The following is a 53761-nucleotide window of genomic DNA, read 5'->3' on the forward strand; positions in this document are numbered from 1 at the left end:
GGGCAAAAAAAGATCCCTCGCTGCGCTCGGGATGACAGTTCATGACGATGCTGCTTGCAGCCTCCTGCCGGCCCTGACCCCTGTCCTTGGTCCCAGCCTTCGGCAAACCACGGAGTCCGACCTCAGTCGGACTCCCCGAAGCTCGTCCTGCAGTCGACCCGGATCGGTTCCCCGTCCTCGTGGCCGCGCCAGTAGAAGCTGTTGCAATGGCGATGCCCTTCCCGCCTGCTGCGCACCGTCACGGCATACCAGGACTGCAGGGTTTCCTGCGTCGACACCCGGCCGTCGCCGTTCCAGTCCATGTCCTCGGCCGCGATGCCGGCGGTGAACGCCAGGCCCGCATGCCAGGCCCAGCCCGAGTACAGCACCAGCAGCGCAAGCGCGCCGAACAGCACTTTGCGGCGCAGCGGGACTCCCGACGGGCGACCGATGGATGGCATGCTCAGTCGACCCTCCGGATCCTTGCGCCCAGCCCCGACAGCTTGCCCTCGATGTTCTCGTAGCCGCGGTCGAGGTGGTAGATGCGGTCGATGGTGGTCTCGCCCTCGGCCACAAGGCCGGCGAGGATCAGCGATGCCGAGGCGCGCAGGTCGGTCGCCATCACCGGTGCGCCGCTGAGTTTGGGCACGCCGGTGACGATCGCGCGGCTGCCTTCGACGTGGATCTCGGCGCCCAGGCGGGCCAGTTCCTGCACGTGCATGAAGCGGTTCTCGAAAATCGTCTCGTCGATGGTGGAAACGCCTTCGGCAATGCAGTTCATGGCCATGAACTGGGCCTGCATGTCGGTGGGGAAGCCCGGGTGCGGCGCGGTCGTGATGTCCACCGCCTTCGGTCGGCGGCCGCGCATGTCGACGGTGATGCGGTCGCCGCGGGTGCCGACGTCGGCGCCCGCCTCCACCAGCTTGTCGAGCACGGCATCCAGCGTGCCGGGACGCGCGTGGGTGGCGGTGACGTGGCCACCGGTCATTGCCGCGGCCACGAGGAAGGTGCCGGTCTCGATGCGGTCGGCGACTACGCGATGGCTGCCGCCGCGCAGGCGCTCGACGCCATGCACCACGATGCGTTCGCTGCCGGCGCCCTCGATGTCCGCGCCCATCGCCACCAGGCAGTCGGCGAGATCGACGATTTCCGGCTCCTTCGCGGCGTTTTCGATCACCGTCGTGCCTTCGGCCAGGGTCGCGGCCATCAGCACGTTCTCGGTCGCGCCGACGCTGACGATGTCGAAGGCGACCTTGCCGCCGCGCAGCCGGTCCGCGCTGGCCTTGATGAAGCCGTGTTCCACGCTGATCCTGGCGCCCAGCGCCTCCAGCGCGCGGATGTGCAGGTCGACCGGCCGCGAGCCGATCGCGCAGCCGCCCGGCAGCGAGACTTCGGCCGCGCCGTACCTGGCCAGCAGCGGGCCCAGCACCAGCACCGAGGCGCGCATGGTCTTGACCAGTTCGTAGGGCGCGACGTGGCTGCGCACGGTGCGCGGGTCGACCTGCAGGTCGGCGCCGTCCTCGACGATGATGCCGGCGCCCAGCTCTGCCAGCAGGCGCAGCGTCGTCCGTACGTCGTGCAGTTCGGGCACGTTGCCGATGGTGACCGGCCCGTCGGCCAGCAGGGTGGCGCACAGGATCGGCAGGACGGCGTTCTTGGCGCCCGAGACGGCGACCTCGCCGTCGAGCGGCAGGCCGCCGCTGACGATGATCTTCTGCATCAGCCCTCCGCCCCGCGCGCCGCGTACTCGGCTGGGGTCAGCGTGCGCAGGGCCAGGGCGTGGATCTCGCCGCCCATCCGTTCGCCCAGGGTGGCGTAGACCAGCCGGTGCCGGGCCAGCGGCAGCTTGCCGTCGAACGCCTCGGAAACGACCAGCGCCTCGAAGTGCACGCCGTCGTCGCCGCGCACGGCAACCCGTGCGCCGGGCAGGCCCTGTTCGATCAGCTGGCGGATGGTATCGATGTCCAATTCCTGCTCCTCGTCGGATTGCGCTCGTGAAGCCCGCATGAGCCAGGGTGCCGGCAGGCGGGCTTTTGCGGCCTCGAGCGCATAAAATGAGCGGATTAGCCTAACGGAAAGGCCCCGGCTTCGATATGGCCGACAGCACGGTATCCCCCACCATCGACGACGCGACGCTGGCCGCCAGCGGCCGCCGCGTGCTCGACACCGAAGCCCGCGGGCTGGAGGCGGTCAGCGGCCGTATCAACGGCGATTTCTCCCGCGCCTGCCGCGTGCTGCTCGCCTGCCGCGGGCGCGTGGTCTGCATCGGCATGGGCAAGTCCGGGCACGTGGCGCGCAAGATCGCCGCCACCCTGGCCTCCACCGGCACGCCGGCGTTCTACGTGCATCCGGGCGAGGCCGGGCACGGCGACCTGGGCATGATCACCGACGCCGACGTGGTGCTGGCGATTTCGTACTCCGGCGAGTCGGACGAAATCCTGATGCTGCTGCCGGTGCTCAAGCGCCAGGGCAACCCGCTGCTGGCGATGACCGGACGCCCGCAGTCCATGCTCGCGCGCGAGGCCGACGTGCACCTGGACGTGAGCGTGCCGACCGAGGCCTGCCCGCTGCACCTGGCGCCGACGTCCAGCACCACCGCATCGATGGCGATGGGCGATGCGCTGGCGGTCGCGCTGCTGGAGGCACGCGGCTTCACCGCGGACGATTTTGCCCGCTCGCACCCGGCAGGCTCGCTGGGCCGCCGGCTGTTGCTGCACATCCGCGACGTGATGCACGCCGGCGACGAAATCCCGCGCGTCGCCGCCGATGCATCGCTGGCCGACGCGCTGATGGAGATGAGCCGCAAGCGCCTGGGCATGACCGCGATCGTCGACGGCGACGACCGCCTGGTGGGCCTGTACACCGACGGCGACCTGCGCCGCACGCTGGCCGATCCGGCCATCGACGTGCACCGCGCGCGCATCGCCGATGTGATGACGCGCTCGCCGGTGGTGATCGAGGCCGACGCACTGGCCAGCGAGGCGGCGCGGCTGATGGAAGACCGCAAGATCACCATGCTGCTGGTGCTCGACCGCGAACGCCGCGTGGTCGGCGCCCTCAACATTCACGACCTGTTGCGCGCGCGGGTGGTTTAACTGCGGGGATTCGGGATTCCTGCCGCGCGGGCCCCGTCGCGGAGCCCGTCTTTCACCGCACGATGCCAACACTCGCCACGGACAAGAAGCCAACTGCATGCCCAGCCACGCCATCCCCGCCGACATCATCGACCGCGCCGCCAGGATCCGGCTGGCCTGCTTCGACGTCGACGGCACGCTGACCGACGGGCGCCTGTGGTTCGACGCCGACGGCCGCGAGGCCAAGGCCTTCAGCGTGCTCGACGGCCAGGGCCTGGCGCTGCTGCGCAAGTCTGGCATCGAGGTCGCGTTCGTCACCGCGCGCAACAGCGCAGCCGCCTCGCACCGGGCGCGCGACCTGGGCGTGCGCTCCTGCGTGGGCATCGGCGACAAGTTCGGCTGCGTCCAGGGGCTGGCGACCGAGCTCGGCATCACCCTGGAGCAGGTGTCGTTCATGGGCGACGACCTGCCCGACCTGCGGATCATGCGCGCGGTGGGCCTGTCGGTGGCCCCGGCCAGCGCGCACGCCTGGGCGCGCGAGCGGGCGCGCTGGTGCACCGCGGCCCGCGGCGGCGAGGGCGCGGCGCGCGAGCTGTGCGACCTGCTGCTGTCGGCGCAGGGCCACCTCGACGCACTGCTGGCCGTGGCGGACGCGCCATGAGCTGGCGCGGCACCCTCACCCTCGTCCTGCTGGTCGCCGCCGGCATCACCGGCTGGTCGGCGTGGCGCCAGCGCGCGACCCAGCCGGTCGCCGACACCGGCCCCGCGCGCCCCGACTACGTGCTGCACGATTTCGAACTGGTCGCGCTCGACAAGCAGGGCAAGGAAGCGTTCATGCTGCGCGCGCCGGAACTGACCCGCAGCCCCGACGACAAGACCCTGTCGATCGCAACGCCGCTGTTCCTGATCCCGGACAACGAAGGCCAGCGCTGGCAGCTGCGTTCGAAGACCGGCTGGGTCGCCGCCGACAACAGCGAAGTGCGCCTGCGCGGCAAGGTCGAGGCCACCAGCCCGCCCTCGGACGCGCGCCCGACGGTGATGAAGACCGAGCAGCTGAACATATTCCCCGACAAGGACGAGGCCACGTCACCGGTTCTGGTGACCGTCACCAGCCCCGCCTCTACAATGCGGGGCACCGGAATGCGGGCCGACCTGGCCACCAATCGCATCGAGCTCCTTTCCAAGGTCAGCATGAGCCATGAACCGACGCGTCGCTAGCACCCTGCCACTCCTCGCCGCCCTGGCATGCGTGGCCGCGGGCAGCGCCTGGGCCAAGTCCTCGGACCGCAACCAGCGCATGAACGTGTCCGCCGACGCCAGCGACTGCTCGGTCGACGACTCGGGCCCCTGCATCCTGACCGGCAACGTCCACATCTCGCAGGGCACGCTCGACATCAAGTCGTCGAAGGCGGACCTGCGCCGTGGCGGCGACCAGCAGGTCATCAAGCTCACCGGCTCGCCGGTGCAGATGAAGCAGCAGATGGACGACGGCGGCTGGATGAACGCCACCGCGGCGCAGATCGACTACGACCAGAACCGCGACACCGTCGTCTTCAGCGGCAACGCCGTGGTCAAGCAGCCGGGCAAGGGCAGCATCTCCGGCGAACGCATCGTCTACAACATGGCCACCGGGCAGGTGCAGAGCGGTGCCGCCGCCGGCGGCGGCCGCGTCAACATGACCTTCGAACCGAAGAACAAGTCCGCCGGCAACGGCAAGGCCACGCCCGAAAAGGCCGAACCCACGCCAGAGCCCGCCGGCCAGGACGACAACTGATGCTGGTCGCCAAGGGACTGCGCAAGCGCTACCGCTCGCGCGAGGTCGTGCGCGACTTCGGGCTGACGCTCGATGCCGGCGAAGTCGTCGGCCTGCTCGGTCCCAACGGCGCCGGCAAGACCACCTGCTTCTACATGATCGTCGGCCTGGTCCCGGCCGACGAGGGCGAGATCGTGCTCGACGGCCGCGACATCACCGCCGAGCCCATGTACACCCGCGCCCGCCTCGGTGTCGGCTACCTGCCGCAGGAAGCCTCGGTGTTCCGCAAGCTCAGCGTGGCCGACAACATCCGCCTGGTGCTGGAACTGCGCGACGACCTCGACCACGAGGCGCGCGAGCGCGAGCTGTCCAGCCTGATGGACGAGCTGCAGGTCGCGCACGTGGCCGAGCAGATCGGTGCCAGCCTGTCGGGCGGCGAGCGCCGCCGGGTCGAGATCGCGCGCGCGCTGGCCGCCAACCCGCGGCTGATGCTGCTCGACGAACCGTTCGCCGGCGTCGACCCGATTTCGGTCGGCGAGATCCAGCGCATCGTCCGCCACCTCAAGAACCGCGGCATCGGCGTGCTGATCACCGACCACAACGTCCGCGAGACCTTGGGCATTTGCGACCGCGCGTATATCCTCAGCGAAGGCGGCGTGCTCGCGCAGGGGGCTCCGGACGCGCTGCTGGCCAATCCTGACGTGCGTCGCGTCTACCTGGGGGATTCCTTCCGCCTGTAGCAGGTGAAGGACGCAGCCGGCGGATGCCGGCAAGGCGTCTGCCCCGCCATGAATGGCAGGTAGGATGGCCGTGCTCGGGTTCCAGTATCGGCATGGGCCGCAGGGGAAGATGAAGCCACGCCTCCAGACATCGCTGGGTCAACAGCTCGTCCTGACGCCGCAGCTGCGCCAGGCGCTGCACCTGTTGCAGCTGTCGACGCTGGAACTGGAAGCCGAGATCAACGCCGCGGTCGAAAGCAACCCGCTGCTCGACTGGGACGAATCCGAACCGCTGCGCGTCGCCGACGACGGCGCGCCGGCTTCCACCGAAACACCCGCCGACGGCGAGTCCGGCGACAACGACTTCCGCGACGACGACTGGAGCCCCGCCGGCGAGGCCTGGCAGGAATCGCGCGGCTGGAACGGCGAGGATGGCGGCGACCCGACCGACCGCATGGTGCAGACCGACTCGCTGCAGGACCACCTGTCCTGGCAGCTGCACCTGACCCACCTGTCCGAACGCGACCGCCGCATCGGCCTGATGCTGATCGACGCGATCGACGACGATGGCTACCTGCGCGAGCCGCTGGACGCCATCGCCCAGTCACTGCTGCCCGAAACCCGATGCACGCCCGACGAAGTCCTGGCCGTGCTGCGCCAGGTGCAGCGCCTGGACCCGGTCGGCATCGGCGCGCGCGACCTGGCCGAATGCCTGGTGCTGCAGCTCGACAACCTGCCCGCGGCCACGCCCGGGCGTGAGCTGGCGCGGCGCATCGCCACCGGCCCGATCGACCGCCTGCCGCGGATCGGCATCGACGGCGTCGCGGCCGAACTCGACTGCAGCCAGGACGATGCCGCGCAGGCGCTGGCGCTGCTGCGCTCGCTGGACCCGCGCCCCGGCGCCCAGATCGGCGACCTGCCCGCCAACACCTACGTCGTCCCCGACTGCGTGATCTCCCGCCAGCAGGGCATGTGGCGCGTGGTACTGGCCAACGAGCGCCTGCCGCGGCTGACCATCCACCGCGGCTACGAGCAGATGATCCAGCACGCCGACGCCGGCGACGCGGGCTACCTGCGCGGCCGCCTGCAGGAAGCGCGCTGGCTGCTGAAGAACCTCGCCCAGCGCGGCGAGACCCTGCTCAAGGTCGTGCATTGCCTGCTGCGCGAGCAGTCGGGGTTCCTCGAATTCGGCCCGCAGGCGCTGCGCCCGCTGACCCTGCGCGAGGTCGCGGCCCAGGTCGGCCTGCATGAATCGACGATTTCGCGCGCGATCTCGCGCAAGTACGTCCGCACCCCGCGCGGCACGATCCCGCTGCGCGCCTTCTTCGCCTCGGGCATCGGGACCGAAGGTGGCGGCGAGGCGTCGAGCATCGCCATCCAGGAAATGATCAAGCGCCTGGTCGAGGCCGAGAACCCGCGCAAGCCCCTGTCCGATGCGCGCCTGGCCGAGGCCCTCAAGGCCACCGGCGTCCCCGTGGCGCGGCGCACCGTGGCCAAGTACCGGGAACTGCTCAACATCCCGTCCTCGCACGAGCGCATCCGGGTCGCCTGAGCGCTGCCGCCGCGGCCCGGACCTTTCCGCCGGCCGTGTTCCGGATTAACTTGTTTTTATCCCTTGCACACGCCGTTCGGGCGATGCTGGGGTCCCGGCGCGATCCGTCGTAAGAACCAGGAGATTGGCGAATGCGAATCGATATCCACGGCCACGAAATCAAGGTGACCCCGGCCTTGCGCGACTACGTCGAGAACAAGTTCGAGCGCTTGGGGCGCCACTTCGAACAGCCTTTCGAAATCCGCACCCAGCTCAGCCTCGACAAGCCCAACCACTGCGCCGAAGCCACCATCAACCTGTCCGGCCAGAACCTGCACGCCGACGCCAGCGCCATCGACATGTACGCGGCCATCGACCTGCTGGCCGACAAGCTTGACCGCCTGCTGCTCAAGCACAAGCAGAAGATGGTCGACAACTATCGCCGCGGCGAGAGCATCGCCCGCAGCGGAGAATTCGGATAACCCCCTGCCCGTGACCCACGGCACCTGCGTTGCCCATGTGCGCCGCAGGTGTCACGCGGCTACCATAGGCCGCTCCCGTCGCCGGGCCTGGTGACCCATGCCGCTTGCCGACCTGCTCACCGCCGAGCGCATCGTGATGCTGACCGAACCGGGCAGCCGCAACCACGTCCTCGACGCGGCCGCGCGCCTGCTCGGCGGGGCGTCGCCGATGGCGACGGCCGCCATCGGCGCGGCACTGCACGAACGCGAGTTGCTCGGCAGCACCGCGATCGGCCACGGCGTCGCCATCCCGCACGCACGCAGCAACGCCTTCGACAGCGCGCGCGGCGTCTTCCTGCGGCTCGGCCACCCGGTGGACTTCGATGCCCGCGACCACGCCCCGGTCGACCTGGTATTCGCGATGTCCGTGCCCATGGACGCGCAGCAGCAGTACCTGGATACCCTCGGCGAACTGGCCGAGCGGTTCTCCAGCGCCGAATTCCGCGACGTGCTGCGCGGCGCGCGCAACTTGGACGCGCTGCGCGGCGTGCTGATGGGCGTCCCGCAGCCGACCATGAGGATCATGCCTTGAACGCCAGCATCACCGCCGCCGAGCTGTTCGAGCAGATGCGCGAGCGCCTGGACCTGCACTGGGTCGCGGGGCAGGCGGGCGAGTCGCGCGTGCTCGAGGCGGTGGACACCGTGGCCCGACGCCCGTCGCTGGCCGGCTACCTCAACACCATCTATCCCAACAAGGTGCAGATCCTGGGCACCGAGGAGCTGGCCTGGCTGGATTCGCTCGATTCGCGGCTGCGCTGGGAGATCATCGAGAAGCTGATGCGCTACCGGCCGCTGGCGCTGGTGATCAGCAAGGACCAGCGCTGCCCCGAGGACCTGGCCGAGGCGGCGGAGGAGTCGGGTACCCCGCTGTGGGGCTCGCCGTGCCGCGGCCACGAGCTGCTCAACCACCTGCAGTACCACCTCGCGCGCAAGCTGGCGCCGCGGATCACGCTGCACGGCGTGTTCATGGAGATTTATTCGATCGGCGTGCTGATCACCGGCGAGTCGGGGTCGGGCAAGAGCGAGCTGGCGCTCGAACTGCTGTCGCGCGGCCATCGACTGGTCGCCGACGACGCGCCCGACTTCACCCAGATCGCACCCGACGTACTCGACGGCACCTGTCCCGAGCTGCTGCAGGACCTGCTGGAACTGCGCGGCCTGGGCGTGCTCAACATCCGCGAGATGTTCGGCGACACCGCGGTGAAGCGGAACAAGTACCTGCGCCTGATCGTGCACCTGACCCCGCCGCAGATGGAGCCCCAGCAGGCCAGCAGCGACGGCATGGAGCGGCTGACCGGCGACCTCGGCCAGCGCCGGGTGCTCGACCTGGACGTCCCCCTGATCACGCTGCAGGTCATGCCCGGCCGCAACCTGGCGGTGCTGACCGAAGCGGCCACGCGCATGCACATCCTGCGTGCGAAGGGCGTCGACCCGGCGGCGGCGTTCATGGCCCGCCATTCCCACTTCCTGGAGCGCGGCACGCCATGAGCGGGGCAACGGCGAACGACGGCGGCAAACCGACCTTGCTGGTGGTCAGCGGCATGTCCGGCAGCGGCAAGTCGGTGGCACTCAAGACCTTCGAGGACCTGGGGTTCTACTGCGTCGACAACCTGCCGGCCGAGCTGCTGGGCAGCTTCGTGCGCAGCGTCACCGAAGGCGACAGCGCGCCGCGCAAGCTGGCGGTCGGCATCGACGTGCGCAACCGCCACGGCGACCTGGCCAGCCTGCCCGAATGGCTGTCGGAAGTCGGCACGATGGGGCTGGACCCGAAGCTGGTGTTCTTCGACACCAGCAACGCGGTCCTGCTCAAGCGCTATGCCGACACCCGCCGCCGGCACCCGCTCAGCCACCTGGGGCTGGCGCTGGCCGACGCCATCGCGCTTGAACGCCAGGTACTCAAGCCGCTGCGCGCGCTGGCGGACGTGACCATCGACACCAGCGACCTCAACGTCCACCAGCTGCGGCGCCAGGTCACCACCGACCTCAATCTCGGCCTCGACGCGTCGCTGTCGCTGCTGTTCGAGTCGTTCGCCTACCGCCGCGGCGTGCCGGCCGATGCGGACTTCGTGTTCGACGCGCGCGTGCTGCCCAACCCCCACTGGGATCCGCGGCTGCGGCCGCTGTCGGGCCGCGACCGCGCGGTGGCCGACTACCTCGACGCGCAGCCCGACGTGATCGACTACGTGGCCCAGGTCGGCGGCTTCCTCGACCACTGGCTGCCGCGCATGCGCACCGACACGCGCAGCTACGTCACCGTCGCCTTCGGCTGCACCGGCGGCCGCCACCGCTCGGTCTACCTGGCCGAAACCCTGGCCGCGCACGCGCGCGAACGGGACTGGCCGGACGTGGCAACCTACCACCGCGAGCTGGACTGACCCCCGCCCTTTGCGGGAGCGGCCATGGCCGCGCTCGGGTCCGGTGCGGCATCGCGGCCATGGCCGCTCCCACCAGGCCGGTTCGTGCGAACATGGCGCGAGGCGCGCGTCCGGGGGGACCGCGTGGCATCCACTCGACAGGGGACATTCCAATGGCACACGACGTTTCCGGCGCACCCGCCGGACGGGCGATCTGGCTCGCCTGCCTCTTGCTCATCGCCTGCATGACGGCCACCGGCACCGCAACAGCCGCCAGCCTCGCGCCCGAACGCCTGCCGGCGATCCAGGCGGCCACGTACGAAGTCGTCGCCGCCAAGCCGGTGGATGATCCGCTCAGCTACGAAAAACCGCTGCCGCTGGAGCTGCTGCCCTTCCAGGAGCGCAACGACAAGTACTACTCGATCGGCACCGCCTTCGCGATCGGCAACGGGCGCTACGTGACCGCGTCCCACGTGCTGATGACCGGCGCCAACAGCCTCTGGGGCCCGCCGGCGCTGCGCGACAACGGCGGCAAGGTGTACGCCATCGACAAGGTCGTGAAGTTCTCGATGCACCAGGACTTCGTGGTCTTCACCCTCGCCGAGCAGCCCGGCAGCGACGTGCTGGAGCTCGACACCGGCGCGGCCCCGGGCCAGACGGTCTACTCGGTCGGCAACGCCTACGGCACCGGCGTGGTGCTGCGCGACGGGCTGTACACCTCGGACACGCCGGAGCAGCAGGACGGGCGCTGGAAGTGGATGCGCTTCTCGGCCGCGGCCTCGCCGGGCAACAGCGGCGGGCCGCTGCTCAACCAGGACGGCAAGGTGATCGGCGTGGTGATGGCCAAGTCGCCCAACGAGAACCTCAACTACGCCCTGCCCATCGGCGAGCTGATGGACGCGCCCGACGACGTGGCCGCGATCGACGTGCGTTCGTCCTACCAGTTCGACGTCTTCAACAGCACGCTCAGCGGCACGCTGAAGGAGCGCTTCGCGCTGCCGCTGCCGCTGGGTGCGTTCCTCGACACGGTCATGCAGCGCAGCAACACCTTCTTCGACGCGCAGCTGGCCGAACTGCTGGCGCAGCAGCGCGAACGGCTGTTCCCGGACGGCGAGGGCTCGACCCGCCTGCTGCACCGCATCGCCGACATGGGCGACTTCCCGAAGATGGTCGCGCGCGACAGCAACGGCACCTGGGTGCTGGCCGGCAACGAGGAGAACAACCTGCGCCTGTCGGCCAACGGCTACCTGTCCTCCGGCTCGTTCGGCAGGACCATGCTGTTCCACCTGCGCAAGCCGGACGACGTCCCGGCCAAGGCGCTGTACGGCGACCCGGCTGTCCCGATGGACCTGCTGCTCAAGTCGGGCTTCATCAAGCGCAACGTCGGCGGCGACAGCGTGATGGTGACCTCGCTCGGCAAGCCGCACCTGGACACCACGCACGCCGACGCCTGGGGACGGCGCTGGCAGGTCTGGGAGTGGACGCTGCCCTACGCCAACGCACGCCTGCTGGTGCTCGCGCTGCCGGTCCCCAACGGCTATGTCGGGCTGGTGCGCTCCGGCACCTCGATCCAGTCATACGACCAGCTGATCAACGCCAGGGCGCTGGCGGACTTCGCCTACGTCAACCTCGACGGCACGCTGGCGCAGTGGCGCGACTACCTGGCGCAGCCCGAACTGCACCCGGCCGCGCTGCGCGGCATCGACATCGACTTCGAATACGGCAAGCGCTTCCACTACGCCTCGCCGCGGCTGGAGGTGGACACCACGCCCGCACTGCAGGCGATCGAGGCCGACAGCGTGCTCACGCTCGGGTTCGCGTTCTTCGGCGATGGCGGCAAGGCCACCTGGGACGTGGCCGAGCTGTGGATGTCGGCGAAGGCCAACGACCAGGATTACGTCATGCTGGTACGCGAGCAGGCGCCCGCCGCGTCGATGGACGACGAAGACCGCAACGACTGGGCGCGGGTCCGCGAACGCCGCCATCCCTACGACGCCATCGCCCGCAACGGCGAGGACCGCACGCGGATCACCGGCGTCGTCGACGCCCCCAAGGGCGGCGATGCCCAGGTGCTGTACACCGCGCACAGCGTCCGCGAGGGAAAGCAGTCGCAGGAGGCGATGGCCGACAAGCTCAAGCTGCTGCTGGACGGCATCAAGGTCCACGAACGCTGAGCCCGGCCGCGGCCGCTCCCCCGTGGGAGCGGCCGCGCGGGAGCGTCCCTGTGGGAGCGGCCATGGCCGCGATGCCGTCCTGCAAGATCGCCCGCAGCCCACGCACCCCCCGCCACCGCCAACACGTTCCCGCCTCCACGCTTCCGGCCGATCACCCGCGTCTGTTAACTTTGCCGGCATGGCCGTCGGCATCCTCCTCGTCACCCATCCCGGCATCGGCAATGCGCTGGTGGCGGTGGCGACGTCGTTGCTGCGCAACCTGCCGCTGGAGGTCGGGGCGTTCGAGATGCCGTTCGACGGTGATCCCGACGACCTGCTGCCACGGGCCAGCGGCGCGCTGCGCAAGGTCGATTCCGGCGACGGCGTGCTGGTGCTGACCGACCTTTACGGCGCGACGCCGAGCAACGTGGCGGCGAAGCTGGCGCACCTGGGTACGCCGGTGCGGCGGGTGTCGGCACTGAACCTGCCGATGCTGCTGCGGGTGCTCAACTATCCCGAGCTCACGCTCGACGAGCTGCCGGCCGTGGCCACGGCCGGCGCCCGCAACGGCGTGGTGGTCGACGATGCCTGAGAGCGAACGCCCGCCGCCGTCGAAGCCAGTGCCCCCGCACAAACCTCGGCGCCCCTCCTCCCCCGCGCTTTCGCAACAACCGGACGCGAAAGCGGAGACACCCCGATGATCGAACGCCAACTCCTCGTCGCCAACAAGCTGGGCCTGCACGCCCGCGCCACCGCCAAGCTGGTCCAGACCCTGGCCCCGTTCCGCTGCAACGCCACGCTCACGGCCAAGGGCCGCGAGGTCAACGCCAAGAGCATCATGGGCGTGATGCTGCTCGCCGCCGGGCACGGCACGCCGGTCGTGCTGCGCGTGGAGGGCGACGACGAAACCGCGGCCGCGGACGCGATCTCCGCGCTGTTCGAACGAAGATTCGACGAGGAGGGTTGATGCGGCAGGTCCTGGCTGGGCACGGCGCATCCAGGGGCAACGCACTGGGCCGGGCGCGGCTGCGCCTGCCGCTGCTGCTGGACGTGGCCGAGGACCGCATCGGCATCGACCAGGTCGATGCCGAGCTCGCGCGCCTGCACGCCGCGGTCGCCGCCGTGCGCGAGGAGATCCTCGCCCTGCGCGACCGCCTGCAGGGCGCGCTGTCGCACGAGGTCGGCGAGTTCATCGACATGCACTCGCTGCTGCTCGACGACCCGGAGCTGCTGCGCGGCGTCGAGGAATTGATCCGCAAGGGCCTGCACGGTGCCGACTACGCGCTGCGCCTGCAGCGCGACCGGCTGGCGGCGGTGTTCGCGGAGATGGACGACCCCTACTTCCGCAACCGCATCGACGACATCAACCACGTCATCAGCCGCCTGCACGCCGCCCTGCACAAGCGCACCGGCGACGTGCGCGGCGTGGCCGGCGAGGTGCTGGTCACCGATGCCGTTGCCCCGTCCGAACTTGCACAACTGCAGTCGCAGGGCGTGGTGGCGGTGGTCACCACCGGCGGCAGCACGCTCTCGCACAGCGCGATCCTCGCCCGCAGCCTGCACCTGCCGCTGGTGGTGGGTGCCACGCAGGCGCTGCAGCAGGTCAACGACGGCGACGTGCTGGTGGTCGACGGCGCCGGCGGGCAGGTGGTCGTCGAACCCAGCGCGGCCGACCTGCGCGAATACCGCGCCCGCGTCCGCGACGAGCGGCGCGAGCGCAAGCAGCTGTACCGCCTCCGGCGCGAGCCTTCGCGCACCGTCGATGGCGTCGACGTGCGCATCTTCGCCAACGCCGAGTCGCGCGAGGACGTGGCCGAAGCGCACGCGCTGGGCGCGGCCGGGATCGGCCTGTATCGCACCGAGTTCCTGTTCATGGGCGAGACGCTGCCCGACGAGGACGCGCAGTTCCGCGCCTACCGCGATGTCGCGCTCGGCATGACCGGGCGCACGGTGACGATCCGCACCCTCGACATCGGCGCCGACAAGGCGGACCGCACCGGCCTGGCGCTGACCGACGAGCCCAACCCGGCGCTCGGCCTGCGCGGGGTGCGCCTGTCGCTGTCGCGCGCGGAGATCTTCGAGGCCCAGATGCGCGCGATCGTGCGCGCGTCCGGCTACGGGCCGGTCCGCGTGCTGGTGCCGATGGTCAGCGGCCGCGAAGAGATCGTCGCCACCGCGGCGCTGCTCAAGCGCGTGCGCCGGGACCTGACCAGCGAAGGCCACGAGATCGCCGAACATATCCCGCTCGGCGCGATGATCGAGGTGCCGGCGGCCGCGATTTCGCTGCCCGGGTTCATCGACGTGGTCGACTTCGTCTCGGTCGGTACCAACGACCTGGTGCAGTACCTGCTCGCCGCCGACCGCAACAACGAGGCGCTCGGCGAACTCTACACGCCGCTGCATCCGGCGGTGCTGCGCCTGCTCGAGAACGTCATCCGCATCGCCCGCCGCCGCGCGAAGCCGCTGGCGATGTGCGGCGAGATGGCGGGCGACGCGCAGTTCACGCCGCTGCTGCTGGCGCTGGGTCTGGAGGAATTCAGCCTGCACCCCGGCACGCTGCTGGAAGTGCGCCGCGCGATCCGCGCCTGCGACCTGGACGCCCTGCGCAGCCGCGCCCCGGCCCTCCTGCGCGCCCGCGACCGCGCCGGCATCGAGAAGTGGATGCGGGCCAACGCACCCGCCGACGCATAGGACCTGCCTGTAGGAGCGGCGGAAGCCGCGAGCTTTTGATGGGCAGAACAAGAACAAATCCCCCATACCCCCTTTCCAAAGGGGGCAAGAGCGACAAGCTCTTACCTGGCCCCTGGTCACTGCCATCAAGAGCTCGCGGCTTCCGCCGCTCCTACAAGGAGGACGATCGGTGGTGGGTGGGCAGACGCAGCACCACAAGCGATAATGCGCGCATGAACGCCTGATCCCTGTCGCGCGCAGTCGATGTCGCGACGCAGCCACGGAAGTATTCGCATGGCAGAAGCCGTCCGCCACGACAAGACCGCGCGCCAGCTGCGTCTGCTTTCGGACGCGCTCGACAGCGGCCGCCTCGGGCCCGTGCGGCGGCTGGTCAACACCCTCGCTCCCGCCGAGATCGGCAACCTGCTCGAATCGCTGCCGCCGGCCAAGCGCCAGGTGGTGTGGGGGCTGGTCGATGCCGAGGACGACGGCGAGGTGCTGGTCCACGTCGGCGACGAGGTGCGCGAGAGCCTGCTCGCGGACATGGATCCGGACGAGATCGTCGCCGCGGTCGAGGACCTCGACATCGACGACCTCGCCGACCTGGTCGAGGACCTGCCGGACACGGTCATCGACGAAGTCCTCAAGTCGATGGACCGCGAGAACCGCGAACGCCTCGAACAGGTCCTGTCCTACCAGGAGGACACCGCCGGGCGCCTGATGAACCCGGACGTGGTGACGGTGCGCGCCGACACCACCGTCGACGTCGTGCTGCGCTACCTGCGCCTGCGCGGCGAGCTGCCCGAGCATACCGACCACCTGTACGTGGTCAGCCGCCGCCACCAATACCTGGGCCGAATCGCGCTGCAGGTGCTGCTCACCCACGAGGCCAACACCCCAATCAACCAGCTGATCGACGACGAGCAGCCGGCGATCGACGTGCAGGAGCCGGCCGAGGAAGTCGCGCGCCAGTTCTCCGACCACGACTGGATCAGCGCGCCGGTAGTCGACGACGGCAACATCCTGCTCGGCCGCATCACCATCGATGACGTGGTCGACATCATCCGCGACCAGGCCGAGCACCAGGCGCTGTCCGCGGCGGGCCTGGACGAGGACGAGGACATGTTCAGCCCGGTGCCGCGCGCGTTCCGGCGCCGCGTGGTGTGGCTGGGCGTGAACCTGTGCACCGCGTTCCTGGCCGCCAGCGTGGTCGGCCGCTTCGAGGGCACGATCGAGCAGATCGTCGCGCTGGCGGTGCTGATGCCGATCGTCGCCGGCATGGGCGGCAACGCCGGCACCCAGGTGCTGACGCTGATGATCCGCGGCCTGGCACTGGGCCAGATCGGCAGTTCCAACGCGCGCACGCTGCTGTGGAAGGAAGTGCGCGTGGCGATGATGAACGGCCTGTCCCTGGGCTCGCTGCTGGGCGTGATCGTCTGGATCTGGTACCGCGACCTGCCGCTGTCGCTGGTGATCGGCTCGGCGCTGACGATCAACTTCTGCTCGGCCGCGCTGGGCGGCGTGCTGGTGCCGCTTACCGTCAAGCGGCTGGGCTTCGACCCGGCGCTGGCCGGCGCGGTGATCCTGACCACGGTCACCGACGTGATGGGCTTCCTCAGCTTCCTCGGCCTTGCGACGCTGATCCTGCTGCGCTGACGCCCGCCGCGGGACGCACGCCACGCGTGAATCCGCGGTTCATTCCGGCCCCCGTAGATTTTTCATGGCCCGATGCCGGGCCGACACGGAGGAAACAGGGATGAAAACCAGCATCGCCACCGGCACCATCGCCCTCCTGATCGCGATCGCGGGCGCCGCGTTCGCGCAGGCCTCGCCCAACGGCGTCTACCTGGATGGCAAGGTCGCCAACTTCGCGCTGCCCGGGCAGGACTACGACTCGCCCGGCTTCGAAAGCCTGTCGTTCTGGAGCGGCCCGAACGGCAAGGCCGTCGATTACGAGTACGGCGCCGACCACAAGCGCGTGCGCCTGCGCCCCGTCGGTCCGGCCGCGGGCGGCGGCGGTTTCGCCGTCCGCTTCCCGAACGGGCTGGTGCTCGACGTCGTGCCGCAGGGCAAGGCGCTGCAGGTCAGCGACCGTGGCGGCAACTACAGCAAGACCTTCGAGTGGAAGTACGAAGGCCCCGTAGACGGGCGCGGCACGTTCTGCACACCCTGCGTGGAAGAAGCCGACGCGATCGGCTTCGTGCGCAAGCACTTCATGCAGTGATGCGCGGACCGCGGCGACCCGCAGCCCTGCTGGCCGTCGCCGCGACCGCGGCCGGCCTGGCCGCCTGCGCAACGCAGCCGATGCACGGCGCGGCGGCGCGCGAGGCCGGATTCGTGCCGCGGGAAGTGGTGGTCGACGGCCGCGCGCACCGCTACCAGGTGTTCGTCCCCGGCCCCGCGGCCGGCGCGAATCCACCGGTCATCCTGTTCCTGCACGGCTCGGGCGAACGCGGCGACGATGGCACCAGGCCCACGCTGGCCGGCCTCGGCCCCTATGCCCGCGCGAATGCGGAGCGCTTTCCAGCGATCGTCGTGTTCCCCCAGGTGCCCGAAGGCGGCGAATGGCAGGGCGCCAACGTGGCGGTCGCCTTCGCGGCACTGGACGCGGCCACCGACGAGTTCGACGGCGATCGCGACCGCACCTACCTCACCGGCATGTCGATGGGCGGCTACGGCACCTGGGAGCTGGCGCTGGCACAGCCGCGACGTTTCGCGGCGCTGGTGCCGGTATGCGGTGCGGTCAAGCGGCGCGAGGGCGACGAGCGGCCGCTGTTCGTCACGCCCGTCGCGGGCGCCCCCGATCCCTACGCGCGCATCGCGCGCACCCTGCGCGACGTTCCGGTGTGGATCTTCCACGGCGCGCGGGACGACGTCGTCGCGCCCGGGGACGACCGCCGCCTGATCGCGGCGTTCCGCGCCGCCAGCGCACGGGACGCCCGCTACACCGAGTTCCCCGACGCCAACCACAATGCCTGGGACCCGGCCTACGCGCGGACGCCGGCGCTGTGGCGCTGGCTGTTCGCGCAGCGGCGCCGATAGGCACGCATCGTGCCCGGGCGCCATTCGGCTATGGCGCCCTGCGTCGAACCGATCGGCGTCAGCCGCGCAGTTCGAACCCGTTGTTGCCGCGATCGGCGTCGGGCAGCTTCGCGTCCGGGTCAATGCGCACGCGGGTGATGCGCTGGCGGGTGGGCAGGGTCAGCGTGGGCGTGGTGCGCCGGATCCAGGCTTCCACCGGCACCCGCCGGTCCTCGTGGCTGCCGTCGGCGAAGTCGATGCGCAGCGTCGCCGGCATCACAAGCTTCTGCCGGCTTTCGAGCGTGACCGCCACGCCCTTGGCCGGATCGCCGTCGACGTACTTCGCGTCACGCACCGCGAGGTCGAGCTGCCAGTTGTTGAAATACCAGCCGCGCCACCACCACGACAGGTCCTCGCCGGCCTCGCTTTCCATGAAGCGGAAGAAGTCCGATGGCGTCGGGTGCTTGTACGCCCAGGTGGCGATGTAACGGCGGAACGCGGGATCGAAGCGCTCGGGGCCCAGGATCTGCTCGCGCAGCAGCACCAGCCCCAGCGCGCCCTTGAAGTAGGCCAGCGGATGCCGGTACTCCTCGGTGGTCGCATCGGCGGTGGCGAACATGTTGGGCGCGGTCGCATCGGCCAGCAGCGGCAGGATCTCGTCGACCGGGTTGCCGCCCTCGGGCGCGTACTCGCTGTCGCGCTTGGGCGCGTATTCGCCGCCGTTGAACGCATCCGAGGCGTAGACGTCGATGAAGGTGTTGAAGCCTTCGTCCATGAACGCATGCCGGCGCTCGTTGGAGCCGACGATCATCGGGAACCAGGTATGGCCGATCTCGTGCGCGCTGATCCAGAACAGCTTGCTGCCGCCATCGTCCATGCCGTCGAAGACGATGCCCGGGTATTCCATGCCGGCACCGTGGCCGCCGAGGTTGACCGCCGCCGGCCACGGGTACGGATACCACTGCGAGAAGTGCTCGACCGCGCCCTTCATGTATTCGGTGGAACGGTCCCACTTGTCCGCGCCCACGGCCTCGACCGGATACACGGACATCGCCATCGAATGCCCGCCATCCGGCAGGTTGATGCGCGCGGCGTCCCACACGAACGCGGGCGAGGCGGCGAAGGCGACGTCGCGGGTGTGGTCCATGTGGAAGCGCCAGGTCTGCGTGCCTTCGCGCTTCGGCCGGCTGGCCGGGTCGCCGACTTCGGCCGGCGTGCGGATCATCACCGTGCGGTCGCTGCGCGCGGCCTGCGCGAGGCGCTCGCGCTGGGCACTGGTCAGCACCTCGTCGCCGTTGACCAGCGCACCCGAGCCGGCGACCAGGTAATCCCAGGGCACGGTGACCGCGTAGTCGAAGTCGCCGTATTCCAGGTAGAACTCCGACCCCAGGTAGGGCTGCGTGTCCCAGCCGTGCAGGTCGTCGTAGACCGCCATGCGCGGGTACCACTGCGCGATCTCGAAGATCTCGCCGTTGCGGCTCGGCGTCACCGCGGTACGCCCGCCCCAGGTGCCGGGGATTTCGTAGCCGTAGCGGATGTGCAGCTTCAGCGACTCCCCGCCGCCGGCCAGCGGCCGCGGCAGGTCGACGCGCATGCGGGTGTCGTCGACCAGGGTCTGCACGGGCTGGCGATGGCCGCCGATCTCGACCTCGACCGAGGCGATCTCGAAGCCTTCGGTGGAGGCTTCGCGCCGCCACGGCATCGCCATCGCCGAGCGCGAATCGGCGCGGTAGATGTTCTGGTCCAGCTGCAGCCACAGCACGTCGAGCGCGTCGGGGCTGTGGTTGGTGTAGGTGATGGTTTCCTCGCCCTGCAGGCGGCGCGCGTCCGGCTCGATCGTCGCGTGCAGGTCGTAGTCGGCGCGGTTCTGCCAGTACTGCGGCCCCGGCTTGCCGCTGCCGGTGCGCAAGGCGCCGGCCGGCTGCGGCAGTTGCAGCGGCGCGAACAGTTCCAGCGGGTCGTATCCGCCGGTCGCCGCGCCACCGGACGGCGGTGCCGCCTGGACCGCGAACAACGGAGCGGCGGCGAAAAGTGCGGCGATCGCAGCACCGCGGATCGACAACGAAACCATGCGGATATCCGGTTCGACGGAACCGGCATCTTACTTCAGGCCAGCAGCGCCTCCAGCACCGCCATCCGCACCGCGACGCCGTTGGCGACCTGGCGCAGCACCAGCGACCGCGGGCCGTCGGCCACGTCGCTGTCGATCTCGACGCCGCGGTTCATCGGCCCCGGATGCATCACCACGGCATCCGGCGCGGCGCGACGCAGGCGTCCGACGGTGAGGCCGTAGTCGCGGTGGTAGTCGTCGAGCGACGACACCAGCCCCTCGGCCATGCGCTCGCGCTGCAGGCGCAGCATCATCACCGCGTCCACGCCTTCCAGCGCCGCGTCGAAATCCTGCGACACCTCGCAGCCGGCCAGCGTCGCGTCGTCGGGCAGCAGCGCCGCCGGGCCGCAGGCGCGGATCGTGCCCACGCCCAGCGTGCGCAGCGCCTGCAGGTCGGAGCGCGCCACGCGCGAATGGCGGATGTCGCCCACGACCAGCACCGTCAGCGCGGAGAAGTCCGTGCCCCTGGCCTGGCGCAGGGTCAGCATGTCCAGCAGGCCCTGGGTCGGATGCGCGCTGCGGCCGTCGCCGGCGTTGACCAGGGCGGTGCCGGGCGCCGCGGCGGCGGCCAGTTCCGCCACCCCGCCGTCCACCGAGTGCCGCACCACGAAGCCGCGCACGCCCATCGCCTCGATGTTCTTCAGCGTGTCCAGCGCGGTCTCGCCCTTGCTGGTCGACGAGGTCGAGGCGTCGAAGTTGAGCACGTCCGCACCAAGCCGCTGCATGGCGCGCTGGAAGCTCAGCCGCGTGCGCGTGGAGGGCTCGAAGAACAGCGTGCACACGGCGGTGCCGGCCAGCGACCGGCCCGCCTCGCCGTCGGCGAAGGCCTGCGCGCGGTCGAGCAGCGCCACCAGCTGTTCGCGCGGCAGGCCGTCGAGGGTGAGCAGGTGGCGCAGGCGGCCGTCCGGGGCGAGTTGCGTTGTCATGGATGTCCGGCGGATCGGTCTGGTTGGGGGGCGTCGCATCCGTGCGTGGCGGATGGAGTTCGTCGGGTGGCGGCCGCGTCACGTGTCGCTACAGGGGCGTGGCATCCCCGGGCGCGGCGAGCCAGCGCTCGATGATGACCGCCGCGGCCACCGCGTCGAGCGCCGCCGCGTCGCGGCGCCGGCGGCGCCCTTCGGCGCGGTCGAGCGCGAACCGCTGCGCCGCCTCCACCGAGCTGGAACGTTCGTCCATCAGCACCACCGGCAACTTGTAGCGTGCCTGCAGTTCGTGCGCGAAGGCGTGGGCGCGAGCGCGGATCGGCTGGTCGCCGCCTTCGAGCGTCATCGGGTCGCCGACCACCGCGCCATCCGGGCGCCATTCCTGGTGCAGGCGGTCGATCGCCGGCCAGTCGATGTGGTCGCCGTGCACGTCGATCACCGCCAGCGCCCGCGCGCCGTGGCCGAAAGCGCTGCCGACCGCGACGCCGATCCTGCGCGCGCCGACGTCGAAGCCGAGCACGGTGCCGTCGGGCTTGATCGGCGCGGTGCTCATGCGTGGCCGCTGTAGTCGGTCATCCGGGTCATGTCGACGCCGATGCGCCCTGCCGCGGCCTGCCAGCGCGCCTCCAGCGGCGTGTCGAACAGCAGTTCGGCGTCCGCCGGCACGGTCAGCCAGCTGTTCTCGGTCAGTTCGTATTCCAGCTGCCCCGCCCCCCAGCCGGCACAGCCCAGCGCGACGGTGACGCGCTCCGGGCCTTCGCCGCGCGCGATCGCCTCGAGCACGTCGCGCGAGGTGGTCACGAACAGGCCGTCGCCGATCGCCAGGCTCGAATCCCATTCGCGGTCGCCGTCGTGCAGCACGAAGCCGCGCTCGGGATGCACCGGCCCGCCGGCCAGCACCAGCTGCTCTCCCAGCGCCGCATCACCGGTGGTGATGCCCATCTGCTCGAACACGTCGCCCAGCGTGTATTCCGAAGGCCGGTTCACCACCACGCCCATCGCACCTTCGTCGTCGTGCTGGCAGATCAGCGCCACCGAGCGCGCGAAGTTCGGGTCGGCAAGCGACGGCAGCGCGATCAGCAGCTGGTTGGCCAATGGCGTGGGCGTGGCGGACATGACGGCATTCTACCCGCCCAGGCAGACAATGAAGCGAAGCCGAAAACGATGCCGCGCGCGCGGTTGCCGCCAGTAAATCGCGGGGATTTGCCCTTTTTCCGTAACGCCGCACGCCAGACCGGACGACGCTCAGCCGAGGCCGGACTCGATCTCCTCCGGGGTCGCCGGGCGCACGTCCACGACTTCCACCCGGGCCCGGAACGGACGCCCGGCCAGCGGGTGGTTGCCGTCCACGGTGATCGTGCTCCCGTCCACCGCGGTCACCACCACGTCCAGCGGCCCGCGCGCGGTCTGCGCCTTCAGCCGCGCCCCGACGGTGGGTACGCTGGCGCCGTCGCCGAGCATGCCCAGCGGCAGCGTCTGCACCAGTGCGTCATGGCGCTTGCCGAAGCCCTGCTCGGGCGCGATTTCCACCTCGAACTCGTCGCCGGGCTCCTTGCCCTCCAGCGCCTGCTCCAGCCCGAGCACGATCCCGCCGCTGCCGTGCAGGTAGACCAGCGGATCGTGGCCGCGGGTGGTGGTGATCTGGCCGCCCTGCTGGTCGAGCAGGGTGAAGTGGACGGTGGCGACGCACCGGTCGGCGATTTCCATGGCAAGCCTTCAATCCGGGGACTGCGGGCATGGTCGCGCAGCCGCGAAGACCGGCGCAACCCCGGGCACGCCGCGGTTGCGCGCGTCCGCTAAGCTGGCCCCATGGGCACCAGCTACTGCGACTTCGCACCCGGGCACCCGCTGCACGGGCCCTACCACGACACCGAATACGGCTTCCCGCAGCGCGACGAGTCCGTCCTGTTCGAACGCCTGCTGCTGGAAATCAACCAGGCCGGCCTGAGCTGGGAAACGATCCTGCGCAAGCGCGACGGCTTCCGCCGCGCCTACGAAGGCTTCGACGTCGACGCGGTCGCCGCCTACGGCGAAACCGATCGCCTGCGCCTGCTGGGCGACGCCGCGATCATCCGCAACCGCCTGAAGGTGGATGCCGCGATCCACAACGCGCAGGTGATCCGCGGCCTGCGGCAGTCGCACGGCGGCTTTGCCCAGTGGCTCGATGCGCACGCCGTGGAGGACGGGACACCGCGCGAGAAGGCGTCGTGGGTGAAGCTGTTCAAGCGCACCTTCAAGTTCACCGGCGGCGAGATCACGGGCGAGTTCCTGATGAGCCTGGGATATCTGCCGGGCGCGCACCGGCCGGGGTGCCCGGTGGGGGACAGGCTGGCTCGAAAGGAATCGAAAGGATGAAGCATTCCACCAGACCCCGTGCATGGGCGGTCGCCTTGGCCGCAGGCATGCTGTCCGTCGCCCCGGTATCCGCATCCGGCGAAGCAGAACCCACTGGGAACACCAGGGCTGCGGCCGCCTTCCTGCGCGATGCGATCCTCGAAGCGGCACGCAATGGCCAGGCGGATCCGGTACAAACGGTTTTCGGGCAACTCCGCGACAAGGCCGGCGTCGATGTCGAACTTCCACTTGATACCGGGACCAGGCAACCGGCTGCGCCGTCCGACCTCCGCTGCCCCGACGGCATCTCGACGGGGGACTGCAGGGCGTTCCAGAACTACGCATTCGGCCCTGGCGATGGGTACGACGGCGAGGGGCACGACCTTGGAATCACCTTGATCGATCTGGATGGCGATGGCAGACGCGACCTGGTGTCGGACTATTACACGGGCGGCACGGGCCTCTACTCGGCGATCGAGTTGATCCGGCAGGATCCCGTACGTGGATTCGGTCCTTCACGGGGTGAATCAGAGTCGCGCCGACAACGGATGAGTTATTCGATCAACGGACGCGGCGGGGACCAGGCATTCGAGATCCTGCGCATCCATGGCACGTCCTACGCGGTCTACCGCGACAGCTTCTACGCGCTGGACACGATCACGCTCGAAATGCCATTCGCGCCCGTCGAGGAAAGTGCACGGATCGAAGTGCGCTACCGCCACCGCCACCGCGCCACGCAGGACGGAAGCGAACCCGAAGCCACGCGCCATGACCCAGCCACTGCCAGCCTCCTCGCAGCAGTCAATCAGGCACTGTCCGACCGCGCATGGAATGATCCGGACATCGGCAGCGAGACGGACAGATGCCCGTCCGACCCGGAGGTAGACGGGCAATGGCCCTGGCATGGTGCAGGCCACTATTCAACCGAGTTCACATGGAGTTTCCCGGTCCGGTCGGCAGGCAAGTGCCTGGGCGCGACGATCGTCAATTTCCTCGGTAGTTATCGCACGGACCAGTCCGCCTGTTGTGCTGTCTGGATCTACGGGCCCGGGTACGAGGAGATTGCAACGTTTCACCTGGCCACCGAACGACGCGTGATATCGGTGGAAGCAGGCGAACGAGGTGACCCTGGCCCGGGGCTTTTCGATTAGCAGGCCGTCCCGTTCCGGCGACAGGCGCCTGCACCAGGCGTGCCCCTGCACCTGGAGATCGGACGGCAACAAGAATGAAAAAGCCCGGCATTGCCGGGCTTTCTCGGATCGCGTTGCGCGGCGAATCCGCGCGGGCCAGGGATCAGCCCTTGACCGCCTCCTGGTACCGACGCTCGACCTCGTTCCAGTCGACCACGTTGTAGAACGCGCCGATGTATTCCGGGCGGCGGTTCTGGTACTTCAGATAGTAGGCGTGTTCCCACACGTCCAGGCCCAGGATCGGGGTGTTGCCCGAGCCGATACCTTTCATGAGCGGGTTGTCCTGGTTGGCGCTGCTCTCAACCGAGAGCTTGCCGGACTTGTCAACGCTCAGCCACGCCCAGCCGCTGCCGAAGCGGGTGATCGCCGCCTGGGTGAAGGCTTCCTTGAACTTGTCGAAGCCACCCAGGTCGCTGTCGATGTGCTTGGCCACGTCGCCGACCGGCTCGCCGCCACCCTTGGGCGACATCACGGTCCAAAACAGGGAGTGGTTGGCGTGGCCGCCGCCGTTGTTGCGCACCGCGCCGCGAATCTTCTCGGGCAGCGCGTCGAGGTCGCGGATCAGTTCCTCGGCCGGCTTGTCGGCGAACTCGGTGCCTTCGACCGCCTTGTCGAGATTGTTGATGTAGGCCTGGTGGTGCTTGGAGTGGTGGATCTCCATCGTCTTCGCGTCGATGTGCGGCTCGAGCGCGTCGTAGGCATAAGAAAGGGGAGGAAGGGTATGCGCCATGGCGGGTCTCCGGAGATGTCTTGGCCGCATATTGTGCCGCGGCGCGAATGAAAACGCGGTTATGGCAGCGACAACGCAGTGTCCCGGCCAACCTGAAGCCTACGTGAGGTTCCGGTGCAGCCGCACCGGACCGCCTCATCCATCGATGCTGCGCTCGATCAGGTCGGCCCGCTTGGCCGGATCGGGATGGCTGGACAACATGCCCGCCTTCGGGCCGCCGTCGTCGAGCTTGCGCAGCGCGGAGACCGCTGCCTGCTGGTCATGGCCGGTACGCTTGAGAAGGGCCAGCCCGAACTGGTCGGACTCCAGCTCGCTGGATTGCGAATGCTTGGCGTTGATCACCGACTCCACCAGTCCACCGAGCTCCGACGACGCCAGCTTGCCCACGGCACCGCTGTTCGCGGCCACGCCCTTGCGCGCGGCCTGGGTGAGATAGCCGGTTCGGAAGCGCTCCTTGCTGTGGCCGTGCTTGACGTGGCCGATCTCGTGCCCGATCACGAACCGCAGCTCGTCGTCGGTCATCAGGTCCATCAGGCCGCTGTAGACGCGCACCGAGCCGTCCGGAAGCGCGAACGCGTTGACTTCCGGATTCTGGTAGGCCTTGAAGTTGAGCTTGAGCCCGCTGTCGTTCTCGAGCCCGGACGTGACCGCAGCCAAGCGCTTTGCGTAGGCATCATCCGCGGGCAGCACGGTGCTCTGGGCATCATAGGCAAGCGCGGCTTCCGCGCCCAGGGAAGCAACATCTTCGTCGCTGAGCGTCAGCCCGCGCAGCGCATCGGAACCGACGTCGACAATGGTTTTGGCCTTCTGGCTCCCAGCCAGCCCCTTGAGCTTGCCAAGGGCGCTCTGGCCCCAGGCACCCTGTGCGGCCAGAACGAGGACGGCGCCGAGCAGCGGCGCCGCGATCCGGAGATATGCAGGCATTGCAGGACATCCTTGTGTGGTTGGACGAAATGGAGCGCCGCGCGCCGCGACGCGTTGCGCATTCTATCCATGCCAGTCCCACCTTGCGATGTCACGCACGTTGCACCATGCCGGGATGCAGTGCGCATCGCGGAGTCCGCGTGACTCAGTTCGCTTCCGCGACCTCGACCCCGTCCAGTCCCTGCGACAAGGTGCGCGCGTCGCCGCCCTGGGCGAGCTTGATGCGCAGGCGCACCTCGTTGGCCGAGTCGGCGTAGCGCAGGGCGTCCTCGTAGCTGATCTCGCCGGCCTGGTAAAGCTCGAACAGGCTCTGGTCGAAGGTCTTCATGCCCAGGTTGGTCGACTCCTTCATCACTTCCTTGAGCTTGTGGATCTCGCCGTCGCGGATGTAGTCCTGCACCAGCGGCGTGCCGAGCATGATCTCCATCGCCACGCGGCGCCCCTTGCCGTCCGGGGTCGGGATCAGCTGCTGGGCGACCACGCCCTTGAGGTTCAGCGACAAGTCCATCAGCAGCTGGCCGCGGCGGTCCTCGGGGAAGAAGTTGATGATGCGGTCCATCGCCTGATTGGCGTTGTTGGCATGCAGCGTGCACAGCACCAGGTGGCCGGTCTCGGCGAAGGCGATGGCGTGGTCCATGCCCTCGCGGGTGCGGACTTCGCCGATCATGATCACGTCCGGCGCCTGGCGCAGGGTGTTCTTCAGCGCCGCGTCCCAGCTGTCGGTGTCGATGCCGACCTCGCGCTGGGTGATGATGCAGCCCTCGTGCTTGTGCACGAACTCGATCGGGTCCTCGATGGTGATGATGTGGCCGGTCGAGTTCTGGTTGCGGTAGCCGATCATCGACGCCAGCGAGGTGGACTTGCCCGTGCCGGTGGCGCCGACGAAGATGATGATGCCGCGCTTGGTCATCGCCAGGGTCTTGATGATCGGCGGCAGGTTGAGCTCCTCGATCGTCGGGATCCGGGTCTCGATCCGGCGCAGCACCATGCCCACCTGGTTGCGCTGGTAGAAGCAGCTCACGCGGAAGCGGCCCACGCCCGACACGCCGATGGCGAAGTTGCACTCGTGGGTGCGTTCGAACTCCTCGCGCTGCGGCGGCGACATCACGTTGAGCACCAGGTCGCGCGCCTGCTGCGGCGTGAGCGGGTTCTGGGTGATCGGCGAGATCTTGCCGTGCACCTTCATCGACGGCGGCATGCCCGCGGTGATGAACAGGTCCGACGCCTTCTGGTGCGCCATCAGTTTGAGGAATGAGGTGAAGTCGATGCTGCTCATGGGAAGCTCCGGGACTGGGGACTCGGGACTCGGGACTCGTGCAAGGCGTCAAGCCCCGCGCTGGTCCAAGCTCCAAACCGCCTTCTGTCCGCTCATGTGAATCCGGATTGCCTTCGGGAGTTGCCGTGTCCGGGTCCCGGGTCCCGAGTCCCGGATCCCCGGCTTCATTCGAACAACCGCTTGTCCTTCGCGTAATCCTTCGCCTGCGCGCGCGTGACCAGGCCGCGCTTGACCAGGTCCTGCAGGTGCTGGTCGAGCGTCATCATGCCGTGCTGCTGGCCGGTCTGGATCGACGAATACATCTGCGCGACCTTGTCCTCGCGGATCAGGTTGCGGATGGCCGGGATGCCAACCATGATTTCCCAGGCCGCGGTGCGGCCGCCGCCGACCTTTTTCAGCAGCGCCTGCGAGATCACCGCGCGCAGCGACTCGGACAGCATCGAGCGCACCATCGGCTTCTCGCCGGCGGGGAACACGTCGATGATGCGGTCGATGGTCTTGGCCGCCGACGAGGTGTGCAACGTGCCGAACACCAGGTGGCCGGTTTCCGCGGCGGTCAGCGCCAGGCGGATGGTTTCCAGGTCGCGCAGCTCGCCGACCAGGATGTAGTCGGGATCCTCGCGCAGCGCCGAGCGCAGCGCTTCGTTGAAGCCGTGGGTGTCGCGGTGCACCTCGCGCTGGTTGATCAGGCACTTCTGCGCGGTATGCACGAACTCGATCGGGTCCTCGATGGTGAGGATGTGCCCGTACTCGTTCTTGTTGACGTGGTCGACCATCGCCGCGAGCGTGGTCGACTTGCCCGAGCCGGTCGGGCCGGTGACCAGGATCAGGCCCTGCGGCTGGTCGATCAGCTCCTTGAAGATGCGCGGCGTGCCGAGATCCTCGAGCGTGAGCACCTCGGACGGAATCGTGCGGAACACCGCGCCGGCGCCGCGGTTCTGGTTGAACGCGTTGACGCGGAAACGCGCCAGTCCGGCGATCTCGAACGAGAAGTCGACCTCGAGGAATTCCTCGTAGTCGCGGCGCTGCTTGTCCGACATGATGTCGTACACCAGCGCATGCACCTGCTTGTGGTCGAGCGCCGGGATGTTGATGCGGCGCACGTCGCCGTCGACGCGGATCATCGGCGGCAGGCCCGCCGACAGATGCAGGTCCGACGCCTTGTTCTTGACCGAGAACGCCAACAGTTCGGCGATATCCATGCATGCTCCCCTGGCACTGCGACTGGAATGAACTACCCCTGCGCGGCAGTATAGCCCCGGACCCGCGCCGGAAATCCAGCCCCTTGCCGATGCCCGATTCCCTGTACGCGCAGGCGCTGCGCGATGTCCTGCAGCGACTGTCCTCGGCCGCGGCCGCGTCTGGCCGCCCCCGGCCGCGGCTGCTCGCGGTATCCAAGACCCAGCCTGCGACGGCCGTCGCGGAAATGGCCGCCGCATTGCATGCAATGAATGTGACCGCGGTCGCGCCTGCCCCGGCGTTCGGCGAAAACTACGTGCAGGAAGCCCTCGCCAAACAGGAAGCCCTGGCATCGGAAACGCTGGAATGGCACCTGATCGGCCACCTGCAGTCGAACAAGGCCCGCGAGGCGGCGACCGCGTTCGACTGGGTGCAGACGGTCGACCGCGACAAGCTGGTCGCCGCCCTCGCCCGCCACCGACCCGACGACCGCCCGCCGCTGAACGTCCTGGTCCAGGTGAACATCGACGACGAGGCCAGCAAGCACGGCTGCGCGCCTGGCGAAGTGCCGGCGCTCGCCGCCGCGATCGCCGCCCAGCCGCGGCTGCTGCTGCGCGGGCTGATGGCGATCCCCGCGCCGCATCCGGACGTCGCGCACCGCCGCGACGCCTTCGCGCGCATGAAGGCGCTGTTCGACGCGCTGGCCGGGCAGTATCCGCAGATCGACACGCTGTCGATGGGCATGAGCGACGACATCGAACTGGCGGTGGCCGAGGGCGCGACGATGGTGCGCGTGGGGACGGCACTGTTCGGGGCGAGGCAGCGCGCGCAGGACTCCTGAAGGCGCGCTTCGGGCAACGCGGGGTTGCCCCGGCTGGTCCGCAGCGGCCGACGCGATGGCCTACCATCGTGTTCCACCCGCACCATGCCACCGCCGATGACTGCTTCCACGACCCCTGCATCCCCGGACTCCAACGCTGGCTCCACCGCCTTCATCGGCGGCGGCAACATGGCCCGCAGCCTGATCGGCGGGCTGGTCGCGCGCGGTACGCCGGGCAGTTCGATCCGCGTCGCCGAGCCGGCCGAGGCGGCGCGCAAGGCGCTGGCGGACGACTTCGGCGTGGCCACGTTCGCCGACGGCGCACAGGCCGTGGACGGCGCGGACGTCTGGATGCTGGCGGTCAAGCCGCAGGTGTTGCGCCAGGTCTGCGAGGCGCTGGCGCCGCAGGCGCGGGCACGGCGGCCGCTGGTCGTGTCGGTCGCAGCGGGCATCACCACCGCGCAGATCTCGCGCTGGCTGGGCGGTGGCGAAGACGCGGATGCACCGGCCATCGTGCGCTGCATGCCCAACACCCCGGCCCTGCTCGGCGCCGGTGTCACCGGCCTGTTCGCCACGCCCGCGGTCGATGCGTCCGGGCGCGAGCGCGCACAGGCGCTGCTGTCCAGCGCCGGCACGACGGTGTGGATCGACGACGAGGCGCAGATGGACGCCGTCACCGGGACGTCCGGCAGCGGCCCGGCCTACGTGTTCCTGCTGGCCGAGGCGATGGAAGATGCGGCCAAACGCCAGGGCCTGCCCGACGCCACCGCGCGCACGCTGGCGCTGCAGACGATCCTCGGCGCGGCGCGCATGCTCACCGAACCCGGCGCCCCGCCGCCGGCCGAACTGCGCCGCCGCGTCACCTCGCCGGGCGGCACCACCCAGGCGGCGATCGAGACGTTCGAGGAAGGCGGCCTGCGCGAACTGGTCGACCGCGCGATCGCCAACGCCGCCGAGCGCGGCCGCGAGCTGTCGGCGGCCAATGACTGACGGGCTTGCCCGCGCCGCGTCCGCCCTGGTGCTGGTCGCCGCCCTGGCCGGCTGCGGCGCTTCCCCGCCGCCGTCCGCCCACCAGGCGCAGGCGCCGGAGGAAGCGATGACGCGGGTCGGCGACGTGCTGGTCCGCGCCAACGTCCTGCCCACCACGATCATCGGCGAGGCCGTCGCCACCCAGTACGGCGTCGAACGCGATCCCGGCACGGTGATGCTGCTGGTCGGCGTGCGCCGCGACGCGGACGGCGGCGAAACAGCGCTGCCCGCACGCGTCACCGCCACCGCCGCCGATCTGCTCGGCAAGCGCCAGCAGCTGCAGATGCGCGAAGTACGCAGCGGTGAATTCATCGATTACGTCGGCACCGCGCGCGTGATCGCGCCGGACACCCTGCGCTTCGTCGTCACGGCAACGCCCGAGGGCGGATCGCCGATGGAGCTGCGCTTCAACCGGGACTTCTTCCCGCGCTGAAGCAGCACCAAACCATCCCGCATTCCTAGCGCTGGTTGATGGCGTAACGCCCCGGCCCGATCAGCACGATGGCGATCGCGGTGAACAGGAACATGCCCTGCAGCTCCAGCGCCCAGCCGCCCTGGTCGTTGAGCTGGCCCAGCTGGCCCATGTGCGCCAGGACGAAGGCGAACAGCATGTTGACCGCGACGATCACCGCGCCGATCCGCGCGTGGAACCCGAACAGCAGCATCAGCGGCGCCAGCACCTCGCCGATCAGCACGCCGTAGGCGACGAAGCCCGGGAACCCGTGGGCGACGACCATGCCCTCGATCGGGCCGAGGCCGTTTTTCAGCTTCGAAATCCCGTGCAGCAGGATCAACGCGCCCAGCGCGATGCGCAGCACGAGCTTGCCAAAGTCCTGCATGGCTGCCTGGTTCATGGACGCACTCCCGGTGTGGATGGCGTGCGCATGATGGCAGATGGCCGTGGGGTTGGGACTGCTTCGCGTGGGGCACTCAGCCGTGCCGCCCGGCCCACTCGCACACGATCCGCGCGATCTCGCGCACGCCCTCGGTCAGCGCGGCCGGGCCGGGCTGCAGGATGATCGGCGACTTGATCTCGTGCAGTTCGCCGTCGCGCACCGCCGGGATCGCGTCCCAGCCAGGGCGCGCGGCCACCTTTTCCGGCCGGAACTTCTTGCCGCACCACGAACCCAGGATGATGTCCGGCGCGCGCCGCACCACCTCGCCCGCGTCGGCCAGGATGCGCTGCTTCGCCAGCGATTCGGCGGCCAGTTCCGGGAACACGTCGTCACCGCCGGCAATGCGGATCAGTTCGGCCACCCAGCGGATGCCGGTGATCGGCGGTTCGTCCCATTCCTCGAAGTAAATGTGAGGCCGCCGCGGCAGGCGCGCGGCTTCGGCGGCGATGGCGTCGAGCCCGCGCTGCAGCTCGTCGGCGTACGCATTGGCGGGCTCGGCCACGCCGACCAGCGCGCCGAGCCGGCGCACGTAGTCGACGATGCCTTCGACGCTGCGGTGGTTGCTGATCCACACCTCCACCCCGCGTCGCACCAGTTCGGCGGCGATGTCGGCCTGGATGTCCGAGAACCCGACCACGAAGTCCGGCTCGAGCTTCAGGATCTCGTCGATCTTCGCGCTGGTGAACGCGCTGACCTTCGGCTTCTCCTTGCGCGCACGGGGCGGGCGCACGGTGAAGCCGCTGATCCCCACGATCCGGTCCTGCTCACCGAGCGCGTACAGCACCTCGGTCGGCTCCTCGGTGAGGCAGACGATGCGTTGCGGGCCGGAAGGCCGGAACTGGGGATCCGGGACCCGGGACCCGGCAAAACCCGCGTCCCGCTCCCTGGATTTCCAACTCCCCATTCCCGATCCGCGTTGCTTCACGGATACAGCATCCGCTTCGTCCACACCCCCGCCACATCGCTCTCGTACAGCCAACGCTCGTGCAGGCGGGAATCGCCGGCGTACCAGAACTCGACCGAACGCGGCTGCACGCGCAGGCCGGTCCAGCGCGGGGGGCGCGGGACGTCGCGGCCTTCGAACTCCTGCTCCACCTGCGCGATGCGCACCTCGAACGCCTCGCGCGACTCCAGCGTCTCCGACTGATCCGATGCCCACGCGCCGACCTGGCTGCCGCGCGGACGGCTGGCGAAGTAGGCGTCGGCCTCGTCGTCGCTCACCAGCTCCACGCCGCCCTCGACGCGCACCTGCACGCCGCTGCGCACGCGCGGCCAGTGGAACAGCAGCGCGGCGCGGTGGTTGGCCTGCAACTCGCGGCCCTTGCGGCCGTCGAGGTGGGTGTAGAAGACGAAGCCGCGTTCGTCGTGCGCCTTCAGCAACACCGTGCGCGCGGACGGGCAGGCGTCGAGCGAGGCGGTGGCGACGACCATCGCGGTGCGGTCGGGCTCGCCGGCCGCCAGGGCCTCGTCGAACAGCTGGTCGAACGTGGCCAGGGCTTCGGCGTAGAGGTCGGTCTGGTTCATTGGGCTATTGTGGCCCGATGTCGAAGGGTCCGCACGCCGCCGCCGAGGCCGGGTTCCCGGACGCGTTCGTCGCCCGCTGCCTGGACGATGCGCTGGCCCACGGCGCCCGCGTCTACGGCATTTCCGGCCTGCAGGGCAGCGGCAAGTCCACCCTCGCCGCGCAGCTCGCGCGGCTGGCCGGCGAATGCGGCATCCGCGCCGTGGTGCTGTCGCTGGACGACGCCTACCTCGACCACGACGAACGCGCCCGCCTCGCCCGCGACGTGCATCCGCTGCTGGCCACGCGCGGGCCGCCGGGCACCCACGACATGGCGCTGGCCACGCGCACGCTCGATGCCCTGCGCGCGGGCGAACCGGTCGCCCTGCCGCGCTTCGACAAGCTCGCCGACAGCAAGCGTCCCGGATCGGAATGGCCACGCGCGGACAACGTGGAACTGGTGCTGTTCGAAGGCTGGTTCCTCGGCGCCCCGCCCGAGCCGGACGCGGCGCTGGCCGACCCGGTCAACGCGCTGGAACGCGACGAGGACCCCGACGGCCGCTGGCGCCGCTGGTGCAACGACGCCCTGGCGCGCGACTACCCGGCACTGTGGCGGCGCATCGACCGCCTGCTGTTCCTGCAGGGACCGGGCTTCGACATCGTGCCGCGGTGGCGCTGGCAACAGGAGCAGTCGCTGCAGGCCGGACACCCGGACCGCAAGGCCATGACCCGCGCCCAGGTCGAACGCTTCGTGCAGTTTTTCGAACGCACCAGCCGCCAGGCGATGCGCACGTTGCCGGGCATGGCCGACACCGTGGCGCCGCTGGACGGGGAGCGGCGGCCGCTGTAGCGCGGCCGCGCGCCGCCGGCGACATGCAGCTGTTACGACACCACGAAGGTGATGCGCAGGTTCACGCGCCACTCGGTGATGTCGCCGGTGTCGTTGGTGACGGCCTTGATCTCGTTCACCCACACGCCCTTGATGCCCTTGACCGTCTCGGAGGTCTTCTTCAGGCCGTGGCGCACGGCGTCCTCGACGCTCTTCTCGGACGAGGCGTTGACTTCGATGACCTTGGCGACTGCCATTGCGTTTCTCCGGTGTTGGGCGGCATGGCCGCCGGGACAGGCAGACTAGGCGCAGGCGCGTTAAGGCCGCGGCACGCGGTGCTAGCATCCCGGCCATGAATCCGGCACCCAACCTTGTCCTCGTCGGGCCGATGGGCTCGGGCAAGTCCTCGATCGGGCGACGCCTGGCCGAGCGTTTCGGCCTCGCCTTCCTCGATGCCGACCGCGAGATCGAGGCGCAGGCCGGCGCCAGCATCGCCACAATCTTCGAGTGCGCCGGCGAAGCCGACTTCCGCGCGCGCGAACAGGCCGTGCTGGCCACCCTGCTGGCCGGCGAAGGCACGGTGATCGCCACCGGCGGCGGGGCCGTGGTCGATCCCCGGACGCGCCGGTTGCTGCGCGAGCGCGGCTTCGTGGTCCACCTGCACATCGACGTGCCACGGCAGCTCCAGCGCCTGGCGCGCGACCGCACCCGCCCGCTGCTGGCCGCCGACGACCGCGAACAGGTCCTGCGCCGCCTGGCCGAAACGCGCGACCCGCTCTATGCCGAAGTCGCCGACCTGCGCTTCGACACCGCATCGATGAACGCCAACGACACCGTGGCCAGGCTCGGGCACCTGCTCGACCTGCGCTGGCAAATGGCGGCCGTGCCCGCGGGGAGCACGGCACCGTGACCGCGCTCGACGTCGAGGTCGGCGGCGCCCGGCCCTACCGCATCCACATCGGCGCCGGTCTGCTGGACGACGGCGCGCTGCTCGCGCGGCCACTGCGCGGACGCCACGCGCTGGTTGCCAGCGACGGCAACGTCGCGCCGCTGTATGCCGCCGGCGTGGTCGACGCGCTGCGCGCGGCACGTCCCGATGCGCAGGTCGCCACCTGCGTCATCCCGCCCGGCGAACAAGAGAAGACGCTGGCGCGCTTCGGCGAGGCCATCGACGCGCTCGCCGCGCTCGGCGCCACCCGCGACGCCTGCGTGTACGCGCTGGGCGGCGGCGTGGTCGGCGACCTGGCCGGTTTCGCCGCGGCCTGCTGGATGCGCGGCATCGACTGCGTGCAGCTGCCGACCAGCCTGCTGGCAATGGTCGACTCGTCCGTCGGCGGCAAGACCGCCGTCGACCTGCCGCAGGGCAAGAACCTGGTCGGCGCCTTCCACCCGCCGCGCGCGGTGGTCGCCGACACCGCGACGCTGCGCACCCTGCCCGCCCGCGAACTGCGCGCGGGGCTGGCGGAGGTCGTCAAGTACGGGGCCATCGCCGAGTCCGGCTTCCTCGACTGGCTCGACGCGCACGCCGACGCGCTGCTCGGCGGCGACGCCGACGCGCTGTCGGAGGCGATCGCCCGCAGCTGCGCGCACAAGGCGGCCATCGTCGAGCGCGACCCGTTCGAGCACGGCGAGCGCGCCCTGCTCAACTTCGGCCACACCTTCGGCCACGCCATCGAGACCGCGCAGGACTACGGCGCGCTCAACCACGGCGAAGCGGTGGCCGTCGGCATGGTGCTGGCCGCACGCCTGTCCGCGGCGCTGGGGCTGGCCACCGACACCGACACCATGATCCTGCGCGCCCTGCTGCAGCGCCTGGGCCTGCCGACGGAACCACCGGCCGGCCTCGCCCCCGACACCCTGCTCGCGCACATGCGCCTGGACAAGAAGGCGCAGGCCAGCGGCCTGCGCTTCGTGCTCTGGGACGGCCCCGGCCATGCGCGCGTGGTGGCGGACGTACCGGAGGATGCGGTGCTGGACGTGCTGCGCGGCGCCTGAGCGTCGCGGCCAACTCAGGCCGCGCGCCGGCTTTCGCGCGCGCGCCGGTTGGATGCCACCGGGTTGTCGCGCACCGGCGCTTCGCCCGAGCGCAGCGCCTCGATCCAGTCGGCCGTGCGCACCACCGCGGCGAAGTTGCTCTGGAACACCACGGAAAGCACGCGGTGGATTTCTTCCGCGCTCGCCGCGCCCGCCTGGTTGGCGTATGGCAGCGAACCGCTGGCATCGGAGAGGAATTCCACCTGCAGCCCGGCGTGCACCGCCCCGAAGACGGTCGAGGCATCGCAGTTGTGGGTCATGTAGCCGGACACGGTGAGCGTGTCGATGCCGTTGCGCTCGATCCACCCGGCCAGGTCGGTGCCGGTGAACGCGCTGTCCCGGTGCTTCTCGATGTAGTGGTCGCGCGGACGCCTGGCGACCTCCGGGTGCAGTTCCCAGCCCCGCGTGCCCTTGTCGAACGCGGGGGCACCGGCCGGCGAGGTGTGCTGCACCACCACCACCGGCACGCCGGCCGCGTGCGCGGCGTCCATCGCGCGACCGATGTTGGGCAGAGACTCGCCGAGAGGGGGATGCTCGATCGGCATGTTGCCGTGGAAGTATTCGTCCTGCACGTCGATCACGACGAGGGCGCGCTTGCGGTCCATGGGGAACTCCTTGCTGGTGGGAAGTGCATCCATTCTTGGCCCTGGCCGGGCGCCCCGACAGTGGCCCGGATGACAATATTCGATAGAATCGGGCCATGCCTGCCTCCCGCCCTTCCGCAACCTCGCCCGCCGCCGACACCGTCGCCGTGGTGGCTTTCGATCGCATCAGTCCCTTCCACCTGTCCGTGCCCTGCCTGGTCTTCGAGGACCGCAGCCGCCACGGGCTGCCGCGGTTCCGGGTGCGGGTGTGCGCGGCCGAACCCGGCCCGCTGCGCACCGATGCCGGCTTCACCATCGAGACCCGGCACGGGCTGGCCGGCCTGCGCGGGGCCGGCACCGTGGTGGTGCCGTCCTGGCGCGACGCCGGCGAACGCCCGCCGGAAACGCTGCTCAAGGCGCTGCGCGCCGCGCACGCCCGCGGTGCGCGCATCGTCGGGCTGTGCCTGGGCGCCTATGTGCTGGCCGAGGCCGGCCTGCTCGACGATCGCCCGGCCACAACGCACTGGATCGCGAGCGGGGACTTCGGCCGGCGCTTTCCGCGCGTGCGGCTGCAGTCGGACGTGCTCTACGTCGACGATGGCGACGTCGTCACCTCGGCCGGCACCGCCGCCGGCATCGACTGCTGCCTGCACCTGGTGCGCCAGCGCCACGGCGCCGAGGTGGCCAGCCGCATCGCCCGGGCGATGGTCGTCGCACCACACCGGCGCGGTGGACAGGCGCAATACATCGAACAACCGCTGCCGGCCTCGCCGCGCGACGACCGCCTGGCCGACGTGCTGGACTGGGCGCTGGCGCACATCGACCAGCCGCACAGCCTCGATGCCCTGGCCGAACGCGCACTGATGAGCCGGCGCACGTTTACCCGCCGGTTCCGCGACGCCACCGGCACCACCGTCGGCCGCTGGTTGCAGGCGCAGCGCCTGGCACGCGCGCAGCGGCTGCTGGAAACCACCGATGCGCCGCTGGAAACGGTTGCGACCGAAGCCGGGTTCGGCTCGGCCACCTCGCTGCGCCAGCATTTCGGGGCGGCGCTTGGCACCTCGCCGTCCGCGTGGCGGCGGGAATTTCGCGGTGGGTGACGCGATGCAGGCCCAGGTAAAGCCGGAACCGGCAACTTCCCCCAGCCCCCGGCCGTACAATGCCCGCCCCATGCGCCTGTTCCTGCAACAACGCCCCGACAGCCACGACGCGCCGCGCTTCGTGCAGCTGATGCTGCAGCCCGACCTGTTCGGCGGCTGGGAGCTGGTGCGCGAAACCGGGCAGGTGGGCGGCCGCAGCACGGTGCGCCGCGAACAGTTCCCCGATCACGCCAGCGCGCTCGCCGCGCTCGAACGCAACCGCGACCAGCAGACCAGGCGCGGTTTCCAGCTGATGTACGCAAAGGGCACCGACGCGCCCAGGTAACCCCCACTGCCATCCCCCGGCACGGCGAAGGACCCCGCCGTGGCGTCCCTGCGCACAGGGATTCCTCGCCACACCGGGATGACGCCCAGAAGGAAATCCGCCCCATGTCCAGCACCCCCGCCAACGACCGATTCCTCCGCGCACTGCGCCGCGAGCCCGTCGACCGCACGCCCGTGTGGCTGATGCGCCAGGCCGGCCGCTACCTGCCCGAGTACCGCGCCACCCGCGCCAAGGCCGGCAGCTTCCTGGCGATGGCCAAGAACCCGGACATCGCCTGCGAAGTCACCCTGCAGCCGCTGCGCCGCTTCGACCTGGACGCGGCGATCCTGTTCTCGGACATCCTCACCATCCCCGACGCAATGGGCCTGGGGCTGCACTTCGTCGAAGGCGAAGGCCCGAAGTTCCGCGACCCCGTGCGCGATGCCGCCGCCATCGCGAAGCTGGGCGTGCCGGACATGGAGACCGAACTGCGCTACGTGATGGACGCGGTGCGCACCATCCGCCGCGAACTCGACGACAAGGTGCCGCTGATCGGCTTCTCCGGCAGCCCGTGGACGCTGGCCTGCTACATGGTCGAAGGCGGCGGCAGCAAGGACTTCGCGCGGATCAAGGCGCTGGCGCTCAACGACCCGAAGGCGCTGCACGCGCTGCTGTCGGTGAACACCGATGCGGTGATCGCGTACCTGTCGGCGCAGCGTGCGGCCGGCGCGCAGGCGCTGCAGGTGTTCGATACCTGGGGTGGCGTGCTGTCGCCGGCGATGTACCGCGAATTCTCGCTGCCCTACCTCACCCGCATCGCGCGCGAACTCGAACGCGGCGAAGGCGACGCACGCACGCCGCTGATCCTGTTCGGCAAGGGCAACGCGACGCATCTCGAAGTGCTGGCCGACTCCGGCACCGACGGCGTTGGCGTCGACTGGCTGGTGGAACTGGGCGAAGCCGCGCGCCGCACGCAGGGCAAGGTCGCACTGCAGGGCAACCTCGACCCGGCCACGCTGTATGGCTCGCCGGACGCCATCCGTGCGCAGGCGCGCAACGCGCTCGACAACTACCGCGACGGCAATGGCGGTTCGCGCGAAGGCCACGTCTTCAACCTCGGCCACGGCATGTCGCCGGACATGAATCCCGACCACGTCGCCGTGCTGGTGGACGAGGTGCACGCGTACAGCGCGCGGTAGTTTCCCGCCCAGCTGTAGGAGCGGCTTCAGCCGCGAGCTTTTATGATCCTGGGGAATTAAAAAGCTCGCGGCTGAAGCCGCTCCTACAGGCCTACAGGCGATCGAGGCAATCTAGAAGGCGCCGCGCCCTCCCGCGACTATTCCTCCGGCGCCGGCTTCAACCCTTCCGCCAGTTCCTCGAATTCGGAAATCGCGCTCTCCAGCGCATCGTGCAGCTCGCCCTGTCGCGTCATCAGGCCGTCGATCGTCTTGGTCTTGCCCAGTTTCGACAGGTCGCCGTCGAACAGCAGCCACGACGCGGTCAGCGCCTCCACGTTGTTCTTCGAGTAATGACGCATTTCCTTGAGCTGGCTCAACGTGTCCTGCACGTGGTCCAGTTCGGTCTTGGGACTGTCGTCCGACATCGGGCACCTCCGCAATAATGGTCATGGTCCAACAGACCCTATCGATCGCGGCGGAACGGCGACGTCAAAACCGCTGCGCGAACATGAACCACACGGAACGCGCCCGGGACTATTCGCCCGTCGCCGGCCCCTGCGGCTCCGGGTTGCCGCAGAACGCGTCGAACGCCTCTGCGCCATCGTTCAGGCCCTGCGCCCTGGCCAGTTCCCACGGCCGCTCGCACTGCGCGGTCTTCGCGCACCACGCGTAGCCGGCCGACGGAATGCAGCCGTGTGCGTCGCGGTCGGAGCCGGGCGCCGGCATCGTCGCCGCCGCCCCCTCGTCCGTCGTTGCGCCGGGCGTCGACGGCCCGGTGGAACAGCCGGCCACGCAGGCGGCCAGCAACAGAACGGGCAACTTGTCCATGTGCACATCCTCCTGGAAGAGCGCCCAGTTCACCACGGACGCATCGGGCGGGCAAACTTGAACCCGTGCCCCATGTTGTTCGAGCATTAAGGCTCATTCCCGCACAGCGAGCCCCGATGCAAGCACTCAACGGCCACCGCGCCGGCCTCCGTCCCGCCGCTGCCGCCACGGCGCAGCCCGCACCAGCGATCGACACCATCCTGGCCGACGAACATTCCGGCCTGCAGCAGATCCGCGTCACCCGCCATCCCACGTTCGGCGGCCAGCTCTACCTCGACGACGACCTGCAGATCTCCGAGTCCGACTCCGCCTACGGCGTGGCCATGGCCAGCCCGCTGCTGGCGCTGCGCCGGCGCGAACGCATCGCCATCCTCGGCGGCGGCGACGGCGGCGTGCTCAACGAACTGCTGCGCAGCCTCGAACCGCTCGGCGACATGCCCGCCGAACTGACCATGATCGAAATCGACGCGCGCGTGATGGTGCTGTCGCGCCGGCACCTGCCCGCCACCTGTGGCGGCGCCTTCGACAATCCGCATGCACAGGTCGTCGTCGGCGACGCATTCGCCTGGATCGACCAAGCCCGCGACCTGGACGCCGTGGTCTACGACCTCACGATGGATCCGGTGCGCGAAGGCCAGTCGCGGGCGGAGTTCATCGCCCGGATCGTCGCGCGCATCGCCCGCGCCCTGCGCCCCGGCGGCGTACTCAGCATGCAGTGCTGCGGCCACGGCCTGCACGATGCCGGTGACCGCGCCGCGCGGCGCGAAGTGCTGCCGCTGATCCGCGAAGCCGTCGATTCACATTTCGGCGAACGCTGCGAGCAGGACGTCCTGGTGCCCTCGTACCGCGACCTGTGGACGTTCCTGAGCGCGCGCAAGCCGGGCTGAGACACAGCCACGCAGCGGTACCGGCACACCCGGCCATGGCCTGACCCAGGTCATGGCGGCCCCCGCGCAATCCCGCGACGCTGTGCCCATGACCCGGCGTGCCGCCATCCCGCTCAGCCTCCACGAAGATCCGCGCGAACCCGCCATCGAGATCGACGCGGCCCGCGTCGCCCACGGACTCGGCCTGCAGGTGGCGTGGTTCCGCAAGCTGATGGACGACCGCAAGATCACCGTGCTGTGCGAGCGCGGCACCGGCGAAGACGCCGGCCGCTGGCGCGTGACGTACTACCACGACGACCGGCGCCTGCGGCTGGTGGTCGACGCGCGCGGCAACGTGCTGGACGAAGCCTGAGCGCACCGCTCACCCGGCCTGCAGCCGCCGCCAGTACGGCAGCAGCGCCATCGCGCGCGCGACCACGAACACGACGAAGGCCGCCCACAGCCCGTGGTTGCCAAACCACGCGGCCAGCGGCCAGGCGCACAGCAGGAACACCGCCACCGACACCAGCCCGGCGTTGCGCATCTCGCGGGTACGCGTCGCGCCGATGAACACCCCGTCGAGCTGGAACGCCGCCACCGACAGCAGCACGTACAGCGCCGTCCACGGCAGGTAGGCAATGGCGGTCGCCTGCACCTGCCCCAGCGACGTCAACGCCGCGATCATCGGCGCACCCAGCAGCCAGATAGCCGCCGCCAGCAGCGCGGCGGTGCCCAGCGCCAACTCGCTGGACAGGCGCACCACGTGGCGCAGCCGCGCCGGATCGCGCGCGCCCAGCGCCGCACCGACCAGCGCTTCGGCGACGAACGCGAAGCCGTCCAGGAAGAACGCGCTGAACGACACCAGTTGCAGCAGGATGTGGTTGGCCGCGAGAGTCACGTCGCCGAAGCGCGCCCCCTGGTTGGCGAACCAGCCGAAGCCCAGCAGCAGGCACAGCGTGCGCACCATGATGTCGCCGTTGGCCGACAGCGTGCGCCGCAACCGCGCGCGGTCGGCGATGCGCGTCCACGGCAGGAACGGTTCGCCATCGGCATGCCGCGCGCGCAGCGTGCGCCACAGCACCACCGACGCGAACAGGCACGTCGCCCATTCGGCGATCGCCGTACCCAGCCCGATGCCGTGCGCGCCCATGTGCAGCGCGCCGGCCAGCCACACGTCCAGCCCCGCGTTGAGGCCGTTGAGCAGCAGCTGCACCAGCAGCAGCGTGCGGCTGCGTCCCAGCCCGATCAGCGCACCGCTGAAGGCATACAGCGCCAGCGCCGCCGGCGCGCCCCAGATGCGCGCGAAGAAGTAATCGCGCCCGACCGACTCCACCGCCGCGCTGGCGTCCATCAGGCCGAAATACAGCCCCACCAGCAGCCACTGCAGCACCAGCACCCCGGCCCCGAGCGCGACGCCCAGCAGCACCGAGCGCGCCAGCGTCGCCCGCACCTCGGCCTCGTCGCCGGCACCGGCCGCCTGCGCGATGAAGCCGGTGGTGGCCATGCGCAGGAAGCCGAAACTCCAGTAGACGAAGTTGAACAGCAGCGCGCCCAGCGCCAGCGCCCCCAGGTCCACCGCGCTGCCGTAGTGGCCGATGACCGCCGTGTCCACCAGCCCCAGCGTCGGCACGGCGGCATTGGCGATGATGATCGGCCACGCCTGGCGGGCGATGGACCCGCGCGTGTGCACCGGCATGGGGACTGCGGACATCGGGACGGGCCAACCTCGTGCGTCGGGGCGTTCTGCCGGGGGTCGACATGCTACTTGGCGCGCGTTGGTGGGCGTAGCGGGAGAAGCTCGCGGCTTCCGCCGCTCCCGCAAGGCGCCAGGGCGAAACTGTTGCTGGCCGGTTTGACGTGCCGACAAAATGAATACGCCGTCCGGGAATTTTTCTCGCTTCCGGCCCCGCCGATGCGTTGCACGATAGGTCGGCCAGCGGCGCGCAGGTCACCATCCCTGCGGGGGGAGAGCATGGCAGGGGAGCAGGAGGAAGGGGACAGCCTCGGCAAGCGCCTGGCAGGCGATGGCCTGATTGGCATGTCACAGGTGATACCGCACGTCGGGTCGCGGCTGGCGGCGTGGTGGGCGCGCACGCGCGCCAGTTCAATGCGTCTGGGCGGGCGTGCGCCCTGGTTCGGCAAGGGCTTCGGCCTGCGGCGCACCCTGTCGGTCGCCCTCGCCCTGTTCCTGCTGGTCTATCCGCTGAAACTCCTGCTGGACTGGATCGATCCGCTCAGCCTGCCGAGCGCATCGAAACTGCAGTCCGAACGCCTGTCCTCGCAGCTGGCCGCGCCGTTCTACGGCAACAAACAGCCACGGGCGCAGGACCACATCGCCGTGGTGTTGATCGACCAGAAGACGCTGGAAGCGCGCGGCATCGCATGGCCGCCGCGCTACGACTATTACGAGGAAGTCCTGCGCCGCATCGTCCGCCAGGGCCCGCGTGCGGTCTACGTGGACCTGCTGGTCACCCGCAAGCGCGAGTTCGACGACAGCCTCGGCGACGCCAGGTTGGCGCTTGGCGAAGACCTGGAGGCGCATCCGGTCCCGGTCTATTTCGGCACCGACAAACCCGGGCGGCCGTCGCTGTTCCACGACGTCGAAGGCGTCAGCGAACTCGTCACCGTCTGGCAGGGCGTCGACTACCCGCTGGCCGTGTCGCCGGCGCAGCAGCTCGGCGCACTGGAAGGCGCGAGCGACCGCTGCGATGCCGGCCGCGAAAACTGGTCGGTCGCCTACGGGCTCTACCACGATGCCTGCCCGCAAGCGGGCATGGCCGGCTGCAGGGAACCCGCCGCGCTGATGGCACCCGCGCAGGCATGCCGCGAGATCGCCGTGCAGTGGGGCCAGCGCCGCCCCGCCGGCAACGCGCGGCTGGACGAACTCGACGGCCAACACTGCCTGGCCGCATCCGATCCCGGCTTCAGCCGTGGGGCCAGCGCCGTCCGCTGGCTGTGGTCCGGGCTGGCCGGCAAGCTGGTGCCGCGCGCGGCGGCCGACCCGCGCGTGCCCTGCCCCTACACCCTGACCGTGCACGAAGAGCAGCTTGACGACCCGGACGTGGCGGCGTTGCTCCACGACCGCGTCGTGCTGGTCGGCGCCGACCTGGTCGGACTCAACGACCTGGCTGCCAACCCGGTCAACGGCCAGATCCCCGGCGTCTACGTCCACGCCATGGCGCTGGACAACCTGATGACCTGGGGCCGCGCGCACCTGTCGCCCGTGCGGCATGCCTGGCTGGCCTCGCTGCTGCTGGCGTTGTTCACGTCGCTGCTGCTGGCGGTGGTGCTGCGGCACGCGGAGCACCTGGGCGTCGGCCTGGCGGCGGCCGGCCTGGCGATCGCCTTCGGGCCGATCCTGGTCATGCACTTCTGGCTGCGCCATCCGCCGGTCGACTGGATCGGCAGCCTGGTGGTCTTTGCCTGGGTGGTCTTCCACGCGCGCGACGCAATCCTGATGCCCGGCGCACCGGCGCTGGCCACGGACGATGCTGCGCCGGCATCGGCGGCCATTCCCGTCCCGCCTGCGACCCCTGCACCACCGGTTCAACCCGTTCCATCCGCTCCTGGAGACCTGCCATGAAATCCATCCACCTGCTCCTGCCGCTCCTGCTGTCGGCCATGCTGTCGACGCTGCCCCCGGCCGCGCAGGCCGGCGACGCACCGGCCGCGGCGGCCGCGACGACCGAGGCCCATGTCGTCGGGTTCACGGCCAGGAAGCTGCACACCTACCAGCAGGAAGACGATCGCTTCCGCCGCTCCGGAGAGCTCGACATCGCCGCCACGGTGCTTCCGCTGAAGGTCCTGTCGGTGTCGAAGAAGGGCTACGTCGAAGTCGAAGGCCCGTCCGGGCCGGTGTGGCTCGACAAGCTGGACGTCAAGCTCGATTCGGCCGGCGCGCTGTCCCAGGCCGTCCAGTGCAACCGCCGGGTCACCACCACCGCCTCGGTGAAAAGCCACGTCGGCATGGGCGCCGGCGAAGGCTGCGATCAATGAGCGCGCAGGGCCGCCGGCGCGGCGCGACCGCGGGCCGCGCCTGCGTCGCCGTGGTCGCGGCGATGCTGTGCTGCACGCCGGCAACGGCCAAGTTGCCCTTCCTCAACCGGCACGCCGACAACAGCGCGCTGCTGGCCGGGCCGCCGGCAGGCCAGGTCGCCGACGCCACCCCCGGCGACGGGCTGCTCGCACAGCGGCGCGGCTACGGCGTCATCGTCGACGCCACCCTGGAACGGCAGCTCAACGACGTGCTGCACGACCTGCAACGGGTACTGCCCGAAGCACCGGCGCCGGCCCACGTCTACGCCATGCCCGACACCGAGTTCCGCGCCTACAGCACCGCGGACGGCGCCATCTTCATCGCGATGGGCATGCTGCAGAGCCTGCAGTCGCGCGACGAGCTCGCTGCCCTGCTCGGCCACGAGTACGCGCACATCCTGCTGCACCACCACGCCAAGGGCAAAGGCGAGACGGTGTCGCAGAAACTCTACGGCGTCGGCTCCCTGTACCTGGGCCTGCGCGGCGGAAAGAGCAACAAGATCACCGACGACCTGCTGCGCAAGTCGCTGTTCAACGAACTGGCGCTCGAAAGCGTGCAGAGCGCGGTGATGCCGGCCATGGGACGCAAGCAGGAAGACGAGGCCGACCGCCTGGCCGCCGACCTGCTGGTGCGCGCCGGCTACAACCCGGTCGCCATCGTCAGTTTCATGGACCGCATGGTGGAATGGGAGGCGCGCAACGAGGAAAGCGCCAGTGCGCGCGAGACGCGCACGGCCGAGACGACGCGGCTGGTCACGATGAGCGACAAGAGCATGTCGCTGAACCTCGACAAGAAGATGGACGGCCTGGTCGGCATCGTGGGCGATGTCGCAGCCGGCGGACTGGCGCTGCTGCGGCGGCGGCACTACCCCGCCAGCAAGCGCGCCGAGGCCGTCCGCGACTACATGTCGTCGCAGCATGGCGACGCCGACCGGCCGGACGAGCGTCCGATCCCGTGGGCGAACGACAGCGAAGTGCAGCAGTTGTTCGCCGGCGTCGCCGCGGCGCACGCCACGGCCGGCGCCCTGGCCGGACAGGACGCCAACGAAGCGAAGGCGCTTGCCGCCAAGGCTTCCGCAAGCCCCGCGGCGCGCAGCCCCTACGTCCGATTCATCACCACCGAGGCCCAGGGCAGGGATCCGGAAGGCCGGACCCTGGCCGCGCTGATCCAGGAACTCGACTCGCCCGATTCGGTGTTCGCGCTGCACTACCTGGTCCTCGACACCCTGACCCGGTCCGATCCCGAGAAGGCGCTGGCCGTGCTCGACCACAGCCGCAAGGCGCTCGACGACCCGCCGGAACTGCTGCCCTACAGCGTCCGCCTCAACAAGAAGGCCGGCCACAAGGAGGCCGCGAACCTGTATCTGGTCAAGTGCACCGCCTACGGCGACCGCGGATTGGCGCAGGCCTGCCAGAAGGAGCAATAGGGCGTCGCCGCGCCGGGCAAGTGCCCGCGGTTTCCACCGCTCCTGCAAAGGCCATGGTGGCGGCGCGCGGCCGGCGCGCTACGCCGTCGTGCCCCGCACCGACTCCGGCCCGAGCTTGAACCGGCACACGTGGCCGCCGCGGATCATGCATTCCATGTGGTGGATCCGGCGCCCGGTGGCGGCTTCCATGTAGGCGAGGTCGAACTTGCAGACCTGCGGATGCTGCGTGGCCAGGCCATGGAACACGCAGTTGAACGCCTCCACCTGCCAGTCGTCGCCGTGCCGGGCCGGCACCGCTTCATAGCCGAGCGCATCGAGCCGCTGCGCGAGCGCTCGCGCCAGCGCTTCGCCGCCATCGGCCTGCAGCGGCGCCTGGGTGGCGGCCACCGTGGCCCCGAGCTCCTGCAGCATCGCGCCCGTTTCCGGCTCGCCCACGCGTTCGAGCAGCTGCGAAATGAGCGCGGCCGCGATCGCCCCGTAGTTGCGCGGAAACAGCTCGCGCCCCTCGACGGTCAGCGCATAGCGCGCCTGCGGCCGCCCGCCGGTGGCACGCGGCTGCACGCGCTGCACCAGCCCCCGCACGATCAGCGTGGTGAGGTGCTGGCGTACCGCGTTGTGGGTAATGCGCAGGCTCTTGCACAGATCTTCGACCCCGGCCCCGTCGCGGGCCATCAGCAGCTGCCGGAGCAGCCGCTGCCGGGTGTCTCCGAACTGTGCGAGCCCTTGCGCCATGGCGACCTCAGCTGGCCTTGTCCGGGAACTGCCTGGCGATGGCCGCTGCCAGCGCGTCGGCAATCATGTCCATGTGCGACTGCATCGCCGCCCACTCGGCCGCCTCGCCGGCGGTGTCGTCCGCCAGGATCAGCTTGACCTGCTGTACGTGGTGCGCGCCGTGCGCCAGCAGCAGGCCGTGCACCGTGTCTTCGGACAGGTTGGGGTTGGCGCCGGCGAGGAACTTCGCGATCGCGGCGGCATTGGCGTGGAGGTCGTCGATCGCCTTGGCCGCGCCGGCTTCGTCATTGGCCGCGCTGGCATCGGTCATCGCCTTGACCGCGCCCCAGTGGCCGCCGAGCAGGGTCAACATCTGGTCGCCGCCGGCCTCGCCGTAGAACCCCGCGACCGCGCCGCTGATCTGTTTGGCGTTGTCGACCACCGCATCGGCTGCAGCGGTTGCATCGGCGTCGTTGCCCGCATGCACGGCCAGCGCGTAATCGCGGGCGTGGACGACATGGCCGTGCCACAGGTCGCGCATCGCCGCCTGCAGCTGCGGCGCGGGGACGGCGGCAGCGTCCGCATCGGCGGCCGTTGCGGTATCCGTGGCGGCCGGGGCCTCGGCCATGGCGTGGGGCGGCGTCGCCATGTCGGCGCTGTCGGCAGACGGGGCGGTCTGGCTGCAGCCGGCCAGGGCCAGCGCAACGGCAAGGCCAAGCAGGTTGAACGGAGTGGACATCGGAGGACTCCCGGAGACGTCGCGGGTTGCGACCGGCACATCCTGGGCTTCCGGACGCTATTCCACCTAAAGGTATGTGTAAAGCACATGGGGCGTGCCGGAGCACGCCCCCATGCCTGGCCGGGCGGCCTACTCCGCCGGCATGGCCGCCGGATCCATCCACATCGGGCCCCAGATGTGGCCGTCGGGATCGGTCAGGTCGCGCCCGTACATGAAGCCCATGTCCTGCACCGGATTGACGTCCGCCGTGCCGCCGTTGGCCACCGCCGCTGCGACCATGGCATCGACCGCCTCGCGACTGTCCAGCGACAGCCCCAGCGACACCTCGCTCGACGTCGGCGGCGGGATCGGCCGATCGGTGAACGTGCGCCACTTTTCGTGCGTCAGCAGCATCACGTGGATCGCCTCGCTCCAGACCATGCAGGCGCCGGTGGTATCGGAGAATTGCGGGTTGTTGGTGAAGCCCAGGGCTTCGTAGAAGGCCATCGAGGCAGGCAGGTCCGCGACCGGCAGGCTGATGAAGATCATGCGGGGCATGGCGGGTGTCCTTTGACGGGTTGGTGCCGGGGCGACGAACGGCGGGGGCGGGAATCGACAATCACCGGGGCGCAGCCTACTCCCGCCCCGCCCGCCACCATCGCCACAGGATGGCGGGTTCCGCAGGCGATGCCCTCGCCCACGCCATTACCGCAGAACCCCGCCCGGCATCGGTGGCCATCCCTCTGGTGCCGACTCCTCAACCCCATTCCCCTCCAGACCGGCGACTGCCGCTGGTCTAGGATGGATCCGGTTTTCACCGGTACCTGCGCATGAGCCAGGACATCCAAGCACTCCAGGCCGCCCTGCGCGCCTTCGCCCAGGAGCGCGATTGGGAACAGTTCCACTCGCCCAAGAACCTGGCGGCAGCGCTTTCGGTCGAGGCCGCCGAGCTGTTGGAACATTTCCAATGGCTCAGCGAGGAGCAAAGCCGCAACATGCCTGCGGAGAAGCGCGCGCAAGCCGCGGACGAAGTGGCCGACGTACTGCTCTACGCGCTGCAGCTGGCGGACAAGCTGGGCATCGACCCGCTCGATGCCGCATGGAAGAAGCTGGGAACAAACGGGGAGAAGTATCCGGTGGAGCGCGCCAGGGGCCGCAGCACCAAGTACACAGAACTGTAATCGCCACACCGGGGGGGTTGGCCTTGATCATCTACCAGAGCACGAAGTCGGGTTTCCTTCACGACACCGACAATCGCGACATCGATGACGTCATCGCAACGGCCTACCTCGCGCGCACGGGCAAGTACGTGCCACAGGCCGAGATCCGCTCCTGGCGCGAGTCGCTCGGACAGATGGCCAAGATCCTGCGCGACGAGGAGATGCCCGACGACATGGGCGTCGGCATCGAATACGGCATACCGCAAACCGCAAAACGGATCGACTTCATCCTTTCCGGACGCGACGCCGAGAATCGCCCGCACGTGATCGTGGTCGAACTCAAGCAGTGGTCGTCGTCGAGGCTTTCCGACAAGGACGGCATCGTGATCGCGCAACGCGGCGGCGCCTACGAGAGGGAGGGTCCGCACCCCTGCTACCAGGCCTGGTCCTATGCCGCCCTGCTCGAAGGCTTCAACGAGGCCATCCACGGCGGCGGCATCGGCCTGCGTCCCTGCGCCTACCTGCACAACTACATCGAAGACGGCGTCATCAACCACCCGCACTATGCGCCCTACATCGACAAGGCGCCGCTGTTCCTGCGCGGCGACGCGGAGCGCCAGCGGCTGCGCGACTTCATCAATCGGCACGTTCGCCGCGGCGACAACGCCGAACTACTCTACCAGGTGGAGAACGGTCGCATCAGACCCTCGAAGATGCTGGCCGACAGCCTCGGCAGTATGTTGCGCGGCAGCCGTGAATTCGTACTCGTCGACGACCAGAAGGTCGTGTATGAAACCGTCCTTTCCCTTGCGCGCAATGCGCACAGCGATGCCAAGCAGGTGGCCATCGTCCACGGCGGCCCGGGCACGGGGAAATCCGTGGTTGCGGTGAACCTGCTGGCCGAGCTGGCAAAGATCGGCCTTCTTGCGAAGTACGTTTCCAAGAACGCAGCGCCGCGCAAGGTCTACGAAGCCAAACTGGCCGGCGATCGTTTCCGCAAGGTCCAGATCTCCAGCCTCTTCAGCGGGTCCGGGGCCTTCGTCGACACTGCCCCCAATACGTTCGACGTGCTACTCGTGGACGAAGCGCACCGGCTGAACCGGTTCTCCGGCCTGTACGGCAACCTCGGCGAGAACCAGGTCAAGGAAGTCATCGAGAGCGCGAAGTGCACCGTCCTGTTCGTCGACGACGACCAGATGGTCACTCTCAACGACATCGGGCACTCGACGGAACTCGAGCGCTGGGCAACCCGCCTCGGCGCGCAGGTGACGCGCCTGGAACTGGCTTCGCAGTTCCGCTGCAACGGTTCCGACGGCTATCTCGCATGGCTCGACCGCACGCTCGGGATCCGCGATACGGCCAACATCGAGTTCGACGCCGGCACCTTCGACTTCCGCGTCATCGAATCCCCCACCGAGCTGCACGCACTGATCGCCGAAAGGAACCGCAACAACAAGTCCCGCGTGGTTGCCGGATACTGCTGGGACTGGAAGAGCAAGAAGGATCCCGACGCATACGATATCGTGCTCGATGAGCACGACTACCGGAAGCAATGGAACCTCGACAGATACGGCAGCCTCTGGCTCATCGATCCGGACTCGATCGACGAGGTCGGTTGCATCCACACCTGCCAGGGCCTGGAGCTGGACTATGTCGGCGTCATCGTCGGCCCCGATCTGATTGCACGCGAAGGCCGCCTAGTGACATCGGCGGAGAATCGTTCCAGGCACGACCGTTCGATCCGCGGCTACAAAAAACAGCTGCTATCCAATCCCGGGAAAACGCGGGCACGCCTCGACAGGATTATCCGAAACACCTACCGGACGCTGATGACACGAGGCATGAAAGGTTGCTACGTATATTGCACGGATGCTGAAACCAGGCAGTACTTTCGTCGCGCCAAGGAGGCTGGCGAGGTCGAATGACAGCTGCCGGCCGGTCGACTGCAGCCGTTGGGCCTGCCGGGAATCGCATCAAGGATACTCACTGCGCAGCGCACTCGCGATCTCGCGCCACTTCGCGGCAGACCCTCGAAAACGATGCGGCGTCGCGCTGTCGATCCCATGCAGCGCACCTTTGCAGAAGTGGTCGCTGGCCTTCGTCGGCCTCAGCAATCCCCCACCGCCTGCGGCCTCGGCATATCCTCGCCCGGTTCGTCCTGCCCACCCGCCAGCGGGACGCGCGGCGCATTGCCGGCAAGGCGATGCATGCGGCCGACGGTGCTGTCGAAGGCGGTGGCGACGGGGACGTTGCGGGTGGCGAACAGGTGCGCGAGGGAGTGGTAGTAGCCGAGGGTGCCGTCGCGGCCGCCGTTGAAGCGGTCGAACACGGTCTGGCCGATGCCGGGGGTTTCGAGGTCCTGGGCGATGGCGCGGGCGTTCTGCAGTTTGTCGCAGGCGGCGACGAGCAGGACTTCATCGGTGGCGTCGATGAGGTCGGCCAGGTGGGCACGCTTGCGCCGGTGCCAGTTGCGGCGTGCGGCGGCGGGGTTGTCCTGTGCGGCCTTGGCTTCGGCGGTGGCATCGGTGCAGGCCAGGACGATGTTGACGACGGCTTCGCCGAACAGGGCGCGGATCATGCCTTCGTGGGCCTGGCCGCAGTCCTCGATGGTGTCGTGCAGGAGGCCGGCAATGGCCTGTTCCTCGCTGCCGTCGTGTTCGATCACCAGTGCGGCGACGCCGAGCAGGTGGCTCAGGTACGGCACGCGGGTGCCCTTGCGAAGCTGCCCGGCGTGCGCGATGCGCGTGTAGTCGACGGCGCGGCTGAAACGGTCGGTCAGTATGGTCACGCTCCCCCCTGGTCCCTGCATTCTGTCCGTGCAGCCGTTCTTCAACGCGGAAAGCGTGGGGAAGCGGCAACGGATGGCAGGGAGGGGAATGGTAGCGGTGGGGGCGGGGGTTTTTGGGTTGGTGAGAAGTTTTCCTAGGGGTTGGGGGCTGTGAGCGGTGTGGGGGCGTTGGGGAAAACCATCCCCACCCAAACCCTCCCCTTGAAGGGGAGGGCCTCAAGGCCGTGGCTTCCCTTGAAGGGAGGGCTTCAACGCTGGGCGGCGGCTACTGCGGCTTTGCGTCGGGGGAGACGAGGTTGTGGATGGCTTCGGCGAGGATCTCGCCGGTGACGGGTTTGCGCAGGAAGGCGTCGAAGCCGGCGGCGGTGGCCTGGGGTTCGGCTTCGGGGTCGGCGCGGGCGGTGACGGCGAGGAGGGGGCGGTCGAAGCCGGTGGCGCGCAGCTGGCGGGCCAGGGCGAAACCGTCGATGCCGGGCAGGTCGAGGTCGAGCAGGCCCAGGTCGAAGCGGGTGCCGGCGGCTTCGGCAAGGGCGGCCAGGCCGTGGGCGGCGTGGACGACGGTGTGGCCCTGGGCGCGCAGCAGGCCGGTGATGACGTCGGCCACGGTGGGGTCGTCTTCCACCAGCAGCAGCTGCAGGGGGCCACTGGCGACGGGGCGGGCTTCGGTACGGGCGGCGGCGATGGCTTCGGCCGCGGGCAGCGGCAGGTCGACGTTGAAGCGGGTGCCCTGCCCCGGCGCGCTGTCGACGTCGATGCGGCCGCCCATCGCGTCGGCGAGTTCGCGGCAGATCGCCAGGCCCAGGCCACTGCCGCCGTAGCGGGCGGCGGTGCGGGCGCCTTCGGCCTGTTCGAAGCGGCGGAACAGGCGCAGCTTCTGTTCGTCGTTGAGGCCGGGGCCGGTGTCGGCGACGCTGATGCGCAGGCCGTCGCCGTGCGGTTCGATGCCGAGGGCGACGTGGCCGCGCTCGGTGAACTTGATGGCGTTGCCGAGCAGGTTGAGCATGATCTGGCGCAGGCGCACGGCATCGCCGCGCACCCAGCGCGGGACGCCGGGATCCAGCGACTGGTGGAACGCCAGGCCGCGCTTGCGGGCGACCGGTTCCATCAGCACGACCACGTCGTACACCAGCCGGTGCAGGTCGAAGACGCTGGTATCGAGTTCGAGCTTGCCGGCCTCGATGCGGGCCAGGTCAAGCGCGTCGTTGACCAGCCGCATCAGGTGGTCGCCGGCGTTGCGGATCGATTCGGTGTAGCCGCGCTGGCGCGCGTCCAGGTCGGTGCCCAGCAGCAGTTCGCTCATGCCCAGCACGCCGGTCATGGGCGTGCGCACCTCGTGGCCGAGGGTGGCCAGGAAGCGGCTCTTGGCCTGCGATGCCTGCTCGGCGACTTCGCGCTGGTGTTCGGCCATCTGCCAGTCGTGGCGGCGGCGCAGGCGCTGGCGGTAATCGGCGGCCATCTTCCACAGCAGCAGCAGGGCGAGCAGGACAAAGGCCACGCGCGCCCAGGGGGTGTTCCACCACTGCGGGCGCACGGTCAGGCGCAGCACCTGTTCGCGCGCGGCGTTGCCGGCGGCGTCGGCGGCGCGCAGGCGCAGGGTGTACTTGCCGGCAGGCAGGCCGGTGAAGCTGCGCTCGCCCACCGAACCCTGCTGCACCCAGTCGGCGTCGAAGCCCTCCAGTCGCGACCAGTAGCGGTTGTTGGCCGGATCGTCGTAGGACAGCAGGCGCGCGCGCACGGTGAACTCGTGTTCGCTGGGCGACAGCGACATCGCCGGCGCGAGCGGCATGTCCTGCCAGCGCCCGTCGCGGCGCACCGCGAGCGAGTCCAGCCGCAACGCCGGCACGACGGGCGCGGGTTCGTCGGCGAGGGTGTCGACCAGCACCACGCCGCCGTCGGCGGTGGTGGCCGCGAGCATGCCTTCCTCGGTGAGGGTGATGCTGCGGTCGAGGAATTCCTGGCTGCCGATGCCCTGTTGCACGCCGTAGCTGCGCAGCAGGCGCGGCGATGGCGTCCAGCGGAACAGGCCGCGGGTGGTCGACATCCAGACCCGGTGCCGGCTGTCCACGCGCAGGCCGGCGGCGCCGACCGAAGGCAGGCCGTCGTCCGCGCCGGCGCTGGCGGTGCGCTTCCATCCCTCGCCGTCGCGCTCGTAGCGTTCCAGGCCCGACAGGCGCTGCAGCCACAGGGCGTCGGGGCCGTCGAAGGCGAAGGCGAACACGCGCTCGCCTGCTGTCGCCGGCACCGGCACGAAATGGCCGCTGCCCGCGTCCAGCCGCGACAGCCCGCTGGCGCCCGCGATCCACGGCTCGCCGCTGCCGGGGGCGAACACCAGCTCCTCGAGCTCGCCATTGCCCACGCCGTCGTCGCTGCCGGCAGGCCAGGCCTGCAGCACGGCGCCGGTCTGCGGGTCGCGGCGCTGCAGGCCGCCGCCCTGGCTGGACAGCCAGACGCTGCCGTCGCCGGCCACGCGCAGCAGGTCGATGTAGCCGGGCAGCACGGCGTCTGCGTTGCT

Annotated in this window: 60 protein-coding genes (1 of these 60 cut by a window edge); 35 read left to right on the plus strand and 25 right to left on the minus strand. The window is 69.8% G+C overall.

Translation table 11 applies throughout. From position 1 onward, the window contains the following. Positions 1-122 precede the first annotated feature (122 nt). From ABD679_RS14265 to ABD679_RS14275, 3 genes are read right to left on the minus strand one after another with little or no spacing between them, the layout of a single operon-like run. The gene (locus ABD679_RS14265; protein WP_344760675.1) at positions 123-440 is read right to left on the minus strand and encodes an EF-hand domain-containing protein; all 318 of its coding nucleotides are present in this window, start codon (positions 438-440) and stop codon (positions 123-125) included. A 2-nt stretch (positions 441-442) separates the two neighbouring features. Beyond that, on the minus strand, positions 443-1699 hold the full coding sequence (gene murA, locus ABD679_RS14270; RefSeq protein WP_344760676.1) for a UDP-N-acetylglucosamine 1-carboxyvinyltransferase: 1257 nt from the start codon (positions 1697-1699) through the stop codon (positions 443-445). Then, a complete protein-coding gene (locus tag ABD679_RS14275; RefSeq protein WP_344760677.1) occupies positions 1699-1947 on the minus strand; it encodes a BolA family protein in 249 nt (82 codons plus the stop codon). The genes murA and ABD679_RS14275 overlap by 1 nt, the downstream gene beginning before the upstream one ends. Before the next feature lie 125 nt (positions 1948-2072). Between ABD679_RS14275 and ABD679_RS14280 the strand changes: the two genes are divergently transcribed. From ABD679_RS14280 to ABD679_RS14360, 17 genes are all read left to right on the plus strand, one after another. Continuing rightward, the gene (locus tag ABD679_RS14280; RefSeq protein ID WP_344760678.1) at positions 2073-3074 is read left to right on the plus strand and encodes a KpsF/GutQ family sugar-phosphate isomerase; all 1002 of its coding nucleotides are present in this window, start codon (positions 2073-2075) and stop codon (positions 3072-3074) included. A gap of 97 nt (positions 3075-3171) precedes the next feature. Then, positions 3172-3714: a KdsC family phosphatase gene (locus tag ABD679_RS14285; protein WP_344760679.1), complete on the plus strand. Its 543-nt coding sequence runs from the start codon at positions 3172-3174 to the stop codon at positions 3712-3714. Continuing rightward, a complete protein-coding gene (lptC, locus tag ABD679_RS14290; protein WP_344760680.1) occupies positions 3711-4271 on the plus strand; it encodes an LPS export ABC transporter periplasmic protein LptC in 561 nt (186 codons plus the stop codon). Before ABD679_RS14285 ends, lptC begins: the two co-directional genes overlap by 4 nt. After that, the gene (gene lptA / locus ABD679_RS14295) at positions 4252-4827 is read left to right on the plus strand and encodes a lipopolysaccharide transport periplasmic protein LptA (RefSeq protein ID WP_344760681.1); all 576 of its coding nucleotides are present in this window, start codon (positions 4252-4254) and stop codon (positions 4825-4827) included. Before lptC ends, lptA begins: the two co-directional genes overlap by 20 nt. Then, positions 4827-5546, plus strand: coding sequence for an LPS export ABC transporter ATP-binding protein (gene lptB / locus ABD679_RS14300; RefSeq protein WP_344760682.1), 720 nt, complete (start codon positions 4827-4829; stop codon positions 5544-5546). Before lptA ends, lptB begins: the two co-directional genes overlap by 1 nt. A gap of 109 nt (positions 5547-5655) precedes the next feature. Further along, the gene (locus ABD679_RS14305; protein WP_344760683.1) at positions 5656-7077 is read left to right on the plus strand and encodes an RNA polymerase factor sigma-54; all 1422 of its coding nucleotides are present in this window, start codon (positions 5656-5658) and stop codon (positions 7075-7077) included. Positions 7078-7208: 131 nt separating this feature from the next. Continuing rightward, positions 7209-7538, plus strand: coding sequence for a ribosome hibernation-promoting factor, HPF/YfiA family (gene hpf / locus ABD679_RS14310; protein WP_344760684.1), 330 nt, complete (start codon positions 7209-7211; stop codon positions 7536-7538). 97 nt (positions 7539-7635) lie between these two features. Continuing rightward, on the plus strand, positions 7636-8109 hold the full coding sequence (locus ABD679_RS14315; RefSeq protein WP_344760685.1) for a PTS sugar transporter subunit IIA: 474 nt from the start codon (positions 7636-7638) through the stop codon (positions 8107-8109). Then, positions 8106-9065 (plus strand): HPr(Ser) kinase/phosphatase, encoded by a 960-nt coding sequence (hprK, locus tag ABD679_RS14320; RefSeq protein WP_344760686.1) that lies wholly within the window; start codon positions 8106-8108, stop codon positions 9063-9065. Before ABD679_RS14315 ends, hprK begins: the two co-directional genes overlap by 4 nt. Further along, positions 9062-9952: an RNase adapter RapZ gene (rapZ, locus tag ABD679_RS14325; RefSeq protein WP_344760687.1), complete on the plus strand. Its 891-nt coding sequence runs from the start codon at positions 9062-9064 to the stop codon at positions 9950-9952. Before hprK ends, rapZ begins: the two co-directional genes overlap by 4 nt. Positions 9953-10104: 152 nt before the next feature. Next, positions 10105-12105 (plus strand): S1 family peptidase, encoded by a 2001-nt coding sequence (locus tag ABD679_RS14330; protein WP_344760688.1) that lies wholly within the window; start codon positions 10105-10107, stop codon positions 12103-12105. Between the two features lie 178 nt (positions 12106-12283). Further along, entirely contained in the window at positions 12284-12676 is a 393-nt protein-coding gene (locus tag ABD679_RS14335; RefSeq protein WP_344760689.1) for a PTS sugar transporter subunit IIA, read from the plus strand. A 105-nt stretch (positions 12677-12781) separates the two neighbouring features. Then, entirely contained in the window at positions 12782-13051 is a 270-nt protein-coding gene (locus tag ABD679_RS14340) for an HPr family phosphocarrier protein (protein ID WP_344760690.1), read from the plus strand. Next, the gene (gene ptsP / locus ABD679_RS14345) at positions 13051-14775 is read left to right on the plus strand and encodes a phosphoenolpyruvate--protein phosphotransferase (RefSeq protein WP_344760691.1); all 1725 of its coding nucleotides are present in this window, start codon (positions 13051-13053) and stop codon (positions 14773-14775) included. Before ABD679_RS14340 ends, ptsP begins: the two co-directional genes overlap by 1 nt. 273 nt (positions 14776-15048) lie before the next feature. Next, entirely contained in the window at positions 15049-16410 is a 1362-nt protein-coding gene (gene mgtE, locus ABD679_RS14350; protein WP_344760692.1) for a magnesium transporter, read from the plus strand. Between the two features lie 100 nt (positions 16411-16510). Next, positions 16511-16978 (plus strand): hypothetical protein, encoded by a 468-nt coding sequence (locus ABD679_RS14355; protein ID WP_344760693.1) that lies wholly within the window; start codon positions 16511-16513, stop codon positions 16976-16978. Further along, positions 16978-17796, plus strand: a complete 819-nt coding sequence (locus ABD679_RS14360; protein WP_425561909.1) for a carboxylesterase family protein — start codon at positions 16978-16980, stop codon at positions 17794-17796. The genes ABD679_RS14355 and ABD679_RS14360 overlap by 1 nt, the downstream gene beginning before the upstream one ends. 58 nt (positions 17797-17854) lie before the next feature. Here ABD679_RS14360 and ABD679_RS14365 read toward each other — a convergent pair whose 3' ends face one another. The 5 genes from ABD679_RS14365 to ABD679_RS14385 all read right to left on the minus strand — a co-directional run bounded on the left by ABD679_RS14365 (position 17855) and on the right by ABD679_RS14385 (position 22515). Further along, entirely contained in the window at positions 17855-19846 is a 1992-nt protein-coding gene (locus ABD679_RS14365; RefSeq protein WP_344760694.1) for a M1 family metallopeptidase, read from the minus strand. Between the two features lie 35 nt (positions 19847-19881). Further along, positions 19882-20811 (minus strand): aspartate carbamoyltransferase catalytic subunit, encoded by a 930-nt coding sequence (locus tag ABD679_RS14370; protein ID WP_344760695.1) that lies wholly within the window; start codon positions 20809-20811, stop codon positions 19882-19884. A gap of 88 nt (positions 20812-20899) precedes the next feature. Continuing rightward, on the minus strand, positions 20900-21361 hold the full coding sequence (gene ruvX / locus ABD679_RS14375; protein ID WP_344760696.1) for a Holliday junction resolvase RuvX: 462 nt from the start codon (positions 21359-21361) through the stop codon (positions 20900-20902). After that, positions 21358-21924 carry a YqgE/AlgH family protein gene (locus tag ABD679_RS14380; protein ID WP_344760697.1) on the minus strand — a complete coding sequence of 189 codons (567 nt, stop codon included), beginning with the start codon at positions 21922-21924 and terminating at the stop codon, positions 21358-21360. The genes ruvX and ABD679_RS14380 overlap by 4 nt, the downstream gene beginning before the upstream one ends. 129 nt (positions 21925-22053) lie before the next feature. Beyond that, entirely contained in the window at positions 22054-22515 is a 462-nt protein-coding gene (locus ABD679_RS14385; protein WP_344760698.1) for an FKBP-type peptidyl-prolyl cis-trans isomerase, read from the minus strand. A 102-nt stretch (positions 22516-22617) separates the two neighbouring features. On the opposite strand from ABD679_RS14385, the gene ABD679_RS14390 reads away from it, so the two are divergent. After that, on the plus strand, positions 22618-23163 hold the full coding sequence (locus tag ABD679_RS14390) for a DNA-3-methyladenine glycosylase I (protein WP_344760699.1): 546 nt from the start codon (positions 22618-22620) through the stop codon (positions 23161-23163). Then, entirely contained in the window at positions 23160-24293 is a 1134-nt protein-coding gene (locus ABD679_RS14395) for a hypothetical protein (RefSeq protein ID WP_344760700.1), read from the plus strand. Before ABD679_RS14390 ends, ABD679_RS14395 begins: the two co-directional genes overlap by 4 nt. A gap of 142 nt (positions 24294-24435) precedes the next feature. On the opposite strand, the gene ABD679_RS14400 is transcribed toward ABD679_RS14395, so the two are convergent. The 4 genes from ABD679_RS14400 to ABD679_RS14415 all read right to left on the minus strand — a co-directional run bounded on the left by ABD679_RS14400 (position 24436) and on the right by ABD679_RS14415 (position 28464). Further along, on the minus strand, positions 24436-25062 hold the full coding sequence (locus ABD679_RS14400) for a superoxide dismutase (protein ID WP_344760701.1): 627 nt from the start codon (positions 25060-25062) through the stop codon (positions 24436-24438). 135 nt (positions 25063-25197) lie between these two features. Then, entirely contained in the window at positions 25198-25986 is a 789-nt protein-coding gene (locus tag ABD679_RS14405) for a M48 family metallopeptidase (protein ID WP_344760702.1), read from the minus strand. 145 nt (positions 25987-26131) lie between these two features. Beyond that, positions 26132-27262, minus strand: a complete 1131-nt coding sequence (locus tag ABD679_RS14410; RefSeq protein WP_344760703.1) for a PilT/PilU family type 4a pilus ATPase — start codon at positions 27260-27262, stop codon at positions 26132-26134. Positions 27263-27426: 164 nt separating this feature from the next. Beyond that, the gene (locus ABD679_RS14415; protein WP_344760704.1) at positions 27427-28464 is read right to left on the minus strand and encodes a type IV pilus twitching motility protein PilT; all 1038 of its coding nucleotides are present in this window, start codon (positions 28462-28464) and stop codon (positions 27427-27429) included. Between the two features lie 89 nt (positions 28465-28553). Between ABD679_RS14415 and ABD679_RS14420 the strand changes: the two genes are divergently transcribed. The 3 genes from ABD679_RS14420 (at position 28554) to ABD679_RS14430 (ending at position 30723) form a co-directional block, all read left to right on the plus strand. Continuing rightward, positions 28554-29282, plus strand: coding sequence for a YggS family pyridoxal phosphate-dependent enzyme (locus ABD679_RS14420; protein WP_344760705.1), 729 nt, complete (start codon positions 28554-28556; stop codon positions 29280-29282). 96 nt (positions 29283-29378) lie between these two features. After that, positions 29379-30251, plus strand: coding sequence for a pyrroline-5-carboxylate reductase (gene proC / locus ABD679_RS14425; RefSeq protein WP_425561910.1), 873 nt, complete (start codon positions 29379-29381; stop codon positions 30249-30251). Beyond that, positions 30244-30723, plus strand: a complete 480-nt coding sequence (locus ABD679_RS14430) for a DUF4426 domain-containing protein (protein ID WP_344760707.1) — start codon at positions 30244-30246, stop codon at positions 30721-30723. The genes proC and ABD679_RS14430 overlap by 8 nt, the downstream gene beginning before the upstream one ends. Positions 30724-30748: 25 nt before the next feature. Here the strand turns inward: ABD679_RS14430 and ABD679_RS14435 are convergent, their stop codons facing one another. From ABD679_RS14435 to pdxH, 3 genes are all read right to left on the minus strand, one after another. Next, a complete protein-coding gene (locus tag ABD679_RS14435; protein WP_344760708.1) occupies positions 30749-31144 on the minus strand; it encodes a DoxX family protein in 396 nt (131 codons plus the stop codon). Positions 31145-31220: 76 nt separating this feature from the next. After that, positions 31221-31970, minus strand: coding sequence for an ABC transporter substrate-binding protein (locus ABD679_RS14440; RefSeq protein WP_425561911.1), 750 nt, complete (start codon positions 31968-31970; stop codon positions 31221-31223). A 137-nt stretch (positions 31971-32107) separates the two neighbouring features. Beyond that, positions 32108-32710, minus strand: a complete 603-nt coding sequence (pdxH, locus tag ABD679_RS14445) for a pyridoxamine 5'-phosphate oxidase (protein ID WP_344760709.1) — start codon at positions 32708-32710, stop codon at positions 32108-32110. A 17-nt stretch (positions 32711-32727) separates the two neighbouring features. On the opposite strand from pdxH, the gene ABD679_RS14450 reads away from it, so the two are divergent. Continuing rightward, positions 32728-33537, plus strand: a complete 810-nt coding sequence (locus tag ABD679_RS14450) for a kinase (RefSeq protein ID WP_344760711.1) — start codon at positions 32728-32730, stop codon at positions 33535-33537. A gap of 32 nt (positions 33538-33569) precedes the next feature. Here ABD679_RS14450 and ABD679_RS14455 read toward each other — a convergent pair whose 3' ends face one another. After that, positions 33570-33773: a dodecin family protein gene (locus tag ABD679_RS14455; RefSeq protein WP_344760712.1), complete on the minus strand. Its 204-nt coding sequence runs from the start codon at positions 33771-33773 to the stop codon at positions 33570-33572. 95 nt (positions 33774-33868) lie between these two features. Here ABD679_RS14455 and ABD679_RS14460 point away from each other — a divergent pair, with 95 nt between their 5' ends. Both ABD679_RS14460 and aroB read left to right on the plus strand, forming a co-directional pair. Continuing rightward, on the plus strand, positions 33869-34426 hold the full coding sequence (locus ABD679_RS14460) for a shikimate kinase (RefSeq protein WP_344760713.1): 558 nt from the start codon (positions 33869-33871) through the stop codon (positions 34424-34426). Then, positions 34423-35511 carry a 3-dehydroquinate synthase gene (aroB, locus tag ABD679_RS14465; protein ID WP_344760714.1) on the plus strand — a complete coding sequence of 363 codons (1089 nt, stop codon included), beginning with the start codon at positions 34423-34425 and terminating at the stop codon, positions 35509-35511. Before ABD679_RS14460 ends, aroB begins: the two co-directional genes overlap by 4 nt. Before the next feature lie 14 nt (positions 35512-35525). Here the strand turns inward: aroB and ABD679_RS14470 are convergent, their stop codons facing one another. After that, a complete protein-coding gene (locus ABD679_RS14470) occupies positions 35526-36155 on the minus strand; it encodes a cysteine hydrolase family protein (RefSeq protein ID WP_344760715.1) in 630 nt (209 codons plus the stop codon). 95 nt (positions 36156-36250) lie between these two features. Here ABD679_RS14470 and ABD679_RS14475 point away from each other — a divergent pair, with 95 nt between their 5' ends. From ABD679_RS14475 to hemE, 3 genes are all read left to right on the plus strand, one after another. Further along, a complete protein-coding gene (locus ABD679_RS14475) occupies positions 36251-37234 on the plus strand; it encodes a GlxA family transcriptional regulator (protein ID WP_344760716.1) in 984 nt (327 codons plus the stop codon). 70 nt (positions 37235-37304) lie between these two features. Further along, the gene (locus ABD679_RS14480) at positions 37305-37559 is read left to right on the plus strand and encodes a WGR domain-containing protein (RefSeq protein ID WP_344760717.1); all 255 of its coding nucleotides are present in this window, start codon (positions 37305-37307) and stop codon (positions 37557-37559) included. 104 nt (positions 37560-37663) lie between these two features. Continuing rightward, positions 37664-38737 (plus strand): uroporphyrinogen decarboxylase, encoded by a 1074-nt coding sequence (hemE, locus tag ABD679_RS14485; RefSeq protein ID WP_344760718.1) that lies wholly within the window; start codon positions 37664-37666, stop codon positions 38735-38737. A gap of 137 nt (positions 38738-38874) precedes the next feature. Here hemE and ABD679_RS14490 read toward each other — a convergent pair whose 3' ends face one another. Further along, positions 38875-39141, minus strand: a complete 267-nt coding sequence (locus ABD679_RS14490; RefSeq protein WP_344760719.1) for a hypothetical protein — start codon at positions 39139-39141, stop codon at positions 38875-38877. 109 nt (positions 39142-39250) lie between these two features. After that, positions 39251-39544 (minus strand): hypothetical protein, encoded by a 294-nt coding sequence (locus ABD679_RS14495; protein WP_344760720.1) that lies wholly within the window; start codon positions 39542-39544, stop codon positions 39251-39253. A 116-nt stretch (positions 39545-39660) separates the two neighbouring features. Here ABD679_RS14495 and ABD679_RS14500 point away from each other — a divergent pair, with 116 nt between their 5' ends. Both ABD679_RS14500 and ABD679_RS14505 read left to right on the plus strand, forming a co-directional pair. Then, entirely contained in the window at positions 39661-40431 is a 771-nt protein-coding gene (locus ABD679_RS14500; protein WP_344760721.1) for a spermine/spermidine synthase domain-containing protein, read from the plus strand. An 88-nt stretch (positions 40432-40519) separates the two neighbouring features. Then, positions 40520-40783 (plus strand): DUF6522 family protein, encoded by a 264-nt coding sequence (locus ABD679_RS14505; RefSeq protein ID WP_344760722.1) that lies wholly within the window; start codon positions 40520-40522, stop codon positions 40781-40783. Between the two features lie 9 nt (positions 40784-40792). Here ABD679_RS14505 and ABD679_RS14510 read toward each other — a convergent pair whose 3' ends face one another. After that, positions 40793-42121, minus strand: a complete 1329-nt coding sequence (locus tag ABD679_RS14510; RefSeq protein WP_344760723.1) for an MATE family efflux transporter — start codon at positions 42119-42121, stop codon at positions 40793-40795. 327 nt (positions 42122-42448) lie between these two features. On the opposite strand from ABD679_RS14510, the gene ABD679_RS14515 reads away from it, so the two are divergent. From ABD679_RS14515 to ABD679_RS14525, 3 genes are read left to right on the plus strand one after another with little or no spacing between them, the layout of a single operon-like run. Next, positions 42449-43993: a CHASE2 domain-containing protein gene (locus ABD679_RS14515; RefSeq protein ID WP_344760724.1), complete on the plus strand. Its 1545-nt coding sequence runs from the start codon at positions 42449-42451 to the stop codon at positions 43991-43993. Beyond that, complete coding sequence (locus ABD679_RS14520) at positions 43990-44406, plus strand: hypothetical protein (RefSeq protein ID WP_344760725.1); 417 nt, start codon at positions 43990-43992, stop codon at positions 44404-44406. The genes ABD679_RS14515 and ABD679_RS14520 overlap by 4 nt, the downstream gene beginning before the upstream one ends. Next, on the plus strand, positions 44403-45872 hold the full coding sequence (locus ABD679_RS14525; protein WP_344760726.1) for a M48 family metallopeptidase: 1470 nt from the start codon (positions 44403-44405) through the stop codon (positions 45870-45872). Before ABD679_RS14520 ends, ABD679_RS14525 begins: the two co-directional genes overlap by 4 nt. 78 nt (positions 45873-45950) lie before the next feature. Here the strand turns inward: ABD679_RS14525 and ABD679_RS14530 are convergent, their stop codons facing one another. The 3 genes from ABD679_RS14530 to ABD679_RS14540 all read right to left on the minus strand — a co-directional run bounded on the left by ABD679_RS14530 (position 45951) and on the right by ABD679_RS14540 (position 47859). Beyond that, the gene (locus ABD679_RS14530) at positions 45951-46604 is read right to left on the minus strand and encodes a helix-turn-helix transcriptional regulator (protein ID WP_344760727.1); all 654 of its coding nucleotides are present in this window, start codon (positions 46602-46604) and stop codon (positions 45951-45953) included. Positions 46605-46611: 7 nt separating this feature from the next. After that, entirely contained in the window at positions 46612-47322 is a 711-nt protein-coding gene (locus ABD679_RS14535) for a hypothetical protein (protein ID WP_344760728.1), read from the minus strand. Positions 47323-47451: 129 nt separating this feature from the next. Further along, positions 47452-47859: a VOC family protein gene (locus ABD679_RS14540; RefSeq protein WP_344760729.1), complete on the minus strand. Its 408-nt coding sequence runs from the start codon at positions 47857-47859 to the stop codon at positions 47452-47454. Between the two features lie 272 nt (positions 47860-48131). Here ABD679_RS14540 and ABD679_RS14545 point away from each other — a divergent pair, with 272 nt between their 5' ends. Both ABD679_RS14545 and ABD679_RS14550 read left to right on the plus strand, forming a co-directional pair. Further along, positions 48132-48482 (plus strand): nucleotide pyrophosphohydrolase, encoded by a 351-nt coding sequence (locus ABD679_RS14545; RefSeq protein WP_344760730.1) that lies wholly within the window; start codon positions 48132-48134, stop codon positions 48480-48482. Positions 48483-48505: 23 nt separating this feature from the next. Continuing rightward, on the plus strand, positions 48506-50386 hold the full coding sequence (locus ABD679_RS14550; protein WP_344760731.1) for a DNA/RNA helicase domain-containing protein: 1881 nt from the start codon (positions 48506-48508) through the stop codon (positions 50384-50386). A gap of 182 nt (positions 50387-50568) precedes the next feature. Here ABD679_RS14550 and ABD679_RS14555 read toward each other — a convergent pair whose 3' ends face one another. After that, positions 50569-51249 (minus strand): HD domain-containing protein, encoded by a 681-nt coding sequence (locus tag ABD679_RS14555; RefSeq protein ID WP_344760732.1) that lies wholly within the window; start codon positions 51247-51249, stop codon positions 50569-50571. A gap of 265 nt (positions 51250-51514) precedes the next feature. Next, on the minus strand, positions 51515-53761 hold the 3' portion of the coding sequence (locus ABD679_RS14560) for a hybrid sensor histidine kinase/response regulator (RefSeq protein ID WP_344760733.1). Its footprint extends 1293 nt past the window's final position; 2247 of the gene's 3540 nt are visible here — the last part of the coding sequence; the start codon falls outside the window, past its right edge; the stop codon is at positions 51515-51517.

Origin of the sequence: Luteimonas lutimaris (assembly GCF_039537065.1) — a bacterium.
In the GTDB taxonomy this organism is placed as follows: Bacteria; Pseudomonadota; Gammaproteobacteria; order Xanthomonadales; family Xanthomonadaceae; genus Luteimonas; species Luteimonas lutimaris.

What these genes read in the sequence shown, in the direction of transcription:
- ABD679_RS14265 (WP_344760675.1), bottom strand. Translation starts at nt 440, where the DNA reads ATGCCATCCATCGGTCGCCCGTCGGGAGTCCCGCTGCGCCGCAAAGTG.
- murA (WP_344760676.1), bottom strand. Translation starts at nt 1,699, where the DNA reads ATGCAGAAGATCATCGTCAGCGGCGGCCTGCCGCTCGACGGCGAGGTC.
- ABD679_RS14280 (WP_344760678.1), top strand. Translation starts at nt 2,073, where the DNA reads ATGGCCGACAGCACGGTATCCCCCACCATCGACGACGCGACGCTGGCC.
- ABD679_RS14285 (WP_344760679.1), top strand. Translation starts at nt 3,172, where the DNA reads ATGCCCAGCCACGCCATCCCCGCCGACATCATCGACCGCGCCGCCAGG.
- lptC (WP_344760680.1), top strand. Translation starts at nt 3,711, where the DNA reads ATGAGCTGGCGCGGCACCCTCACCCTCGTCCTGCTGGTCGCCGCCGGC.
- lptA (WP_344760681.1), top strand. Translation starts at nt 4,252, where the DNA reads ATGAACCGACGCGTCGCTAGCACCCTGCCACTCCTCGCCGCCCTGGCA.
- lptB (WP_344760682.1), top strand. Translation starts at nt 4,827, where the DNA reads ATGCTGGTCGCCAAGGGACTGCGCAAGCGCTACCGCTCGCGCGAGGTC.
- ABD679_RS14305 (WP_344760683.1), top strand. Translation starts at nt 5,656, where the DNA reads ATGAAGCCACGCCTCCAGACATCGCTGGGTCAACAGCTCGTCCTGACG.
- hpf (WP_344760684.1), top strand. Translation starts at nt 7,209, where the DNA reads ATGCGAATCGATATCCACGGCCACGAAATCAAGGTGACCCCGGCCTTG.
- ABD679_RS14315 (WP_344760685.1), top strand. Translation starts at nt 7,636, where the DNA reads ATGCCGCTTGCCGACCTGCTCACCGCCGAGCGCATCGTGATGCTGACC.
- rapZ (WP_344760687.1), top strand. Translation starts at nt 9,062, where the DNA reads ATGAGCGGGGCAACGGCGAACGACGGCGGCAAACCGACCTTGCTGGTG.
- ABD679_RS14330 (WP_344760688.1), top strand. Translation starts at nt 10,105, where the DNA reads ATGGCACACGACGTTTCCGGCGCACCCGCCGGACGGGCGATCTGGCTC.
- ABD679_RS14335 (WP_344760689.1), top strand. Translation starts at nt 12,284, where the DNA reads ATGGCCGTCGGCATCCTCCTCGTCACCCATCCCGGCATCGGCAATGCG.
- ABD679_RS14340 (WP_344760690.1), top strand. Translation starts at nt 12,782, where the DNA reads ATGATCGAACGCCAACTCCTCGTCGCCAACAAGCTGGGCCTGCACGCC.
- ptsP (WP_344760691.1), top strand. Translation starts at nt 13,051, where the DNA reads ATGCGGCAGGTCCTGGCTGGGCACGGCGCATCCAGGGGCAACGCACTG.
- mgtE (WP_344760692.1), top strand. Translation starts at nt 15,049, where the DNA reads ATGGCAGAAGCCGTCCGCCACGACAAGACCGCGCGCCAGCTGCGTCTG.
- ABD679_RS14355 (WP_344760693.1), top strand. Translation starts at nt 16,511, where the DNA reads ATGAAAACCAGCATCGCCACCGGCACCATCGCCCTCCTGATCGCGATC.
- ABD679_RS14360 (WP_425561909.1), top strand. Translation starts at nt 16,978, where the DNA reads ATGCGCGGACCGCGGCGACCCGCAGCCCTGCTGGCCGTCGCCGCGACC.
- ABD679_RS14365 (WP_344760694.1), bottom strand. Translation starts at nt 19,846, where the DNA reads ATGGTTTCGTTGTCGATCCGCGGTGCTGCGATCGCCGCACTTTTCGCC.
- ABD679_RS14370 (WP_344760695.1), bottom strand. Translation starts at nt 20,811, where the DNA reads ATGACAACGCAACTCGCCCCGGACGGCCGCCTGCGCCACCTGCTCACC.
- ruvX (WP_344760696.1), bottom strand. Translation starts at nt 21,361, where the DNA reads ATGAGCACCGCGCCGATCAAGCCCGACGGCACCGTGCTCGGCTTCGAC.
- ABD679_RS14380 (WP_344760697.1), bottom strand. Translation starts at nt 21,924, where the DNA reads ATGTCCGCCACGCCCACGCCATTGGCCAACCAGCTGCTGATCGCGCTG.
- ABD679_RS14385 (WP_344760698.1), bottom strand. Translation starts at nt 22,515, where the DNA reads ATGGAAATCGCCGACCGGTGCGTCGCCACCGTCCACTTCACCCTGCTC.
- ABD679_RS14390 (WP_344760699.1), top strand. Translation starts at nt 22,618, where the DNA reads ATGGGCACCAGCTACTGCGACTTCGCACCCGGGCACCCGCTGCACGGG.
- ABD679_RS14395 (WP_344760700.1), top strand. Translation starts at nt 23,160, where the DNA reads ATGAAGCATTCCACCAGACCCCGTGCATGGGCGGTCGCCTTGGCCGCA.
- ABD679_RS14400 (WP_344760701.1), bottom strand. Translation starts at nt 25,062, where the DNA reads ATGGCGCATACCCTTCCTCCCCTTTCTTATGCCTACGACGCGCTCGAG.
- ABD679_RS14405 (WP_344760702.1), bottom strand. Translation starts at nt 25,986, where the DNA reads ATGCCTGCATATCTCCGGATCGCGGCGCCGCTGCTCGGCGCCGTCCTC.
- ABD679_RS14410 (WP_344760703.1), bottom strand. Translation starts at nt 27,262, where the DNA reads ATGAGCAGCATCGACTTCACCTCATTCCTCAAACTGATGGCGCACCAG.
- ABD679_RS14415 (WP_344760704.1), bottom strand. Translation starts at nt 28,464, where the DNA reads ATGGATATCGCCGAACTGTTGGCGTTCTCGGTCAAGAACAAGGCGTCG.
- ABD679_RS14420 (WP_344760705.1), top strand. Translation starts at nt 28,554, where the DNA reads ATGCCCGATTCCCTGTACGCGCAGGCGCTGCGCGATGTCCTGCAGCGA.
- proC (WP_425561910.1), top strand. Translation starts at nt 29,379, where the DNA reads ATGACTGCTTCCACGACCCCTGCATCCCCGGACTCCAACGCTGGCTCC.
- ABD679_RS14430 (WP_344760707.1), top strand. Translation starts at nt 30,244, where the DNA reads ATGACTGACGGGCTTGCCCGCGCCGCGTCCGCCCTGGTGCTGGTCGCC.
- ABD679_RS14435 (WP_344760708.1), bottom strand. Translation starts at nt 31,144, where the DNA reads ATGAACCAGGCAGCCATGCAGGACTTTGGCAAGCTCGTGCTGCGCATC.
- pdxH (WP_344760709.1), bottom strand. Translation starts at nt 32,710, where the DNA reads ATGAACCAGACCGACCTCTACGCCGAAGCCCTGGCCACGTTCGACCAG.
- ABD679_RS14450 (WP_344760711.1), top strand. Translation starts at nt 32,728, where the DNA reads ATGTCGAAGGGTCCGCACGCCGCCGCCGAGGCCGGGTTCCCGGACGCG.
- ABD679_RS14455 (WP_344760712.1), bottom strand. Translation starts at nt 33,773, where the DNA reads ATGGCAGTCGCCAAGGTCATCGAAGTCAACGCCTCGTCCGAGAAGAGC.
- ABD679_RS14460 (WP_344760713.1), top strand. Translation starts at nt 33,869, where the DNA reads ATGAATCCGGCACCCAACCTTGTCCTCGTCGGGCCGATGGGCTCGGGC.
- ABD679_RS14470 (WP_344760715.1), bottom strand. Translation starts at nt 36,155, where the DNA reads ATGGACCGCAAGCGCGCCCTCGTCGTGATCGACGTGCAGGACGAATAC.
- ABD679_RS14475 (WP_344760716.1), top strand. Translation starts at nt 36,251, where the DNA reads ATGCCTGCCTCCCGCCCTTCCGCAACCTCGCCCGCCGCCGACACCGTC.
- ABD679_RS14480 (WP_344760717.1), top strand. Translation starts at nt 37,305, where the DNA reads ATGCGCCTGTTCCTGCAACAACGCCCCGACAGCCACGACGCGCCGCGC.
- hemE (WP_344760718.1), top strand. Translation starts at nt 37,664, where the DNA reads ATGTCCAGCACCCCCGCCAACGACCGATTCCTCCGCGCACTGCGCCGC.
- ABD679_RS14490 (WP_344760719.1), bottom strand. Translation starts at nt 39,141, where the DNA reads ATGTCGGACGACAGTCCCAAGACCGAACTGGACCACGTGCAGGACACG.
- ABD679_RS14495 (WP_344760720.1), bottom strand. Translation starts at nt 39,544, where the DNA reads ATGGACAAGTTGCCCGTTCTGTTGCTGGCCGCCTGCGTGGCCGGCTGT.
- ABD679_RS14500 (WP_344760721.1), top strand. Translation starts at nt 39,661, where the DNA reads ATGCAAGCACTCAACGGCCACCGCGCCGGCCTCCGTCCCGCCGCTGCC.
- ABD679_RS14505 (WP_344760722.1), top strand. Translation starts at nt 40,520, where the DNA reads ATGACCCGGCGTGCCGCCATCCCGCTCAGCCTCCACGAAGATCCGCGC.
- ABD679_RS14510 (WP_344760723.1), bottom strand. Translation starts at nt 42,121, where the DNA reads ATGTCCGCAGTCCCCATGCCGGTGCACACGCGCGGGTCCATCGCCCGC.
- ABD679_RS14515 (WP_344760724.1), top strand. Translation starts at nt 42,449, where the DNA reads ATGTCACAGGTGATACCGCACGTCGGGTCGCGGCTGGCGGCGTGGTGG.
- ABD679_RS14520 (WP_344760725.1), top strand. Translation starts at nt 43,990, where the DNA reads ATGAAATCCATCCACCTGCTCCTGCCGCTCCTGCTGTCGGCCATGCTG.
- ABD679_RS14525 (WP_344760726.1), top strand. Translation starts at nt 44,403, where the DNA reads ATGAGCGCGCAGGGCCGCCGGCGCGGCGCGACCGCGGGCCGCGCCTGC.
- ABD679_RS14530 (WP_344760727.1), bottom strand. Translation starts at nt 46,604, where the DNA reads ATGGCGCAAGGGCTCGCACAGTTCGGAGACACCCGGCAGCGGCTGCTC.
- ABD679_RS14535 (WP_344760728.1), bottom strand. Translation starts at nt 47,322, where the DNA reads ATGTCCACTCCGTTCAACCTGCTTGGCCTTGCCGTTGCGCTGGCCCTG.
- ABD679_RS14540 (WP_344760729.1), bottom strand. Translation starts at nt 47,859, where the DNA reads ATGCCCCGCATGATCTTCATCAGCCTGCCGGTCGCGGACCTGCCTGCC.
- ABD679_RS14545 (WP_344760730.1), top strand. Translation starts at nt 48,132, where the DNA reads ATGAGCCAGGACATCCAAGCACTCCAGGCCGCCCTGCGCGCCTTCGCC.